The organism is Streptomyces sp. NPDC058576 (genome assembly GCF_042718715.1).
In the GTDB taxonomy this organism is placed as follows: Bacteria; Actinomycetota; Actinomycetes; order Streptomycetales; family Streptomycetaceae; genus Streptomyces.
In genome coordinates this window covers 1-55,451 of record NZ_JBHXPF010000035.1, presented here as the reverse complement: position 1 = coordinate 55,451, position 55,451 = coordinate 1, and the positions used below count along the sequence as shown (strand labels likewise).

Annotated in this window: 53 protein-coding genes and 1 tRNA gene (1 of these 54 running past the window's edge); 32 read left to right on the top strand and 22 right to left on the bottom strand. The window is 71.4% G+C overall.

Annotated elements, in window-relative coordinates:
- The 4 genes from ACFWRV_RS23370 to ACFWRV_RS23355 form a co-directional block, all read right to left on the bottom strand.
- Positions 1–770, bottom strand: the 5' portion of a protein-coding gene (locus tag ACFWRV_RS23370; RefSeq protein WP_384337546.1) for an S-methyl-5'-thioadenosine phosphorylase. It extends 115 nt beyond the left edge of the window; 770 of the gene's 885 nt are visible here — the first part of the coding sequence; its start codon is at positions 768–770; the stop codon falls past the left edge of the window.
- A gap of 89 nt (positions 771–859) precedes the next feature.
- The gene (locus tag ACFWRV_RS23365) at positions 860–1,210 is read right to left on the bottom strand and encodes an FmdB family zinc ribbon protein (RefSeq protein ID WP_384337544.1); all 351 of its coding nucleotides are present in this window, start codon (positions 1,208–1,210) and stop codon (positions 860–862) included.
- Positions 1,211–1,276: 66 nt separating this feature from the next.
- Entirely contained in the window at positions 1,277–2,557 is a 1,281-nt protein-coding gene (locus tag ACFWRV_RS23360; RefSeq protein WP_384337542.1) for an MFS transporter, read from the bottom strand.
- Positions 2,558–2,891: 334 nt separating this feature from the next.
- Entirely contained in the window at positions 2,892–4,496 is a 1,605-nt protein-coding gene (locus ACFWRV_RS23355; RefSeq protein WP_384337599.1) for a potassium/proton antiporter, read from the bottom strand.
- 244 nt (positions 4,497–4,740) lie between these two features.
- On the opposite strand from ACFWRV_RS23355, the gene ACFWRV_RS23350 reads away from it, so the two are divergent.
- Positions 4,741–7,485 carry a penicillin acylase family protein gene (locus tag ACFWRV_RS23350; RefSeq protein WP_384337540.1) on the top strand — a complete coding sequence of 915 codons (2,745 nt, stop codon included), beginning with the start codon at positions 4,741–4,743 and terminating at the stop codon, positions 7,483–7,485.
- Positions 7,486–7,506: 21 nt separating this feature from the next.
- Here the strand turns inward: ACFWRV_RS23350 and ACFWRV_RS23345 are convergent, their stop codons facing one another.
- Positions 7,507–8,118 (bottom strand): 5-formyltetrahydrofolate cyclo-ligase, encoded by a 612-nt coding sequence (locus ACFWRV_RS23345; protein ID WP_384337538.1) that lies wholly within the window; start codon positions 8,116–8,118, stop codon positions 7,507–7,509.
- Between the two features lie 93 nt (positions 8,119–8,211).
- Between ACFWRV_RS23345 and galU the strand changes: the two genes are divergently transcribed.
- The 7 genes from galU to ACFWRV_RS23310 all read left to right on the top strand — a co-directional run bounded on the left by galU (position 8,212) and on the right by ACFWRV_RS23310 (position 13,858).
- The gene (gene galU, locus ACFWRV_RS23340) at positions 8,212–9,114 is read left to right on the top strand and encodes a UTP--glucose-1-phosphate uridylyltransferase GalU (protein ID WP_205084607.1); all 903 of its coding nucleotides are present in this window, start codon (positions 8,212–8,214) and stop codon (positions 9,112–9,114) included.
- 4 nt (positions 9,115–9,118) lie between these two features.
- A complete protein-coding gene (gene glp, locus ACFWRV_RS23335) occupies positions 9,119–10,429 on the top strand; it encodes a gephyrin-like molybdotransferase Glp (RefSeq protein WP_384337535.1) in 1,311 nt (436 codons plus the stop codon).
- A gap of 102 nt (positions 10,430–10,531) precedes the next feature.
- Complete coding sequence (moaC, locus tag ACFWRV_RS23330; RefSeq protein WP_384337533.1) at positions 10,532–11,032, top strand: cyclic pyranopterin monophosphate synthase MoaC; 501 nt, start codon at positions 10,532–10,534, stop codon at positions 11,030–11,032.
- Positions 11,033–11,166: 134 nt separating this feature from the next.
- The gene (locus ACFWRV_RS23325) at positions 11,167–11,640 is read left to right on the top strand and encodes a molybdenum cofactor biosynthesis protein B (protein ID WP_384337597.1); all 474 of its coding nucleotides are present in this window, start codon (positions 11,167–11,169) and stop codon (positions 11,638–11,640) included.
- A gap of 17 nt (positions 11,641–11,657) precedes the next feature.
- Positions 11,658–12,287 (top strand): GNAT family N-acetyltransferase, encoded by a 630-nt coding sequence (locus ACFWRV_RS23320; protein WP_384337531.1) that lies wholly within the window; start codon positions 11,658–11,660, stop codon positions 12,285–12,287.
- A 157-nt stretch (positions 12,288–12,444) separates the two neighbouring features.
- The gene (gene glpR, locus ACFWRV_RS23315; RefSeq protein WP_384337529.1) at positions 12,445–13,671 is read left to right on the top strand and encodes a gephyrin-like molybdotransferase receptor GlpR; all 1,227 of its coding nucleotides are present in this window, start codon (positions 12,445–12,447) and stop codon (positions 13,669–13,671) included.
- Between the two features lie 113 nt (positions 13,672–13,784).
- Positions 13,785–13,858, top strand: a tRNA-Ala gene (locus ACFWRV_RS23310).
- A 143-nt stretch (positions 13,859–14,001) separates the two neighbouring features.
- On the opposite strand, the gene ACFWRV_RS23305 is transcribed toward ACFWRV_RS23310, so the two are convergent.
- Positions 14,002–14,511: an NUDIX hydrolase gene (locus tag ACFWRV_RS23305; protein ID WP_384337527.1), complete on the bottom strand. Its 510-nt coding sequence runs from the start codon at positions 14,509–14,511 to the stop codon at positions 14,002–14,004.
- Between the two features lie 347 nt (positions 14,512–14,858).
- Here ACFWRV_RS23305 and ACFWRV_RS23300 point away from each other — a divergent pair, with 347 nt between their 5' ends.
- Positions 14,859–16,079, top strand: coding sequence for a S1 family peptidase (locus tag ACFWRV_RS23300; RefSeq protein WP_384337525.1), 1,221 nt, complete (start codon positions 14,859–14,861; stop codon positions 16,077–16,079).
- 60 nt (positions 16,080–16,139) lie between these two features.
- Here ACFWRV_RS23300 and ACFWRV_RS23295 read toward each other — a convergent pair whose 3' ends face one another.
- A complete protein-coding gene (locus ACFWRV_RS23295) occupies positions 16,140–17,258 on the bottom strand; it encodes a multiprotein-bridging factor 1 family protein (RefSeq protein ID WP_384337523.1) in 1,119 nt (372 codons plus the stop codon).
- Between the two features lie 139 nt (positions 17,259–17,397).
- On the opposite strand from ACFWRV_RS23295, the gene ACFWRV_RS23290 reads away from it, so the two are divergent.
- A complete protein-coding gene (locus ACFWRV_RS23290; protein ID WP_384337595.1) occupies positions 17,398–18,906 on the top strand; it encodes a sigma-70 family RNA polymerase sigma factor in 1,509 nt (502 codons plus the stop codon).
- A 44-nt stretch (positions 18,907–18,950) separates the two neighbouring features.
- Entirely contained in the window at positions 18,951–19,427 is a 477-nt protein-coding gene (locus ACFWRV_RS23285; RefSeq protein WP_384337521.1) for a GNAT family N-acetyltransferase, read from the top strand.
- Positions 19,428–19,564: 137 nt separating this feature from the next.
- On the opposite strand, the gene ACFWRV_RS23280 is transcribed toward ACFWRV_RS23285, so the two are convergent.
- Entirely contained in the window at positions 19,565–20,053 is a 489-nt protein-coding gene (locus ACFWRV_RS23280; RefSeq protein WP_384337519.1) for a GNAT family N-acetyltransferase, read from the bottom strand.
- A gap of 50 nt (positions 20,054–20,103) precedes the next feature.
- Here ACFWRV_RS23280 and ACFWRV_RS23275 point away from each other — a divergent pair, with 50 nt between their 5' ends.
- Positions 20,104–20,919 carry an exodeoxyribonuclease III gene (locus tag ACFWRV_RS23275; protein WP_384337517.1) on the top strand — a complete coding sequence of 272 codons (816 nt, stop codon included), beginning with the start codon at positions 20,104–20,106 and terminating at the stop codon, positions 20,917–20,919.
- A gap of 50 nt (positions 20,920–20,969) precedes the next feature.
- Here ACFWRV_RS23275 and ACFWRV_RS23270 read toward each other — a convergent pair whose 3' ends face one another.
- The gene (locus tag ACFWRV_RS23270) at positions 20,970–21,611 is read right to left on the bottom strand and encodes a MerR family transcriptional regulator (RefSeq protein WP_384337593.1); all 642 of its coding nucleotides are present in this window, start codon (positions 21,609–21,611) and stop codon (positions 20,970–20,972) included.
- Between the two features lie 168 nt (positions 21,612–21,779).
- Between ACFWRV_RS23270 and ACFWRV_RS23265 the strand changes: the two genes are divergently transcribed.
- The 4 genes from ACFWRV_RS23265 (at position 21,780) to ACFWRV_RS23250 (ending at position 25,525) form a co-directional block, all read left to right on the top strand.
- Positions 21,780–23,381 (top strand): flavin-containing monooxygenase, encoded by a 1,602-nt coding sequence (locus tag ACFWRV_RS23265; RefSeq protein ID WP_384337515.1) that lies wholly within the window; start codon positions 21,780–21,782, stop codon positions 23,379–23,381.
- Positions 23,378–24,316 (top strand): alpha/beta fold hydrolase, encoded by a 939-nt coding sequence (locus ACFWRV_RS23260; protein ID WP_384337513.1) that lies wholly within the window; start codon positions 23,378–23,380, stop codon positions 24,314–24,316. Before ACFWRV_RS23265 ends, ACFWRV_RS23260 begins: the two co-directional genes overlap by 4 nt.
- On the top strand, positions 24,313–25,206 hold the full coding sequence (locus ACFWRV_RS23255) for an SDR family oxidoreductase (protein WP_384337511.1): 894 nt from the start codon (positions 24,313–24,315) through the stop codon (positions 25,204–25,206). The genes ACFWRV_RS23260 and ACFWRV_RS23255 overlap by 4 nt, the downstream gene beginning before the upstream one ends.
- A gap of 124 nt (positions 25,207–25,330) precedes the next feature.
- On the top strand, positions 25,331–25,525 hold the full coding sequence (locus tag ACFWRV_RS23250; RefSeq protein ID WP_384337509.1) for a hypothetical protein: 195 nt from the start codon (positions 25,331–25,333) through the stop codon (positions 25,523–25,525).
- A gap of 341 nt (positions 25,526–25,866) precedes the next feature.
- Here the strand turns inward: ACFWRV_RS23250 and ACFWRV_RS23245 are convergent, their stop codons facing one another.
- Together ACFWRV_RS23245 and ACFWRV_RS23240 are read right to left on the bottom strand one after the other, a co-directional pair.
- Positions 25,867–27,021, bottom strand: coding sequence for a Rieske 2Fe-2S domain-containing protein (locus tag ACFWRV_RS23245; RefSeq protein WP_384337507.1), 1,155 nt, complete (start codon positions 27,019–27,021; stop codon positions 25,867–25,869).
- Positions 27,022–27,150: 129 nt separating this feature from the next.
- On the bottom strand, positions 27,151–30,537 hold the full coding sequence (locus tag ACFWRV_RS23240; protein ID WP_384337505.1) for a S41 family peptidase: 3,387 nt from the start codon (positions 30,535–30,537) through the stop codon (positions 27,151–27,153).
- 177 nt (positions 30,538–30,714) lie between these two features.
- On the opposite strand from ACFWRV_RS23240, the gene ACFWRV_RS23235 reads away from it, so the two are divergent.
- Positions 30,715–31,287 (top strand): TetR/AcrR family transcriptional regulator, encoded by a 573-nt coding sequence (locus tag ACFWRV_RS23235; protein WP_384337503.1) that lies wholly within the window; start codon positions 30,715–30,717, stop codon positions 31,285–31,287.
- Positions 31,288–31,411: 124 nt separating this feature from the next.
- The gene (locus tag ACFWRV_RS23230; RefSeq protein WP_384337501.1) at positions 31,412–33,643 is read left to right on the top strand and encodes an MMPL family transporter; all 2,232 of its coding nucleotides are present in this window, start codon (positions 31,412–31,414) and stop codon (positions 33,641–33,643) included.
- 178 nt (positions 33,644–33,821) lie between these two features.
- Here ACFWRV_RS23230 and ACFWRV_RS23225 read toward each other — a convergent pair whose 3' ends face one another.
- The 3 genes from ACFWRV_RS23225 to ACFWRV_RS23215 all read right to left on the bottom strand — a co-directional run bounded on the left by ACFWRV_RS23225 (position 33,822) and on the right by ACFWRV_RS23215 (position 36,399).
- Entirely contained in the window at positions 33,822–34,613 is a 792-nt protein-coding gene (locus ACFWRV_RS23225) for an ABC transporter permease (protein ID WP_384337499.1), read from the bottom strand.
- Entirely contained in the window at positions 34,610–35,593 is a 984-nt protein-coding gene (locus tag ACFWRV_RS23220) for an ATP-binding cassette domain-containing protein (protein ID WP_384337497.1), read from the bottom strand. The genes ACFWRV_RS23225 and ACFWRV_RS23220 overlap by 4 nt, the downstream gene beginning before the upstream one ends.
- A 77-nt stretch (positions 35,594–35,670) precedes the next feature.
- Complete coding sequence (locus ACFWRV_RS23215) at positions 35,671–36,399, bottom strand: DUF4097 family beta strand repeat-containing protein (protein WP_384337495.1); 729 nt, start codon at positions 36,397–36,399, stop codon at positions 35,671–35,673.
- A 160-nt stretch (positions 36,400–36,559) separates the two neighbouring features.
- Between ACFWRV_RS23215 and ACFWRV_RS23210 the strand changes: the two genes are divergently transcribed.
- Positions 36,560–37,381 carry a helix-turn-helix domain-containing protein gene (locus ACFWRV_RS23210; protein WP_384337493.1) on the top strand — a complete coding sequence of 274 codons (822 nt, stop codon included), beginning with the start codon at positions 36,560–36,562 and terminating at the stop codon, positions 37,379–37,381.
- Positions 37,382–37,404: 23 nt separating this feature from the next.
- Here ACFWRV_RS23210 and ACFWRV_RS23205 read toward each other — a convergent pair whose 3' ends face one another.
- Positions 37,405–37,857, bottom strand: a complete 453-nt coding sequence (locus ACFWRV_RS23205) for an SsgA family sporulation/cell division regulator (RefSeq protein WP_384337492.1) — start codon at positions 37,855–37,857, stop codon at positions 37,405–37,407.
- Positions 37,858–38,168: 311 nt separating this feature from the next.
- Between ACFWRV_RS23205 and ACFWRV_RS23200 the strand changes: the two genes are divergently transcribed.
- From ACFWRV_RS23200 to ACFWRV_RS23165, 8 genes are all read left to right on the top strand, one after another.
- Positions 38,169–39,224, top strand: coding sequence for an energy-coupling factor ABC transporter permease (locus ACFWRV_RS23200; RefSeq protein WP_384337490.1), 1,056 nt, complete (start codon positions 38,169–38,171; stop codon positions 39,222–39,224).
- 1 nt (position 39,225) lies between these two features.
- Entirely contained in the window at positions 39,226–39,987 is a 762-nt protein-coding gene (cbiQ, locus tag ACFWRV_RS23195; RefSeq protein WP_384337488.1) for a cobalt ECF transporter T component CbiQ, read from the top strand.
- Positions 39,975–40,805, top strand: coding sequence for an energy-coupling factor ABC transporter ATP-binding protein (locus ACFWRV_RS23190; RefSeq protein ID WP_384337486.1), 831 nt, complete (start codon positions 39,975–39,977; stop codon positions 40,803–40,805). Before cbiQ ends, ACFWRV_RS23190 begins: the two co-directional genes overlap by 13 nt.
- Before the next feature lie 105 nt (positions 40,806–40,910).
- The gene (locus tag ACFWRV_RS23185; RefSeq protein ID WP_384337591.1) at positions 40,911–41,648 is read left to right on the top strand and encodes a dienelactone hydrolase family protein; all 738 of its coding nucleotides are present in this window, start codon (positions 40,911–40,913) and stop codon (positions 41,646–41,648) included.
- A 337-nt stretch (positions 41,649–41,985) separates the two neighbouring features.
- On the top strand, positions 41,986–43,152 hold the full coding sequence (locus ACFWRV_RS23180; RefSeq protein WP_384337590.1) for a serine hydrolase domain-containing protein: 1,167 nt from the start codon (positions 41,986–41,988) through the stop codon (positions 43,150–43,152).
- Positions 43,149–43,934 carry an SDR family NAD(P)-dependent oxidoreductase gene (locus tag ACFWRV_RS23175; protein ID WP_384337484.1) on the top strand — a complete coding sequence of 262 codons (786 nt, stop codon included), beginning with the start codon at positions 43,149–43,151 and terminating at the stop codon, positions 43,932–43,934. Before ACFWRV_RS23180 ends, ACFWRV_RS23175 begins: the two co-directional genes overlap by 4 nt.
- A 41-nt stretch (positions 43,935–43,975) precedes the next feature.
- On the top strand, positions 43,976–44,458 hold the full coding sequence (locus tag ACFWRV_RS23170; protein ID WP_384337482.1) for a GNAT family N-acetyltransferase: 483 nt from the start codon (positions 43,976–43,978) through the stop codon (positions 44,456–44,458).
- Between the two features lie 200 nt (positions 44,459–44,658).
- Positions 44,659–46,035, top strand: a complete 1,377-nt coding sequence (locus tag ACFWRV_RS23165; RefSeq protein WP_384337480.1) for a DUF4157 domain-containing protein — start codon at positions 44,659–44,661, stop codon at positions 46,033–46,035.
- 98 nt (positions 46,036–46,133) lie between these two features.
- Here the strand turns inward: ACFWRV_RS23165 and ACFWRV_RS23160 are convergent, their stop codons facing one another.
- A complete protein-coding gene (locus tag ACFWRV_RS23160) occupies positions 46,134–46,580 on the bottom strand; it encodes a GNAT family N-acetyltransferase (RefSeq protein ID WP_384337478.1) in 447 nt (148 codons plus the stop codon).
- A gap of 41 nt (positions 46,581–46,621) precedes the next feature.
- On the opposite strand from ACFWRV_RS23160, the gene ACFWRV_RS23155 reads away from it, so the two are divergent.
- Positions 46,622–47,539 carry an aminoglycoside phosphotransferase family protein gene (locus ACFWRV_RS23155; RefSeq protein ID WP_384337476.1) on the top strand — a complete coding sequence of 306 codons (918 nt, stop codon included), beginning with the start codon at positions 46,622–46,624 and terminating at the stop codon, positions 47,537–47,539.
- Between the two features lie 17 nt (positions 47,540–47,556).
- On the opposite strand, the gene ACFWRV_RS23150 is transcribed toward ACFWRV_RS23155, so the two are convergent.
- Together ACFWRV_RS23150 and ACFWRV_RS23145 are read right to left on the bottom strand one after the other, a co-directional pair.
- Positions 47,557–48,561 (bottom strand): hypothetical protein, encoded by a 1,005-nt coding sequence (locus tag ACFWRV_RS23150; RefSeq protein WP_384337474.1) that lies wholly within the window; start codon positions 48,559–48,561, stop codon positions 47,557–47,559.
- Between the two features lie 327 nt (positions 48,562–48,888).
- Positions 48,889–49,323, bottom strand: a complete 435-nt coding sequence (locus ACFWRV_RS23145; protein WP_384337473.1) for an ATP-binding protein — start codon at positions 49,321–49,323, stop codon at positions 48,889–48,891.
- A 165-nt stretch (positions 49,324–49,488) separates the two neighbouring features.
- Between ACFWRV_RS23145 and ACFWRV_RS23140 the strand changes: the two genes are divergently transcribed.
- Genes ACFWRV_RS23140 through ACFWRV_RS23130 form a run of 3 tightly spaced genes read left to right on the top strand, consistent with a single transcriptional unit; the run spans position 49,489 to position 50,811 of the window.
- The gene (locus ACFWRV_RS23140; protein WP_384337471.1) at positions 49,489–50,367 is read left to right on the top strand and encodes a helix-turn-helix domain-containing protein; all 879 of its coding nucleotides are present in this window, start codon (positions 49,489–49,491) and stop codon (positions 50,365–50,367) included.
- A complete protein-coding gene (locus ACFWRV_RS23135; protein ID WP_384337469.1) occupies positions 50,364–50,573 on the top strand; it encodes a DUF397 domain-containing protein in 210 nt (69 codons plus the stop codon). Before ACFWRV_RS23140 ends, ACFWRV_RS23135 begins: the two co-directional genes overlap by 4 nt.
- A 16-nt stretch (positions 50,574–50,589) precedes the next feature.
- Positions 50,590–50,811 carry a DUF397 domain-containing protein gene (locus tag ACFWRV_RS23130; protein ID WP_384337467.1) on the top strand — a complete coding sequence of 74 codons (222 nt, stop codon included), beginning with the start codon at positions 50,590–50,592 and terminating at the stop codon, positions 50,809–50,811.
- A gap of 44 nt (positions 50,812–50,855) precedes the next feature.
- Here the strand turns inward: ACFWRV_RS23130 and ACFWRV_RS23125 are convergent, their stop codons facing one another.
- From ACFWRV_RS23125 to ACFWRV_RS23110, 4 genes are all read right to left on the bottom strand, one after another.
- Positions 50,856–51,620 carry a hypothetical protein gene (locus tag ACFWRV_RS23125; protein ID WP_384337465.1) on the bottom strand — a complete coding sequence of 255 codons (765 nt, stop codon included), beginning with the start codon at positions 51,618–51,620 and terminating at the stop codon, positions 50,856–50,858.
- Between the two features lie 127 nt (positions 51,621–51,747).
- Entirely contained in the window at positions 51,748–52,599 is an 852-nt protein-coding gene (locus ACFWRV_RS23120) for an EamA family transporter (RefSeq protein WP_384337463.1), read from the bottom strand.
- The gene (locus tag ACFWRV_RS23115) at positions 52,596–53,123 is read right to left on the bottom strand and encodes a YbaK/EbsC family protein (protein WP_384337461.1); all 528 of its coding nucleotides are present in this window, start codon (positions 53,121–53,123) and stop codon (positions 52,596–52,598) included. Before ACFWRV_RS23115 ends, ACFWRV_RS23120 begins: the two co-directional genes overlap by 4 nt.
- A gap of 45 nt (positions 53,124–53,168) precedes the next feature.
- Positions 53,169–54,806, bottom strand: a complete 1,638-nt coding sequence (locus tag ACFWRV_RS23110) for a penicillin-binding transpeptidase domain-containing protein (RefSeq protein WP_384337459.1) — start codon at positions 54,804–54,806, stop codon at positions 53,169–53,171.
- A 431-nt stretch (positions 54,807–55,237) separates the two neighbouring features.
- Here ACFWRV_RS23110 and ACFWRV_RS23105 point away from each other — a divergent pair, with 431 nt between their 5' ends.
- Positions 55,238–55,393, top strand: a complete 156-nt coding sequence (locus ACFWRV_RS23105; RefSeq protein WP_003968543.1) for a hypothetical protein — start codon at positions 55,238–55,240, stop codon at positions 55,391–55,393.
- Positions 55,394–55,451 lie beyond the last annotated feature (58 nt).

Here is a 55,451-nt window from a genome sequence, read left to right as displayed (position 1 = left end):
TCCACATTGGCCGCGAACACCTGGAGCACCTCCTCGTGCGAGACGCCCTCACCCGCCTCGGCCCCCGCGTCCAGGTCGGTCACCAGGGTCATCGTCGTGTAGCAGAGCCCCAGTTCACGGGCGAGTACCGCCTCGGGGTGCCCCGTCATGCCCACGACGGACCAGCCCATCGCCGCGTGCCAGCGCGATTCCGCACGGGTCGAGAAGCGGGGCCCCTCGACCACCACCAGGGTGCCGCCGTCCACCGGCTCCCAGTCCCGTCCCCGGGCCGCTGCGAGCGCCGCCCTGCGCCCCTCGGGGCAATAGGGGTCGGCGAAGCCCAGGTGGACGACGTTCGGCACGGTCCCGTCGGCCCGGGTCTCACCGTCGTAATAGGTCTGCACGCGGGCCTTGGTGCGGTCCACCAGCTGGTCGGGGACGAGCAGGGTGCCGGGTCCGAACTCCGGCCGCAGCCCGCCCACCGCGCACGGCCCGAGCACCTGCCGGACCCCGACGGAGCGCAGCGCCCACAGGTTGGCCCGGTAGTTGATGCGGTGCGGCGGCAGGTGGTGGCCGCGTCCGTGGCGGGGCAGGAAGGCCACCCGTCGGCCGCCGAGCTCGCCGAGGAAGACCGAGTCGCTCGGCTTTCCGTAAGGGGTGTCCACGGAGACCTCGGTGACGTCCTCCAGGAAGGAGTAGAAGCCCGAGCCGCCGATGACACCGATCTCCGCGGAACCCTCGGTCCCCGCCGTACCCGTACCGGAGTTCGTTTCCGTATGTGCGTTCACCATGCGGTCACCGTATCCGCAGGGGCAACGCCCGGACCCCGCCGAGTGGTCTCGGCGGGGTCCGGTGAAAAGCAGGTGGGGCGTACGCGGGCTCAGGCGGCCGACGTACCGCTCGACGAGGCCGGCGCGGAGGCCGACGACGAGGAGGAGGCGGACGAAGACGACGACGACGATGCGCCCGCCTTCGTGTCCGAACCCGACGACGAGGACGACGCGGAGTCGGACGACTTCGATGCCGCCGGCGCCGGCGTGCTGCTCGACGAGGAGCCGCGGCTGTCGTTCCGGTAGAAACCGGAACCCTTGAAGACGATGCCGACCGCGGAGAACACCTTCTTGAGGCGTCCGTCGCAGCTCGGGCACACGGTCAGGGCATCATCGGTGAACTTCTGCACCGCCTCGAGGCCCTCGCCGCATTCGGTGCACTGGTACTGATAGGTCGGCACTTGCTCCTCCTGGCACTCTCACTCAGTGAGTGCTAACGACGTTCCATACTGACGTATTCCGTTGAATCAGTCCACCGTGACCGGCTCGCGGTGACCGATCCCACGTGCCACGGTGCGTCCCGGGGACCTCGGAGTCAGCCGGGAGCGCAGGGCCAGCAGGGTCATCAGGGCCAGTGCGGTTCCGGCCAGGGGGACCAGGAATCCGGTGCTGGCGCCGTGGGCGTCGGCGAGCTGCCCCGCCACGGTCACGGCCGCCGCCTGTCCGAGCGCCACCGCGCCCGTCAGCCAGGTGAAGGCCTCGGTACGGGCGGTGGCGGGCACCAGCGCCTCGACCAGGGTGTAGCCGCTGATCAGCGCCGGGGCGATGCAGAGGCCGACCAGCAGGCCGAGTCCGGCCAGCAGGGGCACCGAGTGCACGGCCCACAGGCCGGACGCGGTCAGGGTCAGCGCCACGTACCCGACGATCAGCCGACGGCGCGGGCTGCTCTTCCAGGCGATGGCGCCGCAGGCGATGCCGGCGAGCATGTTGCCCGCCGCGAAGATCCCGTAGAGGACGCCGTTCACGCCGGGGTGGCCGATCTCCTCGGAGAACGCGGTCAGCGAGACCTGCATCCCGCCGAAGACCGCGCCGATGCCCAGGAAGGTGACGGCCAGGACGCGCACGCCAGGAATGGAGAGCGCCGAGGCGTGCGGTTCGGCTTCGGTGGCCGCGTTGCGCGGGGCGGGCTGGGTGGCGCGCTGCGCCGCGAAGAGGAGGCCGCCGACCAGGGTCAGGGCGGCTTCCGTGATCAGTCCGGCTGCCGGGTGTACGCCGGTGCACAGCGCGGTGGCGATCACCGGGCCGAGGACGAACGTGAACTCGTCCGTCACCGACTCGAACGCGGCCGCTGTGGACATCAGCGGGGAGGCGGGCCGGTCGGGGGTCGCCCCCAGCATCGCCGCCCAGCGGGCCCGCACCATGGGGCCGATCTGCGGGATCGAGGCACCGGTCGGCACGGCGGCGACGAACAGCGCCCACAGGGGGGCATCCGTCAGCGCCAGTACGGTCAGGGCGCTCACGGAGACGGCATGGAGGAGGACTCCGGGCAGCAGGACGGCGCGCTGGCCGAAGCGGTCGGCGAGTTTGCCGCTCTGCGGGGCGAACAGCGCCATGGAGACGCCGGAGACCGCCGCGACGGCGCCCGCGCTGCCGTACGAGCCGGTCGTGTGCTGCACGAGGAGGACGATGCCGATGGTGAGCATCGCGAAGGGCTGCCGTGCGGCGAAGCCGGGGAGGAGGAAGGTCCACACACCGGGCGTGCGCAGGAGTTGCCCGTATCCGGGGCGGTCGGAGACCGTGGTCGCCACGGTCCTTGCCTTTCTGCCGCCTGGTGGCCCTGCTTCCCGGCGCCCTTGTGGGGCGGGCCGGACGGAAGCGGCCGAGAGCTGTCCTCTTCGCGCGGAACTGCGGTAGATGCCGGGCGACTCGCTGCAATCGGCGAAGAAACGCCGGGCGAAGAGACACCACGACCGCCATACGGTCGCGCCAGCTCTGCATCAGACAGAGTTGGTCGATCAGGTTTGCCTTCATGCTACAGGCAGGGCGCCCCGTGCGCCTGTGATTGCGCACGAGGCTTCCGTATCAGCCTGTGATCTGCGACGCGTTTGCCGCTGACCGCCTGTGTTGTCGCCTCATGTGGGCTCAGGAACGTGCTTTTGCGCCACTTCCGCTTCCGCTCCCGTTGGCCCCGGCTCCGCCGAGTTTCTTGGCCAGCTTCATCGCCTGGGGGATGGCGGACCCGCCGTGGGGCCCCGCAGCGCCGGGCGTCAGGGAAGCGGGGGATCCGCCCGTGCCCAGCCAGCCGGCCAGCTTGCCGCCCTCGGCGACCGCCCGCAGCCGTTCCTCCGTCCGGTCGCGCACGGGGTCGGTGGCCACCACCAGCAGCTCGTCCCCGCGCCGCAGCACCGTCGCCGGGGACGGGACGAAGCTCTGGTTCTCCCGGACCACCAGCGTGACCGCGGCGCCGGCCGGGAGCCGCAGCTCGCCTACCTCGACGCCGTGCATCTTCGACTTCGTGGGGATGGCGACCGACAGGAGATGGCCGCGCAGCCGTTCCAGCGGGGCCGACTCGATGCCCAGGTCGTCGGCCTCTGCCGGGTCGTCGGCGATGTTCAGCTTGTTCGCGACCCAGGGCAGTGTCGGGCCCTGGATCAGGGTGTAGACGATGACCAGGACGAAGACGATGTTGAAGATTCTCGTACTGCCCTCCACCCCGGACACCATCGGAATGGTCGCCAGGATGATGGGCACGGCCCCGCGCAGCCCGGCCCAGGACATGAGGACCTTCTCGCGCGCCGGCATCCGGAACGGCGCGAGACTCAGGAAGACCGACAGGGGCCGCGCCACCATGGTCAGCACCAGGCCCACGACGATGGCGGGCCAGAAGTCGTCGACCAGGTCGTGCGGGGTGACCAGCAGACCGAGCAGCACGAACATGCCGATCTGGGCCAGCCAGCCGAGCCCGTCGGCGAAACCGCGCGTGGCGGGCCAGTGGGGCAGCTTGGAGTTGCCGAGGATCATCGCGGCCAGGTAGACGGCGAGGAACCCGCTGCCGTGGGCCATGGCGCCCGCCGCGTACGCCGAGACGGCGATGGCCATCACGGCGATCGGGTAGAGGCCGGAGGCGGGCAGGGCCACGTGCCGCAGTCCCAGGGACCCCAGCCAGCCCACCGCGATACCGATGGCGGCGCCGATGGCCAGCTCCAGGGCGATCTCCGCGACCAGGAGATACCAGTGCTCGACCGGGCCGACCGCGGAGAACGCGACGACCAGGATGACGACGGGAGCGTCGTTGAAGCCGGACTCGGCCTCCAGGACTCCGGTGATCCGGGGCGGCAGCGGCACGCGGCGCAGCACGGAGAAGACGGCCGCGGCGTCGGTCGAGGAGACGACCGCGCCGATGATGAGCGCCTGGCGCCAGTCCAGGCCGACGAGATAGTGCGCGGCCGAGGCGGTGATGCCCACGCTGATGGCGACGCCGATGGTGGAGACCACCGCGGCGGCGGGCAGGACGGGTCTGACCTCTTTCCACTTCGCCCCGAGTCCGCCCTCGGCCAGGATGACGACCAGAGCGGCGTAACCGATCACCTGCGTCAGTTCGGCGTTGTCGAACTTGACGTCGAAGATGCCGTCCTGTCCCAGGGCGATTCCGATGCCGAGATACAGGAGCAGGCTGGGGAGTCCGCTGCGCGAGGAGATCCGTACCGCCGCGACGGCGACGAGCAGGACGAGCGAGCAGACGAGCAGGAGTTCGTTGAGCGCGTGGACAGTCAGGGTCCGTTCCTTCCCTGCGTGCGCCTGCCGGATCGTCCTCCGGCAGCCAGGTACTTCGTTACCTTACCTAATCGTTAACGATTCCTTGACGGCTTCGAGTGTTCGTACGAGGAAGACGCAAATGGATGCATCCCTATACCGCGTCCGAGTGGCTTCTCCGCTGCGCCTATGGTTGCTCCTGCACTCCCAGGACCACCCTGCCCCTCGAAGGACAGCGATGCCCGCCAACACAACCGCCTCTTCCGGCCCTTCCGACGCGAAGAAGCCCGGCAGGAAGAAGGGGCGACGCGCCCGCCTGCTCGTGCTCGTCCTGGTGCTGGCGCTCGTCGCGGGTGTCGGATACGGGGCGTACTGGTCCGTATCCACCGTGCGGGCCTCGTACCCGCAGACCACCGGGTCGATGAAGCTCGACGGCCTTTCCGGTGACGTCGAGGTCAAACGCGACTCCTACGGAATTCCGCAGATCTACGCGGACTCCGACGCCGACCTCTTCCGCGCCCAGGGCTTCGTCCAGGCGCAGGACCGCTTCTGGGAGATGGACGTCCGGCGGCACATGACGTCCGGCCGGCTCTCCGAGATGTTCGGTTCCGGACAGGTCGAGACCGATTCCTTCCTGCGGACGCTCGGCTGGCGGCAGGTGGCGCAGAAGGAGTACGACGAGGTCCTGGACGAGGGCACCAAGAAGAACCTCCAGTCGTACGCGGCGGGCGTCAACGCGTATCTGAAGGGCAAGGAAGGCCGGGACATCTCGGTCGAGTACGCGGCGCTGGGGCTGACCAACGACTACAAGCCCGGCGAGTGGACCCCGGTGGACTCGGTGGCCTGGCTCAAGGCGATGGCCTGGGACCTGCGCGGCAACATGCAGGACGAGATCGACCGTTCGCTGCTGACCAGCCGCCTCGACCAGGACCAGATCAAGGACCTGTACCCCGGTTACCCGTACAAGCAGAACAAGCCGATCGTCGAGCAGGGGGCGGTCTCCCCGGTGACCGGGAAGTTCGACCCCGCGGCCACCCCGTCGGACAACGTCGGCTCCACGACTCCCGGGGGGGCCACCGACGGCCTCAACACCCAGCTCTCCGCCCTCTCCGACACCCTCGACGAGATCCCGGCGCTGCTCGGCCCGAACGGCAACGGCATCGGCTCGAACTCCTGGGTCGTCGACGGCAGGCACACGACGTCCGGCAAGGCGCTGCTCGCGAACGACCCGCACCTCGCGCCGATGCTGCCCTCCCTCTGGTACCAGATGGGCCTGCACTGCCGGGAACTCTCCGCGACCTGCCAGTACGACACGGCCGGCTACACCTTCTCCGGGATGCCCGGTGTGATCATCGGTCACAACCAGGACATCTCCTGGGGTCTGACCAACCTGGGCGCCGACGTCACCGACCTGTTCCTGGAGAAGGTCTCCGACGACGGCTATCTGTACGACGGCAGCACCAAGCCTTTCAAGACCCGCGAGGAGACCATCAAGGTCGCCGGCGGCCGGGACCGGACGATCACCGTCCGCGAGACGAACAACGGGCCCCTGGTCTCCGACCGCAGCAAGGAACTGGACAAGGTCGGCCAGAAGGCGCCCGTCAGCAACGCCGCCCCCGACCGTGCCGACGGCTACGCGGTGGCGCTGAAGTGGACCGCGCTGCAGCCCGGGAAGTCCATGGACGCCGTTTTCGCGCTCAACCGGGCCAAGGACTTCACCACCTTCCGGGCGGCCGCCGAGAACTTCGAGGTCCCCTCGCAGAACCTCATCTACGCCGACACCGAGGGCAACATCGGCTACCAGGCCCCCGGCAAGATCCCGGTCCGCTCCGAGGGCTTCGACGGCACGGCGCCGGCGCCGGGCTGGGACCCGAAGTACGCGTGGAAGGGGTACATCCCCTTCGACGAGCTGCCCTACGAGTACAACCCGGACCGCGGCTTCATCGTCACCGCCAACCAGGCCGTCATCGACGAGGAGAAGTACCCGCACCTCCTGACCAAGGACTGGGGCTACGGCGCCCGCAGTCAGCGGATCAACGACCTCCTGACCCAGAAGATCAAGGGCGGCGAGAAGGTCTCGACCGATGACATGCAGAAGATGCAGATGGACAACTTCAGCGAGATCGCCGCGCTGCTGGTGCCCGAACTGAAGAAGATCAACGTCTCCGACCCGAGCGTCCGCGAGGCCCAGAAGCTGCTTGAGGGCTGGGACTACACCCAGGAGCCCGACTCGGCCGCCGCCGCGTACTTCAACGGCGTCTGGCGCAACATTCTGAAGCTCGCCTTCGGCAACAAGCTGCCCAAGGAGATGCGGGTCAAGGGCGACTGCCTCAATGTGCCGCCGGCCAAGAACAGCGGCCCGGCCGACCAGCAGAAGAAGCTCGTCCGCGAGTGCGGCCAGCGCGACGGCGACACCGCGCAGCCGGACGGCGGCGACCGCTGGTTCCAGGTGGTCCGAAACATCGTGGGCGACCAGGACAACGCGTGGTGGAAGGCGCCCGCCCGGGGCCGCGAGGACGCTCTGGAGAGCCGGGACGACCTGTTCGCCCGGGCGATGGAGGACGCCCGCTGGGAGCTGACCTCCAAGCTCGGCAAGAACATCGACACCTGGAGCTGGGGCCGGCTGCACCGCCTGACGCTGAAGAACCAGACCCTCGGCACCGAGGGCCCCGGCCTGCTCCAGCGGGCGCTCAACCGCGGTCCCTGGAACCTCGGCGGCGGCGAGGCCGCTGTCAACGCCACCGGCTGGAACGCGGCGAGCGGCTACGAGGTCGTGTGGGTGCCGTCGATGCGCATGGTCGTCAACGTGGGGGACTGGGACAAGTCCCGCTGGATCAACCTCACCGGCGCCTCCGGGCACGCGTTCAGCGCGCACTACACGGATCAGACCGACAAGTGGGTCGACGGCGAACTGCTCGACTGGTCCTTCGGGGCCGACGCGGTCGAGGAGTCCACCGTCGACACGCTGACGCTGAAACCGTAGAGCGTAGAGCTACGAGGAGAGCTACGAAGGCGCTGCGAAGCGCCGCGCTCCGGCCGGGGTGACCACCGCGTCCACGGGGTGGTCGTGCGGTTCCGACGGGACCCGCGCGACCACCTCGTTCTCGTACAGGAGCACGACGAGCGACGGGTGCGCACCGGCGGCCGTCAGCCGGGCCAGTACCCGGTCGTAGCTGCCGCCGCCCCGTCCCAGCCGCATCCCGGCCCCGTCCACCGCCAGGCCGGGCAGCAGCATCGCGTCGGCGGTGAGGACGGCGTCGGGGCCCAGCCGCGGTCCGTCCGGCTCAAGGAGCCCCCGCCCGGCCGGCAAGAGGTGCGCCGGGCCCGCGTAGGCGGCCCAGTCCAGGTCGTTGTCGGCGAGGAGGACCGGCAGCAGCACCCGCACGCCGCGCCCGCGCAGCGCTTCCAGGAGGGCGCGGGTGCCCGGTTCGCGTCCCACGGAGACGTACGCGGCGACCGTACGGGCGTCGGCCAGTCCGGGCAGGCGCAGCGCCGCCTCGGCGAGAACCGCGGCGGCCCGGACAGCGTCCTCCTTCGTCAGGAGGGCCCGCGCGGCGAGCAGTTCGCGCCGCAGCGCGCTCTTCGCGGACGCCTTTCCGGACTTGTCGGTGTTCAATGGTCACTCGCACGATTCTCGTATGGGCATATTTAAGGACGAAGTTAACCGGAATATCAGCTTCCGGCCTTGTGCACCCGTTAAGGTCTGCTCATGACTCAGTCGCCCTCCAGGATCAGCAAGGCCGTCATCCCGGCAGCAGGTCTCGGCACCCGGTTCCTGCCCGCCACGAAGGCCACTCCTAAAGAGATGCTGCCTGTCGTCGACAAGCCGGCCATCCAGTATGTCGTCGAAGAAGCCGTGGCAGCGGGCCTGTCCGACGTACTGATGATCACCGGCCGCAACAAGCGTCCCCTTGAGGACCACTTCGACCGCAACTACGAGCTGGAGTCCGCGCTCACCCGCAAGGGTGACGCCGAACGCCTCGCCAAGGTCCAGGAGTCCAGCGACCTGGCCACCATGCACTACGTACGCCAGGGCGACCCCCGCGGCCTCGGGCACGCCGTGCTGTGCGCGGCCCCGCACGTGGGCGACCAGCCCTTCGCGGTGCTGCTCGGCGACGACCTGATCGACCCGCGCGACGCGCTGCTGGCCCGGATGGTCGAGGTCCAGGAGCGTGAGGGCGGCAGCGTCATCGCGCTGATGGAGGTCGACCCCGCGCAGATCCACCTGTACGGCTGCGCCGCCGCGGACGCCACCGTCGACGGCGACGTCGTCCGCGTCACCGACCTGGTCGAGAAGCCGGACCCGGCCGACGCCCCCAGCAACCTCGCCATCATCGGCCGGTACGTCCTGGACCCCGCGGTCTTCGACATACTGCGACACACCGAGCCGGGCCGCGGCGGCGAGATCCAGCTCACCGACGCGCTCCAGCTGCTGGCCGCGGACGAGAAGATCGGCGGCCCCGTGCACGGCGTCGTCTTCAAGGGCCGCCGCTATGACACCGGCGACCGCAGCGACTATCTGCGCGCCATTGTCAGACTGGCGTGCGAACGTGAAGACCTGGGGCCGGACTTCCGGACCTGGCTGCGCAAGTACGTCGCTGAGGAGATGTAACCCCGTGAGCAGCACGATCTGGTCGGTCGACGAGCACCTGGACGACATCCTCGCCGCGGTGAGGCCGCTGGAGCCCATCGAGTTGCAGCTGCCCGACGCCCAGGGCTGCGTCCTCGTCAAGGACGTCGTCGTGGAAGTGGCCCTGCCGCCCTTCGACAACAGCTCCATGGACGGTTACGCGGTCCGGATCGCCGATGTCGAGGGCGCGAGCGAGGAGTTCCCCGCGGTCCTCACCGTCATCGGCGACGTCGCCGCGGGCAGCGCGGGGCTCGCCGACGACCAGGTCGTGGGGCCGGGACAGGCCGCCCGCATCATGACGGGGGCCCCGCTGCCCGCCGGTGCGGAGGCCGTGGTCCCGGTCGAGTGGACCGACGGCGGCACGGGCGAGGGCCCGGCCGAGGGGATGCGCGCCCACGCCGACGCGCCGGAGGGCGCCACCGGCGAGGTCAAGGTGCACCGGCCCGTCGTGGCCGGCGCCCATGTGCGCGAGCGCGGCAGCGACGTCAAGCCGGGCGAGCTGGCCCTGGCCGCCGGGTCGGTCGTCGGCCCGCCGCAGATCGGGCTGCTCGCGGCGATCGGCTGCTCCACCGTGGTCGTGCGGCCCCGCCCCCGCGTGGTCGTCCTGTCCACCGGCAGCGAACTGGTCCAGCCCGGCGAGACGCTGACGGGCGGCCAGATCTACGACTCCAACAGCTTCGCGCTGACGGCCGCCGCCCGGGACGCCGGAGCCATCGCCTACCGGGTCGGCGCGGTGGCCGACGACGCCGAGACGCTGCGCGCCACGATCGAGGACCAGCTGATCCGCGCGGACATCGTCGTCACCACGGGCGGCGTCAGCGTCGGCGCGTACGACGTCGTCAAGGAGGCGCTGTCCTCCGTCGGGGACGAGGACGAGCCGGGCAGCGGGGTCGAGTTCCGCAAGCTCGCGATGCAGCCGGGCAAACCGCAGGGCTTCGGATCGATCGGCCCGGACCACACCCCGTTGCTGGCCCTCCCGGGCAACCCGGTGTCTTCCTACGTCTCCTTCGAGCTGTTCGTCCGCCCGGCCATCCGTGCCCTGATGGGCCTCCCCGACGTGCACCGCCCCACGGCCCGCGCGGTGCTGAGCGCCGACAAGGCGCTCAGCTCGCCGGAGGGCCGCCGTCAGTTCCTGCGCGGACGCCACGACGCGGAGGCGGGCACGGTCACCCCGGTCGGCGGCTCCGGTTCGCATCTGATCGCCGCGCTCGCGCAGGCGGACGTGCTGATCGTGGTGCCCGAGGACGTCACCTCGCTGGAGCCCGGCACGGAGACGGACGTGATCCTGCTCCGCTGACCGCAGCCCGGTGGCGGTACGGTATCTGCCGCCGTGCCTTCCGGGGGACCCCCTCCGGTTCCCCGAGGCGTAACCGGCGCCCCTAGCGCTAGGCGGAGTGAGTTGAGTACGCAGAACAGGCTGACGCACATCGACGAGGCGGGCGCGGCCCGCATGGTCGACGTGTCGGAGAAGGACGTCACCACCCGCGTCGCCCGCGCGGCCGGCCGGGTGCTCGTCTCGCCGCGCGTGATCGAGCTGCTGCGTGGCGAGGGAGTCCCCAAGGGCGACGCCCTCGCCACCGCCCGGATCGCCGGGATCATGGGAGCCAAGCGCACCCCGGACCTGATCCCGCTCTGCCACCCGCTGGCCGTCTCCGGTGTGAAGGTCGACCTGAGCGTGGCCGACGACGCGGTGGAGATCACGGCCACCGTGAAGACGACGGACCGCACGGGCGTCGAGATGGAGGCCCTGACGGCGGTGTCGGTGGCGGCCCTGACCGTCGTCGACATGATCAAGGCGGTCGACAAGAGCGCGGTGATCACCGACGTACGGGTCGAGGCGAAGTCGGGCGGCAAGTCCGGCGACTACCGGCGCACCGCGCCGGAGGGAACCCACTCGTGACGCCGCCCGGGCCCAGCGGAGCCGCAGGCCACGAACAGCACGCCCAGCCCCTCGCGCCCGCCGGCCACGATCGGCACCCGCAGGCCGCCGACCCCACCGGAGCCGCGCCGCGCGTCCCGTACCGCGCCCTCGTCGTGACCGCCTCCAACCGGGCCTCCGCCGGGGTGTACGCGGACAAGGGCGGCCCGCTGATCGCCGAGGCGCTGACCGGCCTCGGCTTCGCGGTCGAAGGCCCGCAGGTCGTCCCCGACGGGGATCCGGTCGAGGCGGCCCTGCGCGCGGGCGTCGCCGCCGGGTACGACGTGATCGTCACCACCGGCGGTACGGGCATCTCGCCCACCGACGCCACCCCCGAGGCCACCCGCAGGGTCCTCGACCACGAGATCCCCGGCATCCCGGAGGCGATCCGCGCGGAGGGCCTCGCCAAGGTCCCGACCGCCGCCCTCTCCCGGGGCCTCGCGGGCGTCGCCTCCCGCACCCTGATCGTCAACCTCCCCGGCTCCACCGGCGGGGTGAAGGACGGGCTCGCGGTCCTCGGCCGGCTCCTGGTGCACGCCGTCGACCAGCTGCGCGGCGGAGATCACCCCCGACCGGGGAGCCCGAGCTGAACATCGCGACCTGGCCGGTGACGCTGACCGACGGCGAGATCGTCCTGCGTCCGATAAAGATGCGTGACCAGCGGATGTGGCGCGAGGTCAACCGGCGCAACCGCGACTGGCTGCGCCCCTGGGAGGCCACCGTCCCGCCGCCCGCCCCCGGCGGCCCGATGGCGCAGCGCCCGACGTACCGGCAGATGGTCCGCCACCTGCGCGCCGAGGCGAACGCGGGGCGGATGCTGCCGTTCGCCATCGAGTACGAGGGCCGCCTCGTCGGCCAGCTCACGGTCGCGGGGATCACCTGGGGCTCGATGTGCTCCGGTCATATCGGCTACTGGGTCGACCGGGGCGTCGCCGGGCGCGGGGTCATGCCGACGGCCGTGGCGCTCGCCGTGGACCACTGCTTCCGTTCGGTGGGCCTGCACCGCATCGAGGTGTGCATTCGCCCGGAGAACGCGCCCAGCCGCAGGGTGGTGGAGAAGCTCGGCTTCCGTTCGGAGGGCGTGCGCCCGCGCTATCTCCACATCGACGGCGCCTGGCGCGACCACCTGATCTTCGCCCTCACCGCCGAGGAAGTGCCCGAGGGGATGCTCCGGCGCTGGCGCCGGTCGCGCCCGGTGGCGCCGAGAGGCCCCGGACCGTCCGACGAAATAAAATAAGTGTTCGAATTTGATCGCCGGGTGACCGCAATGGGGCGGGCTATCGGTGGCTGTTGATCCGAACAATCACAAAAAAAGTCCGTGATATCAGCCGGATCGTGCGACACACCGGGCCAATTGGCGGATCCTTCCGCGCAAACCCCTCTACGGTGTGAGCGTGAGCAGCAGCGGCCTCATCTACGCAGTCATCGTCGGGGCCTGGGCCGCCTACTTGGTGCCGATGTGGCTCCGCAGGCAGGACGAGCTCAACGAAGCCCGTCCGACGGAACGCTTCAGCACCGCCATCCGGCTGCTGTCCGGACGGGCGGCGATGGAGCGCCGTTACGCCAAGGAGCTGCGGGAGCGCACCGCCGAGGAGGCGGGGCCCGACGTCGACCCGGACAGGGAAACGGACCGTACGGAATCCGTGGACGTCCGGGCCTTTGCCGCGCCTCCGGCGCACACGGAAGCCAGAATGAGCGACCCCGCGCACGCTCCCGAGCGCGCACCGGGCCACCAGGCGTCCGACCGCCCGGCGCACGACCGGCGGGCGGGGCATCAGCCCCCGGACCGTCAGCCCCCGGACCGTCAGGCGCACGAACGCCGGTCCGGCGAGCGCCCCGCGGAACACGTGCCCCCCGCGCAGCGACGCCCGCGCTCCGGCGCGGCCGACGCCGAGCGGGCCCGGCGTGCCCAGCGCTCCCAGGTCCTGGCACGGCGCAGGCGGACCACCGTCGTCCTCTTCCTGGCCTTCACCCTCGGGGCGATCGTCGCGGCGGTCGGCGGCCTCGGCTTCCTGTGGGCCCCCGCCGTCCCCGCCGTCCTGCTGAGCACGTACATCGTGCATCTGCGCTCCCAGGAACGCCGACGGTTCGCCTTCACGATGGACCGCCGTCGGGCCGAGGACGCGGCGCAGCGGCTGCGCGAGAACCGCCCGCGCAGGCACCAGCCCACGGCCCCGGCTCCCGCCGAGCCCGACGACGACTCCGAAGCCCACCACCCGGAGCCGGAGCCGACCCCCACGGTCTCCCCCCAGGAGGCCGGGCGACGCGCCCTCGTCGAGCAGACGGACCACGCGGAGTGGGTGGACCAGCAGCGCGAACGCGGCCGCGTCCAGGGCGACAGCTGGGAGCCCGTTCCCGTACCGCTGCCCACTTATGTCACCGCGCCCGTCGCCCCGCGGGCCACGGGCGGGGTGGAGGTCGGTGATCCGGAGACCTGGAGCGCGGCCCGCTCCAGCACCGCCGAGCCCTCCCAGACGGGCACGTCGCACCCGACGGCCCCGGCGGTCGACCCGGCCCCGCGCCAGCGCACGAACCCGTCCCGCCGCAACCGCGACCGGGGCCGGACCCCGCTCTTCGACCAGTACGACGACGAGGACCGGCCCCGTGCGGCCAATGAGTGAGACCGCGGGGGGCCGGGGGCGCCCGGGGGTCCGGGAGACCCGACACCGCTGACCAGCGGAGGAACGGATTTCCAAGCACCCCCGTGAGGGTGCTAGAGTTTCACACGTCGCAAGGGCCTGTGGCGCAGTCTGGTAGCGCACCTCGTTCGCATCGAGGGGGTCTGGGGTTCAAATCCCCACAGGTCCACAGCGAGCCGTTCACGAGCCAGCTCGGGGGCGGTCGACGAAATCCCGTCCGGTCATCTCGACCGGGCGGGATTTCGTGGTTTCAGGCTTCGCGCGATGCGGATGCGTGAAGCAGCGGGTGCCCAGAAGCCAGAGCGGTGTGGGTCAGAGCGGTGTGGTGTCCGTGGGCAGCCGCAGATAGCGGCCGTAGGCGTCGCGGCTGTCCGAGACGAACTTCCAGCCCGTCATCGCCTGCTTCAACTCGGTGCCGGACAGCCAGCCGTGCCAGGCCACTTCGGCCACCCGCGGAGCTACCCGTTCGTGGTTCACGGTCGTTTCGTACACCGCGAACCAGTAGGGGCTCAGCTCGCCTCGGCAAAGGAACTTGAACAGCGGGCGGACCGGTGCCCGGACTCCCATTTCCTCATGGAGTTCACGGCCGGCGGCTGCCTCGTACGATTCGCCCGCCCCCACGGCACCGGCCACCAGCCAGCTGTACTCGCCGGGAAAGCGCGAGCTGTTCTCGGGCCGACGGTGTACGAGATAGCGGCCGGTCTCGTCCCGGCACAGCACCATGGACATGCGGTACAGCAATCCGTTGGCCACAGCTTCGTTTCTGCGCACCACGCCGATGACCCGGTCGTGTTCGTCGACATGGTCCACAAGTTCGCTCATGTGCTTGATACTTCATCACCCGCTCCGTCCGGTGCCAGCGATTCACGCGGTCGAAGGCCGCCCGTATCGTCGTGGCGGCCGTCGAGGGGGGTTGCGCAGGTCCGGCTGGTTGCGGTGCCGTGAACGGCCGGTCGATTTTTCTACAGTTCTCGGCCAGTTCTGTAGAAAAAAGCCCCACCGTCGCTTCTTGTCGCGGCAGTTACGGCTGCGCCAGAGTTCGAGGCGCGGCGACAGGAACATGTCATCGCCGCCGGGCAGTGTCCATGGAACACATCGCGCTTCCCCAGGCGCGGTGTGGCCACCCCCCCCATTGTCTGGACGCTCGCCTGCGTAGCGGAAGGAATCGCGTGAAGCACGGAAAGAAGAACGCGCGCAGATACATCGTGGCCGCCTCGATCGGCGCCCTTCTGTCGGCCGGAGTCGCCACAGGGGCCTACGCCGGTACGACGGAGGATCCTTCGGCGCCCGCAGCGGCTCCGGCGTACCAGCCGGAGATGGTCAAGGCGCTCGCCACCACCCTGGGCGTCAGCGAGAAGGCCGCAGTGCAGCGGCTGGACCGCGAGGCCGAGCAGCAGGACCGGTTCGCGGAGCTGCGGAAGGACCGGGTCGAGACGCTCGGGGCCTTCTTCGCCAAGGACGGTTCGCTGGTCGTCAACGCCGCCGACGCCGAGGCGGCGAAGGACGTCCGGGCCGCGGGTCTCAAGGTCCGGGTCCCCGAGCGTGGCGAGAGCGAGCTGGACCGCATCAAGGCCCGGCTCGACGCCAAGGCGCTCAAGAGCGCCCCGGCCGGGGTGTCCGCGTGGTCCGTCGACCTCGCGTCGGACACCGTGACCGTCGAGGTCAACGGCGATTCCGACGCCGCAACCCGCAGCTTCCTCAAGGCCGCCCAGAGCAACGGCGACGCCGTGCGCGTCGTGAAGGGCCAGGAGAAGCTGGAGACCCAGGCCGTCGTTCCGCCCGGCAGCCGGATGACCTTCAACGGCTACCTCTGCTCCGTCGGCTACGGCGCCAAGGACCGCAGCGGCAAGCAGGTGCTCGTGACCGCCGGGCACTGCATCGAGGACCTGCCCGAACTGGCCTACAACGGCACCCGGTTCGCCAAGGGCACCGACACCCGGTTCGCGCTCGGCACCCGCAGCGTCGACATGGGCATCGCGGCCGTCGACTCCGGCAACTCGATCGGCCTCGACGTCACCACGTACGGCAAGGCCGGCACCGTCCCGGTCAAGGGCAGCAAGCGGGCCCCCGCCGGCGCGGCGCTCTGCAAGTCCGGCCAGACCACCAACTGGACCTGCGGCAAAGTCGGTTCGTACAACGTCAGCGTCACCTACACCGACCAGAACGGCGGCCCGGACACCGTCGTGACCGGGCTGGCCAGCTCCAGCGTCTGCACCCAGGGAGGGGACAGCGGGGGCGCGTACATCTCCGGTGACCAGGCCCAGGGCATGACGTCCGGCGGTCCCAGCAACCAGCGCTGCAACGGCCAGGTCAACTCGCCCGGCTCGTCCTACTTCCAGCCGCTCGACGACGCCCTCGCGTACTACGGGCTGACGCTCAACACCAAGTAGCCCCACCGCAGGAACAGACCGGCAGAAAAGGCCACCCCCCAGACGCGGGAGACCGTCCACTCATCCTGGGCGGTCTCCCGTTCCACCTGTTCCCGTTCCGTACTCCCACGCCACCCCGTGGACGCCGGGCTTGCACCGGGAGGTCAGCACATGGACGTCGTGCGCGTCGCTCAGCGGGATGCGCCGCCGGCCGCGGGGCGGGGCGCCGACCTTCTCCCGGACGTAGCGGTGGCAGTCCGCCGGCAGGGCGCCGGGGTGGAAGAAGACCTGCTGGAGGTATTCGTGGAGGTTCGTCCGCGACCAGCGCTCGTAGTGCGTGGCCGGCGTCTCGGAGGGGCTCACCTCGACCGCGTAACTGACCACCGTGGTGTCCAGCTTGGCCAGCTCCCGGCCGAAGTGGATCTCCAGCACCAGGGACTTGAGCCCCTTCAGGTACGTGGCATCGGCGAGGCGGCCGCAGGTGACCTTGATGTCGACGGGCTCGGCCGCCTCGTCGTCGAAGCTGAGCACGAAGATCGCCCGGTCGGCCCCCGCCCGGCTGGCCCGCAGGACGTTCGTGGTGGAGATCCCGCTCAGCGTGCCGCTCTCGCCGACCCGCACGATGTCGTGGACCATCAGCGAGCTGGTCTCCTGGTTGAAGTGGCGGAAGCGCGCGCCGAGCGCCTTCTCCACCACCGAGTCCTCCCCGAGGATCTGGAGCGCCGCCCCCTCCGCGCCGGGTGGAGTGATCCGGCCGCGCGGGCGGCGCGGGCCGAGCAGCGAGCGCAGGGCTCCCGCGGGCAGCTCAAGGATCTCCTCCAGCACGTCCACGGCCCGCAGGGACCGGGCCCGTTCGGGCTGGCTGCGGCCGCGCTGCCAGCTGCTGAGGGTGGCCTGGCTGATGGTGATGCCGCGCACCCTGAGCCGTTCGCTCACCCGCTCCAGGGAGAGCCCGCGGCGGTTCAGCGCCTCCCGCAGGACGCCGGGGAAGGTGTCGGCGCCGGTCGCCGCCGCGTGCAGGGCCGAGGTGGTGATGGCCTCGCCCGTCCGCGCCGCGGTGACGTGTGCCTCGGCGTGCCGCGCCGGGGTGGTGATGGCCTCGGCGTGCTGCGCGGGGGTGGCTTGCGCCTTGGTGGTCTGCGCTCCGGTGGAGCCCGGACCGGTGGCGCGCGCCTCGTCGGTGTCCGTATCGCTCGACATGTCCCTCCCGTTCCCGGCACTCTCTCGGCGGGACGGCCTGCCGGCCCCCGCATACTGGTTGACCACCGGACCGGGGGCGGATAACAAAACCCCCAGGGGTGACCTGTCCCACATTCCGGTGGCGGACCGAACGAAGGGCGTGAACGGCGTGGACAGCACCGCTCTGGTCATCGCGGCGAGGAACGGCGACCGGGCCGCCGGGGACCGGCTGGCCGCCCAGTACCTGCCGCTCGTCTACAACGTCGTCGGGCGCGCCCTCAACGGCCATCCGGACGTGGACGACGTGGTGCAGGAGACCATGCTCCGCGCGCTCTCCGGCCTGCCCTCGCTGCGCGATCCGTCCCGTTTCCGCTCCTGGCTCGTCGCCATCGCCATGAACCAGGTCCGCAGCCGCTGGTCCCACCTCGGCCACCGCCCCGCCCCGCTGGAGGCGACCGAGGAGCCCGCCGACCCCGCCGCCGACTTCGTCGACCTGACGATCCTGCGCCTGGAACTCTCCGGGCAGCGCCGCGAGACGGCCGAGGCGACCCGCTGGCTGGACGGAGCCGAGCGCGATGTCCTGTCCCTGTGGTGGCTGGAGACGACCGGCGACCTCACCCGGTCCGAGCTGGCCGAGGCGCTCGGCCTGTCCCCGCAGCACGCCGCCGTTCGCGTCCAGCGGGTGAAGAACCAGCTGGACGTCGGCCGCGCGGTCGTCCGGGCCCTGGCCTCCGACCCCCGCTGCCCGGCCCTGGAGGACCTGCTGGGCGACTGGGACGGTACGCCGACGCCGCTGTGGCGCAAGCGGATCGCCCGCCATGTCCGGGGCTGCGCCTCCTGCTCCGACGGCAGTGCGGGGCTGGTGCCGCCGGAGGGCCTCCTCTCCGGGCTCGCGCTCGTGGTGCCGCTCTACGACAGCGGGCAGCAGGCGGCGGTGGCCGTCGCCTCCTCGGCCGCCCCGGCCACCGCTTCCTCGGCCGCCGCCCACTCCGCCCCGGCCGCGTTCTCGGCCGGGAAGGCGGCGGGGCTGATAGCCGGGGCGGCCGCCGTGACCGCCCTCGCCGTACTGATCTGGCCCTCCGCCCCCGCCCCGACCGAATCCCGGGGCGGGGGCGTCACGTACAGCCCCGCGCCCCCGCCGCCCGCGGCCGCCCCGGCCGAGCCGCTGCCCACGCCGTCCGCGACCTCGCCCTCCCCCTCGCCGAGCCGTACGGCCGCCTCCCGGCCGCCCGCCGCCTCCCCGGAGCCCTCCGCACCGCCCGCGCCCGAGCCCGCCGAAGCGCGTCCGGGCCCGGACGCCCGTGTGGTCACCCGGGTCAACACCCTGCGCGCCGCGAACGGCTGCCCGGAGCTGGAGACCGACCCCCGGCTGACCGAGGTCGCCCAGCGGCACTCGGAGGACATGGCCGCGCGGAACTACTTCGACCACACCGACTCCTCGGGCCGGGGCGCGGGCGACCGGGTGGGCGCCACGGGCTACGACTGGTCGGCCGTCGGGGAGACCATCGCGACCGGCATGAGCGATCCGGCCGCGGTCGTCGAGGAGTGGCGCAACAGTCCCGGCCGCGACGACGACATCTTCAACTGCGACTTCGTCCACGTCGGCGTGGGCATCGCCGACTCCCCGCGCGGCCCCTACTGGACCCAGGTGCTGGCCACCCCGAGGTGAGCGAACGGGCCGATTGTCAGTGGCGGGTGCCAGACTCGGTCGGCATGGGAGACAGCGCGCAGTTCACGGATGTCGTGCTCAGGGATGTCGTCGCAGCGGACCTGGAGGCGTTTCTCGCCTACGAGCACGACCCGGAGGCGGTCCGGAGATCGCGCTTCACGCCGCGGGAGCGGGACGCGTTCATGACGCACTGGAAGACGCGGGTGCTGGGGGATCCCGCCAACTTCGTGCAGACGGTCGTCGTGGACGGAGAGACGGCGGGGAGCATCGTGGCCTGGTGGGAGGAGGACCGGCGCTTCATCGGCTATTGGTTCGGCCGCGCGTACTGGGGCCGGGGCATCGGAACGCGGGCGCTGACCGCGTTCCTGGAGCGGGAGACGGCCCGCCCGCTGTACGCGGACCCCGTTGTCGGCAACACCGGCTCGGTACGCCTGCTGGAGAAGTGCGGGTTCACGGCGACGGGCACGGTGCGGCACGGCGAGGACGAGCACGTGGTCCTGGTGCTCGGCCGGAGTGGGTGACCAACCGCCGCGTCCGGGTCCGGTGACGTCCGCCGCGCGGCGCGCCCCGATCGACACCAGCAGGCCCCGTCCCGCGCCCGCCCAGCAGTGCAGCGGGTTCTCCGCGGGGGTCGCGCGGGTGCGCTGACCCCCGCCCGCTACGGCTGCCGCAGCGGCTTGGCCATGCAGATGCTGCTGTCGTACGTCCGGTAGTGGCCGAACTTCACCTCGCAGACGGTGTAGCCGCACGAGGTGTAGAGCGCGACGGCCTCGGGCTGCTGGTCGCCGGTCTCCAGGACCATCCTGGTCCGGCCCGCGTCCCGGGCGCTCTCCTCCAGGGCGGCGAGCATCCGTCGGGCCAGGCCCCGGCCTCGGCCCTCGGGGATCACGAACATCCGCTTGATCTCGGCGTCGCCGTCCTCGTAGCCGTCGGCATTGAGGTTCTGGGTCCGCCAGCCGCCGGTCGCCACCGGGCGGTCCCGCTCGTCGTAGGCGAGCAGATACAGACCGTGCGGCGGGACGAACATCGACGGGTCGAGCGGTGTGACGTCGCCCTCGTCGCCGTAGCGCTCGGCGTATTCGAGCTGCACCTGGTCATTGAGTTTGACGGCGTCGGGGTGGTCGAAGGGCCGAGAATGAATAAGCATGCTGAGTATCGTATATCTGTGCGTGGGGGCGGAGTAGGTACTGTTCGGGGATGCTGACCGTTACTTCTGTGAATGTTAATGGGCTCCGCGCCGCCGCCAAGAAGGGCTTCGTCGAGTGGCTGGCGGGGACCGACGCCGATGTGGTCTGCCTCCAGGAAGTGCGGGCCGAGCTCGCCCAGCTGCCCGAAGGCGTGGGCACCCCCGAAGGGTGGCACACCGTCCACGCGCCCGCCGCCGCCAAGGGGCGCGCCGGGGTCTCGCTCTATTCGCGGCAGGCCCCCGAGCGGGTTCAGACCGGCTTCGGCGGGTTCGGGATTCCCGGCGCTGAGGAGTTCGACGCGAGCGGCCGGTATGTCGAGATCGACCTTCCCGGTGTGACCGTCGCGAGCCTGTACCTGCCCTCCGGCGAGGTCGGCACCGAGCGGCAGGACGAGAAGGAGCGCTTCATGGCCGCCTTCCTGCCCTACCTCCAGGGTCTGAAAGGCCGGGCGGCGGCGGACGGGCGCGAGGTCGTGGTCTGCGGCGACTGGAACATCGCCCACCAGGAGGCCGACCTGAAGAACTGGAAGGCCAACCGCAAGAACTCCGGCTTCCTCCCCGAGGAGCGCGCCTGGCTGACCCGGGTCCTGGAGGAGGCCGCGTACGTGGACGTCGTGCGGGGGCTGCACCCGGATGCCGAGGGCCCGTACAGCTGGTGGTCGTACCGGGGGCGCGCCTTCGACAACGACAGCGGCTGGCGCATCGACTACCAGATGGCGACCCCGGGGCTGGCCGGGCGTGCGGTGAAGGCCTGGGTGGAGCGGGCGGCCACGCACGGCGAGCGCTGGAGCGACCACGCGCCGGTGACGGTCGTCTACGAGCGGTAGTCCCGGGAGCCCAGGGGGGCCCGGGCGGGTGGCCCGGGCGGCCTGGGCTGTTACGCCTTCGGAGGCTGTGTGCCGTCCTCGCGGCGCAGTCTCCGGTCCAGGGCCATCGACAGCTCGGCGTCCACCACCGCGCGGGCCAGGGGCCGCAGTTGGGCGGGTTCGGTCTCCTGGGTGTGGGCATGCAGTACGCGTACGAAGATTTCGGCGAGCGCGTCCGCGTGCTCGCGGACGCGGCGGCCCGAGGAGAGCACCGTGGACAGCGGCACCCCTTCCCGTACGAGCTCGGCCGACACCTCCAGGAGGCGGCGGCTGATGTGCACGATCTCGTCCCCGTCGGTGGCGAGATAGCCCAGGTCCAGTGCGGTGGCGAGGTTCTCTGGCGTGACCTCGCCCTCGAAGTAGTCCGCGAGCTGCTCCGGGGTGAGGCGGACCGGGGTCTCCTCGGTCGGTTCGCCCAGGCCCAGCACCTCGGCGACATCGCGGCCGCTCTCGAAAGTGGCCGCCAGGTCGGCGATGCCGTTGAGGGTGTGGCCGCGCTCCAGCAGGCCCGCGATGGTCCGCAGCCGGGCCAGGTGGTGGTCGTCGTACCAGGCGATGCGGCCCTCGCGGCGAGGTGGCGGGATCAGTCCGCGCTCGCGGTAGAAGCGCAGGGTCCGCACGGTGATGCCGGCCTCCTTGGCCAGCTCCTCCATGCGGTATTCGCGGTGCTCGCGTCCTTCAGCCACAGGGGCACCCTATGTTGTACCGCCGGTAACTTTCCTCGGTCCGCCCCCTACCCATCAGTACGGTCCTGCTCTACTCTCCGAACCATGCCAGTGATTGCTGGCGGAGTCGCGTGACGTACCGCGGGAGGCGGCAGCATGGCCCAGCAGGAGCACGTACGTGTGGCGGTGATCGGAACCGGATTCGGGGGCCTGGGGGCCGCTGTCCGGCTGCGCCGCGAAGGCATCACCGATTTCGTCGTCCTGGAGCGCGCCGACTCGGTGGGCGGCACCTGGCGCGACAACAGCTATCCCGGCTGCGCCTGCGACGTACCGTCCCACCTCTACTCCTTCTCGTTCGCGCCCAACCCGGACTGGCCGCGCACCTTCTCCGGCCAGGAGCACATCCGGGCCTACCTGGAGCACGTCGCCGACACCTTCGGGCTCCGCCCGCACATCAGGCTGAACCACGAGGTGAAGCTGATGAGCTGGGACAAGGAGAACCTGTCCTGGGTGATCGAGTCGGCTGACGGCTCCGTCCTGCGCGCGGACGTCGTCGTCTCCGCCACCGGACCGCTCTCCGACCCCAGGACGCCCGACATTCCCGGGCTCGACTCCTTCCCCGGCAAGGTCTTCCACTCCGCGCGCTGGGACCACGACTACGACCTGGCCGGCAAGCGCGTCGCGATGGTCGGCACCGGCGCGTCCGCGATCCAGATCGTTCCCGCGATACAGCCGAAGACCGCGAAGCTCACGCTCTTCCAGCGCACCCCGCCGTGGGTCATGCCGCGGATGGACCGCACGATCAGCAAGGCCGAGCGTGCGCTCCACCGGGCGATACCTGCCACGGGCACGGCTCGCCGTGGACTGCTGTGGGGCATACGGGAGTTGCAGGTCAGCGCCTTCACCAAGCACCCCGACCAGCTGGGCCTGGTGGAGACGGTGGCCAAGTCCAACATGGCGCGGGCCATCAAGGACCCTGCTCTGCGGGCCAAGTTGACCCCCGACTACCGCATCGGCTGCAAGCGGATCCTGCTCTCCAGCACGTACTACCCGGCGCTCGCCCAGCCCAATGTGGACGTGGTCGCCTCCGGGCTGAGCGAGGTCCGCGGCTCCACCGTCGTCGCCGCCGACGGCACCGAGGCCGAGGTCGACGCGATCATCTTCGGCACCGGCTTCCATGTGACGGACATGCCGATCGCCGAGCGGGTCGTCGGCGCGGAGGGCCTGACCCTCGCCGAGACGTGGAAGGACGGGATGAACTCGCTGCGCGGCGCGACCGCCTCCGGGTTCCCCAACTGGATGACGATCATCGGCCCCAACACCGGGCTCGGCAACTCCTCCATGATCCTGATGATCGAGTCCCAGCTGAACTACATGGCCGACTATCTCCGGCAGTTGAACGTGCTGGGCGGCCGCGCAGCGCTCGACGCCCGGGCCGTCTCCGTCACCGCGTGGAACGACCGGGTCCAGCAGAGGATGAAGCGCACGGTGTGGAACACCGGCGGCTGCACCAGCTGGTACCTGGACGCGGCCGGCCGCAACACCACCGTCTGGCCGGGTACGACGGGGGAGTTCCGGCGGCAGACCCGGTCGGTGGACCTCGCGGAGTACGACGTCGTCCGGGCGGGCGTCGCGGGCGGAGCACAGCGGGCCGCCGGGACCGGACGCGTCCCCGAGCAGCCCGGCCGCACCGACCGCGAGACCGTGACCGCCGCCGCATCGGAAGCCGGGCCCGTCGCCGAGGAGGCCGCACGATGAGCCGCCTCCTGCACCGCGACGTCGTTCCGCCCGTGCCCGCCGCCGAGTTGACCGTACGGTCGGCCGACGGCGCGCGGATCCACGTCGAACTGCACGGCCCCGAGGACGCGCCCGCCGTCGTCCTGGCCCACGGCTGGACCTGCAACATCCGCTTCTGGGACGCCCAGATCCGGGACCTGGCCGCCGACCACCGCGTCATCGCCTACGACCAGCGCGGCCACGGGCTCACCCCCGAGCCCGGCCCCGGCGGATACAGCACCAACGCGCTCGCCGACGACCTCGAAGCGGTCCTCACCGGGACGCTCGCCCCGGGCCGCAAGGCGGTGCTCGCCGGGCACTCCATGGGCGGAATGGCCGTGATGGCGGCCGCCGCCCGTCCCGGAGTGCGCGAGCACGCCGCCGCCGTCCTGCTCTGTTCCACCGGCAGTACGCGGCTGACCGCCGAGGCCCTGGTCCTGCCGCTGCGCGCGGGTGCGCTGCGGACCCGGCTCACCACCGCCGTACTGGGTGCGAAGGCACCCCTCGGGCCGGTGAACCCGGTCTCCCGGAAGATCCTCAAGTACGCGACGATGGGGACGGGTTCGGCTCCGGACCGGGTCGACGCCTGCGCCCGGATCGTGCACGCCTGCCCGCGCCGCGCGAGGGTGGAGTGGGGCCATGTGCTCTCCGACCTGGATCTCGCGGCGGGCGTACGGCAGTTGCGGGTGCCGACCGCGGTCATCGCCGGCACGGACGACCGGCTGACCCCGCCGGTCCACGCGCGGGCCATCGCCGCCGCCCTGCCGGTCGGCCTCGGCCTGACCGAGCTGACGGGCACGGGGCACATGACGCCGGTGGAGGCCCCCGAGGCCGTCACGGCGAAGCTCAGGGAGCTGGTCAACCGGTACGTCGCCACGGGGGCGGCCGCCACGGCGCAGAAGGAGGATGTCGCATGAGCGGCAAGCGGAATCTGGAGGGCCAGGTCGTCGTCGTCACCGGCGCGGCCCGGGGCGTGGGCGAACTGCTGGCCCGCAAACTGTCCGCGCGCGGGGCGACCCTCGCCCTGGTCGGCCTGGAGCCGGACGAGCTGAAGCACGTCTCCGAGCGGCTGCACGGCGAGAGCGACCACTGGTTCGCCGACGTCACCGACCACGAGGCGATGGCGCGGGTGGCGCGCGAGGTCAAGGAGCGGTTCGGCAAGGTCGACGTGGTCGTCGCCAACGCGGGCGTCGCCTCGGGCGGCCCGTTCGTCGACTCCGACCCGGACGCCTGGCGCCGGGTCATCGAGGTCAACCTCATCGGCGGCGCGGTCACCGGGCGGGCCTTCCTGCCGGTGCTGATGGAGAGCCGCGGCTACTTCCTCCAGATAGCGTCGCTGGCCGCGATCACCCCGGCTCCGATGATGACCGCGTACTGCGCGTCCAAGTCGGGCGTCGAGGCCTTCGCGCACAGCCTGCGCGCGGAAGTCGGCTACAAGGGCGTCAAGGTGGGCGTCGGCTACCTCTCCTGGACCGACACCGACATGGTGCGCGGCGCGGACGAGGACGAGGTGATGCGCGAGCTGCGGCAGCGGCTGCCGTGGCCGATGAACCGCACGTACCCGCTGGGTCCGGCCGTCGACCGGATCGTGGACGGCATCGCGCGGCGCTCCCCGCATGTGTACGCCCAGTGGTGGCTGCGCGGGATGCAGTCGGTCCGGGGCTATCTGCCCTCGGTCATCGCGATCGGCGGACAGCGCGAGATGCGGCGCTTCGAACCGCGCCTGCACACCGTGTCCAAGGGGCTGGTGGGGGCCGGTGGAGCGGCGGACCAGGACGTGCGGGCGGAGCGTGCGGACCGGGCGTAGTGGGGGTGGGCGGGCCGCGTGTCACGGTGGGTAGCGGTCCGAAATGCGCGGGATGTCGGGGCGTGTAACGCTGAGCACGGCCCCGCTGGGGGCCATCCCCACACCCACCACAGGAGTGAACAGCATGGGTATCGCAGACCAGTTCAAGGACAAGGCGCAGGAGCTCGCCGACCAGGCCAAGCAGAAGGCCGGTCAGGGCAAGGACGAGGCTCAGGACCGGGCCTCCCGGGCTCGCGACCAGCGGCCGGACTCCTCCTCGGGCATGAAGGACCGTGCCCAGGGCGCGAAGGACCAGGCGCGCGAGCGTTTTGACCGTTGACGGTCGTTGAGGTGTGACGCGTGCGGGCTGCGGTTTGCGCGTGCGTGCGCGTCGCGTCAGGAGGCGTACCCGGGTTGCCGGGTACGCCTCCTTCTTGTGCGGTCCGGTCCCGCCGGGGCGAGGTCGAAAGATGTCCTCAAGCGCCGGACGGGCTGGAAGGGATGCCCTCAAGCGCCGGGCGGGCTGGGAAGGATGCCCTCAAGCGCCGGGCGGGCTGGGGGTGTCGGGCGGGGTGAAGGGTGTCGGGCTCGGGCTGGGAGGGGAGTCCTTAAGCGCCGGACGGGCTGGGAAAGATGGCCTCAAGCGCCGGACGGGCTCGATAGGGCCCCGCGCGGTCCGGGTCAGGGCATCAGGTCCTCGCTCGTCCGGCCCTCGCAGAGGCGGGAGTTGGCCGAGGGGCGGGGAGCGAGCGGGACCCCGTTCGTGCGGAGTACGTCGCGGACGTCCAGGATCAGGGAGAAGACCTCGTGGTTGCGGTCCTCGCCCTGCTCGTCCCAGGCTCGCTGTTCGGCTTCGACGGCCGTGCGGTCCTCCGCGAAGACCCGTTCGGTGAAGTGCCGGATGAACGGCCAGGCCACGTTCAGGGCCACGGGAATCCTCGGCTTCTCGATCATCAGCAAGCCGTAGGCGTGGCAGACGCGTTGCTCCGCGTCCTCGGGGACGTACACCGCCCAGAGGCGCAGCGCCGGGTGGTCGGCCTTCTCCGGGACCAGGTCCAGCGTCTGGTAGGGGTACGCGGTACGGATGGTCATGACGTCGCTGGAGGCCTGGCCGCCCAGGCCCTCGGCGGCGAGCAGGCTCGCGCTGCGGTTGCGCTTGCCGCCGGTGTGGGTGAACAGGTAGCGGGCCTCCACCGACGTCGGGCCGCTCTCGTATCCCAGCAGCTTGGGCTGGAGCTTGCCGACCACGCCCCGGTGCAGGAACTGGTGGTTCATGTCGAGCAGGTTCTCGTGCATGAACGAGTAGTGGCAGCGCACGGTCCGGGAGAACGTCATCGTCCTGTACGCCGGCGAGGCGAAGGCGGGCACGTCGGGCAGCGCGGTGACCTCGGCCTTCTCCGGGGCGCCCGGAAAGACGAACACCAGGCCGTACGCCTCGCGTACCGGGTAGGCGCGCACGCCGCGCGGCGGCCGGGCGTCGCCCTTGGAGAGGTACGGGATCTGCGAGATGCGGCCGTCGCCCCGGTAGGCCCAGGCGTGATAGCAGCAGCGGAGCGTCTCGCCGTCCACGACCCCCATGCTCAGCGGCACCTGCCGGTGGGCGCACCGGTCCTCCAGCGCATGGACGGCACCGCTTCGGGCGCGGTAGAGCGCGATGCGCTCGCCGGCGAACACGGCCGCGGCCACCTGCCCGCCGCGCACGCTCCGGGAGAGGGCGACCGGGTACCAGAAGTCCGGGTTCGCCCCGACCCGCCGCAGGTCGGGCCGGCCGGAGAGCGGATGCGGGTCCTCCCGGGGCCGGCCGTCCGCGACCTTGTCCGAGCCGTTCTCGGTCATACCACTCCCTCGTCCGTGGGCAGCCCCTTCCATCCTGGCCGCCGCCGGAGGACGGGCGCCCGCCCGGGACGACCGGACGGGTGCTTTACCCGCGCGCCCGGGGGATTCCGGGGCCGGCTCGCCCCGCGGTCACCGCGGCGGCAGCGGCGGCCTGCGCAGATCCGGGGCCGTGTCGTACGACGGTGGGGTCGCCGCCGGGTGCGCGGCCAGCAGCTCCAGTGCCAGGCGGACCGCGTCGTCCAGGACCGCGTACCGGCCCTCCGCCCAGTCCAGCGGGGTGCGCAGGGCCTCCACGTCCGGTTCGACGCCGTGGTTCTCCACCGACCAGCCGTACGTGTCGAACCAGGCCGCGTTCATCGGCACCGTGATCGACGTGCCGTCGCCCAGCCGGTGGCGGCCGGTCATGCCGACCACGCCGCCCCACGTGCGCTGGCCCACCACCGGCCCCAGCTTCAGCAGCCGGAACGCGGCGGTGATCATGTCGCCGTCCGAGGAGGTCGCCTCGTCGGCCAGGGCGACCACCGGGCCCCTCGGCGCGTTGGAGGCGTAGCTGACCGCCTGCGCGTTGCGGGTCAGGTCCCAGCCCAGGATCGTACGGGTGAGCTTCTCCACGACCAGCTCGCTGATGTGGCCGCCCGCGTTGCCCCGTACGTCCACGATCAGCGCGGGCCGCGCCACCTCCAGGCGCAGGTCCCGGTTGAACTGGGCCCAGCCGGAGCCGCCCAGGTCCGGGATGTGCAGGTAGCCGCACTTGCCGCCGCTCAACTCCCGTACGACGTCGCGGCGTTTGGCCACCCAGTCCTGGTAGCGCAGCGGGCGTTCGTCGACCAGGGGCATGATCGCCACCCGGCGTGACGGGCCCCCGCCCGCCGGGGAGAACGTCAGCTCGACCGTGGTGCCGCCGGCCGCCGTCAGCAGCGGGTACGGGCCCGCCACCGGGTCCACCGGGCGGCCGTCGACGTGGGTGAGGACCGCGCCCTCCCTGATCCCCGTGCCCGCCAGCGGCGAACGCGCCTTGGAGTCCGAGGAGTCGCCGGGCAGGATGCGCTGGATGGTCCACGCCCCGTCCCGGCAGACCAGGTTGGCGCCCAGGAGGCCGATCGCCCGCTGGTAGTGCGGCGGGCCCTCGTTGCGGCGGGCGGGGGAGACGTACGCGTGCGAGGTGCCCAGCTCGCCCAGCACCTCGCGCAGCAGATCCGCGAACTCGTCGGGGGAGGCGACCCGTTCGACCAGCGGGCGGTACTGGTTCAGCACCCCGTTCCAGTCGATGCCGCACATGTCCGGCTCCCAGAAGTAGGCGCGGATGATGCGGCCCGCCTCGCCGTACGCCTGCCGCCACTCCGCCCCGGGGTCGACCTCGTGCAGGATGCGACGCAGGTCCAGGAAGACCGTGGTGTCGCCGTCGCCCGGTTCGGTGGCGGGTACGGCGCGCAGTTCGCCGTCGTCCATCACGACCAGGCGCGAGGAGTCGCCGCTGACCGCGAACCAGTCGAGGTGGTCGACCAGTTCGGTCCTGCGGGCCTTCGCGATGTTGAAGTGCTCCAGGGTGGGCCGCCCCGACATGTCGGCCGGGTTCGCGAACGTCTCGCCCAGCGCCCCCGAGATCGGCCAGCGCAGCCAGACCAGCCCGCCGCCGCTCACCGGAGCGAGCGCCGAGTACTTGGAGGCGGAGACCGGGAACGGCGTCACCCGGCTCTCCAGGCCCTCGAACTCCACCATCACCGTGGACCCCTCCGACGTACCTCCCTCCGGCACGTCCACCGGGTCCAGGCCGCCCGCCGCCGGGCGGCCGTCGGGCGAGAGGGCGAAGGGGGAGGGGGTCGCCGAGGAGAGCGGGACCAGGTACGGGCGGCAGCCGAGCGGGAAGGACAGGTCACCGGTGTGGACGTCGTACACCGGGTCGAAGCCGCGCCAGGAGAGGAAGGCGAGATAGCGGCCGTCGTCGGTGAAGACCGGGTTCTCGTCCTCGAAGCGGCCGTTGGTGACGTCGACGATCGTCGGGGCGCCGGGGCCGGAGATCCGGGCCAGTTTGATCTGCCGCAGCGAGCGGCCGACGCCCGGATGCGACCAGGTCAGCCAGTCGCCGTCGGGGGAGAAGGCCAGGTCGCGGACCGGGCCGTTGACCGAGCGGATCAGCTCGGTGAGTCCGGGGTGCTCGTCGATCGGCACGGCACTGCCCGGGGTCGCCGCGCCGGTGGCCGCGTGCAGGTCGACGCGGGTCGAGCCGCTGGGCGCCTTCGCCTCGGATTCCCAGGGCTCCGTCTCCGGCTCCGCCGTGTCCAGGAGCAGCAGGCGGCCGTCGTTCGACGCGACGGCCAGGCGCTCGCCGTCCGGGTCGGAGATCATCTCCTGCACCCGGCCCAGCAGCCCGGAGGCCAGCCTGCGCGGGGGCCGGTCGCCGCTGGCGCGCGGCAAGTAGGCGATCTCGACCGCGTCCGGGCCGTCCGCGTCGGTGACGTACGCGACCTGCCCGCCGCTGCCGAGCATCTCCGGCAGTCGCACCCGGACACCGGGGGTGTCGGCGATGGTGCGGGCGGGGCCGTCGCGGTGGGTGAGCCAGTAGAGGCTGCCGCGTACGGTGACGGCGCTGGCCCGGCCCGTCTCGTCGACGGAGAGCGAGTCGACGTTGCTGGCGGCGGGCACCTGGTGGACGCGCCGGCCGGTGCGCGGGCCCCCGAGGCGTACCTCCAGCCTGCGGGGGGTGGCGTCGGGCGACTCCAGGTCCTCCACCAGCCACAGCTCGCCCGCGCACTGGTAGATCACCCGGTGGCCGTCGCTGGAGGCGTTGCGGGCGTAGAAGGCGTCGTGGTCCGTGTGCCGGCGCAGGTCGGTGCCGTCCGTCCGGCAGGAGTAGAGGTTGCCGACGCCCTCGTGGTCGGAGAGGAACGCGATCCGGCGGCCGACGAACATCGGGTTGGCGAGGTGACCGTCGATGTCCGGGAGCAGGCGCTCGCCGTGCAGCCACAGGCGGCCCATGGCCCCGCCCCGGTAGCGCTTCCAGGCGGCCGGTTCGTGCGGGGGCGTGCCGGTGAGCAGCAGCGTGCGTCGTTCGCCGTCGATGTCGGCGACCGCGATGTCGGAGACCGGGCCCCAGGGGAGCCTGCCGCCGGGGCTTCCGTCGGTGGGGACGCTGTAGGCCCAGGAGAAGTAGGAGAACGGCTGGTTGTGCGAGGACACGGCGAGGATCTGGCAGGCCTCGCCCGGATCGGGGCTCCAGCCGCAGACCCGGGCGTCCGTCGAGCCCCAGTGGGTGAGCCGGCGGGCCGGGCCGCCGGCCACCGGGGCGAGGTGGATCTCGGGGTCCAGGGTGCGCCAGGTCGTGTAGGCGATGGAGGCGCCGTCGGGCGAGAAGCGTGGGTGGCTGACCCGGGTCCGGTCGACGGTCACCCGCCAGGCCCGTCCCGGGCGGTGCCCCGCGGCGGCCAGGGGGGCGACCCAGAGGTCGTCCTCGGCCGCGAAGCACAGCAAGTCCTGGTGGAGGTGCGGGAAACGGAGATACGCGACGTCGTCACTCACCCCCCAATGTTTTCGGTGCGCGGGGCCCGGGGCAACTTGTGGTGCAGGACACAAGCGAAACGATTTCGTTTCGCTGGGAGGTGGGGGTACGGTTCAGGTGTACGAAACAGTTTCGTTCGATGCTGAGCGGGGCTGCTGAACAGGACACCGGACAGGTGAAGCGAAGGAGGTCGGCATATGGCACGCACCAGGCTGACCCCCGAGCGTGAGGGCGAGCTGTACGAGGCCGTCCTCGACCTGCTCCGCGAGGTCGGCTACGACGCCCTGACCATGGACGCCATCGCCGCCCGTACCCGGTCGAGCAAGGCCACCCTCTACCGCCAGTGGGGCTCCAAGCCCGAGCTGGTCGCGAAGGCGCTGCGGCACAACAAGCCGGGGAGCCTCTCGGACATCGACACCGGATCGCTGCGCGGTGACTTCCATGCCGCGCTGAGCCGGACCGACGACTGCCAGATGGAGAAGGACGCCGCGCTGATGCGGGGTCTGAGCCATGCCGTCCATGAGTACCCCGAGCTGCTCCAGGCCCTGCGCGAGCTGCTGATCGAACCTGAGATGACCGGTCTCGACCAGCTGCTGCAACGGGCGGTGGACCGGGGTGAACTGCGCCCGGACAATCCGGCGCTGAAGTACATCCCGCACATGCTGGTCGGCGCGCTGGCCGCCCGGCAGCTGATCGAGGACCGCCCGCTGGACCAGGCGTTCCTCATCGATTACGTGGACTCCGTGATCCTCCCCGCTCTCGGCGTCTGACGTCCCCGCCCCACCACCCGTACGGCCCTCTCCCCGACGCCCCACCTGACACGCCGCTCTCGTCGTCGGGCTGGTTCCTCACGCCCTGTTTCCACTCATACGACCTGACCGGGAGTACGCCCCCGTGGCCACTTTCCTCTACAAGCTCGGACGGCTCACCTTCCGCCGCCGCCGCTTCGTCGCCCTGATCTGGGTGGCGTTGCTGGCGGTCGCCGGAATCGGTGCGGCCACCGCGTCCACCGCCACCTCCAGTTCCTTCTCGATCCCCGGTACGGAGGCGCAGCGCGCCTTCGACCTGTTGGAAGAGCGCAACCCCGGCGGCAGCGCCGACGGCGCCACCGCCCGGGTCGTCTTCAACGCCCCCCAGGGCGAGAAGGTGACCGATGCCGGGAACAAGGGCGAGATCACCGGCATGGTGAAGGAGCTGCAGTCCGGCTCCGACCAGGTCGCCAGGGTCGCCGACCCGTTCCTGAGCAAGGCCGTGAGCCAGGACGGCTCGACGGCGTACATCTCGGTCACCTACAAGGTCAGCTCCATGGAGCTGACCGACAAGACCCGGGACGCCCTGGAGGACGTGGGCAAGGACGCGCAGAACAGCGGCATGAAGGTGGAGATCGGCGGTGACGCGCTCCAGGTCATGCCGCACACCGGGACCGCCGAGATCATCGGTGTCGTCATCGCCGTCGTCGTCCTGGTCATCACCTTCGGCTCGCTGATCGCGGCGGGGCTGCCGCTGGTGACCGCGCTCGTCGGGGTCGGCATCGGGGTCTCCACGATCACCGCGCTGGCCAGCGTGATGGACCTGGGCTCCACCACCTCGATCCTCGCCATGATGATCGGCCTCGCCGTCGGCATCGACTACGCCCTCTTCATCGTCTCCCGCTACCGCGCCGAGCTGGCGGAGGGCCGGGAACGCGAGGAAGCCGCCGGGCGCGCCGTGGGAACCGCCGGTTCCGCGGTCGTCTTCGCGGGCCTGACCGTGGTCATCGCCCTGGCCGGCCTCGCCGTCGTCAACATCCCGATGCTGACGAAGATGGGCCTCGCCGCCGCCGGTACGGTCGCCATCGCCGTCCTCATCGCGCTCACCCTGGTCCCGGCCGCCCTCGGCTTCGCGGGCAAGCGGATCATGGGCCGGAAGGCGCGCAAGGCCGCCGAGGCGGAGAAGAGCCCCGAGGCCAAGCCGAACATGGGCACCCGCTGGGCGCGGTTCGTGCTGCGCAAGCCGGTCTGGGTCATGCTCGTCGGCGTCCTCGGCCTCGGCATCGTCGCCGTACCGGCCGCCTCGCTGGAGATGGGCCTGCCCGACGACGGCGCCCAGCCGAAGTCGACCACGCAGCGCCAGGCGTACGACATGCTCTCGGACGGCTTCGGCCCCGGGTTCAACGGTCCGCTGCTGACCGTCGTCGACACGAAGAACAGCTCCGACGGGAAGGCCGCCGCCAACCGGGTCGCCCAGGAGATCGAGGCGCTCGGCGTCAGCGCCGTCGTCCCGCCCGCCTTCAACAAGGCCGGCGACACCGCGACGATCACGGTCTTTCCGAAGGACCGGCCGTCCTCCCACGCCACGGAGGAGGTCGTCCACGACATCCGTGACGCGGGCAAGGACATCAAGGCCGACACCGGGGCCGAGGTCCTGGTCACCGGTGCCACCGCGATGAACATCGACTTCTCGCAGAAGATGAACGACGCGCTGCTGCCCTACCTGGCGCTCGTCGTCGGCCTCGCGTTCCTGCTGCTGATGCTGGTCTTCCGCTCGGTCCTCGTCCCGCTGAAGGCGGCCCTGGGCTTCCTGCTCTCGGTGGTCGCGGCCCTCGGCGCGGTCGTCGCGGTCTTCCAGTGGGGCTGGCTCGGCTCGGTCTTCGGCGTCGAGCAGACCGGTCCGATCATGAGCATGATGCCGATCTTCATGGTCGGTGTGGTCTTCGGTCTCGCGATGGACTACGAGGTCTTCCTCGTCACCCGGATGCGCGAGGCGTACGTCCACGGCGAGAGCCCGGGCCAGGCCATCGTGACCGGCTTCAAGCACGGTGCACGGGTGGTCACGGCCGCGGCCGTGATCATGATGGCGGTCTTCTCCGGCTTCATCGGCTCCAGCGAGCAGATGATCAAGATGATCGGCTTCTCGCTCGCCATCGCCGTCCTCTTCGACGCCTTCGTGGTGCGCATGGCCATCGTGCCCGCGGTCCTCGCCCTGCTCGGCAAGAAGGCCTGGTGGCTGCCGCGCTGGCTGGACCGGGCGCTGCCCAACGTGGACGTGGAGGGCGAGAAGCTCCAGCGGCAGCTGACCGACGAGTCCGGTTCCGCCGGGCCCGGGGACGGCGGCGGCGAGGGTGAGCGTGAGCTCGTCCGCGTGTGACCCGTCCGTCCTGACGGAGTCCTCCCAGCTCCGGGTCCGCGTCTGAGCGGAGCGCGGCCCCGGAAGCGCCGGTTACCTGTGGGGACGGGGACCGGGGCACAGCGAAAGCCCCCGTGCGAACAGCACGGGGGCTTTCCTCCTGCGTACGGGCGAGGCGCGGGCGGGGCGCCGCACGCGATCAGCGCGACGCCGGGTCGCGGCGGAACAGCGACTGCGACCACAGGTGGCCGAGCACGATCAGGGCCAGGCTCCAGCCGACGGCGAGCCAGCCGTTGTGGTCGATCCCGGTGCCGAGGAGCAGGCCGCGCAGGGTCTCGATGACGGGGGTGAAGGGCTGGTACTCGGCGACCGGCTGGAACCAGCCGGGCATGGTGTCGGCCGGAATGAAGGCGCTGGAGATGAGCGGGAGGAGGATCAGCGGCTGCGCGCTGTTGGCGGCCGCCTCCGCGTTCGGGCTGGCCATGCCCATCCCGACCGCGATCCAGGTGAGTGCCAGGGCGAACAGCGTGACCAGTCCGAAGGCGGCCAGCCACTCCAGGGCGGTGGCGTCGACGGAACGGAAGCCGATGGCCACGGCGACCGCGCCGACGACGACCAGGCTGACGAGGATCTGCAGCACGCTGCCGACGACGTGCCCGATGATCACGGAGCCGCGGTGGATCGCCATGGTGCGGAAGCGGGCGATGATGCCCTCGGACATGTCGGTGGCGACGGACACCGCGGCCCCGATCACGGTGGAGCCGATCGTCATCATCAGGATGCCGGGAACGATGTAGGCGAGGTAGTCGGAGCGGTCCCCGCCGCCGATGCCCGCGCTCATCACATCGCCGAAGATGTAGACGAAAAGCAGCAGGAGCATGACAGGTGTGAGCATCAGGTTCAGCGTCAGGGACGGGTAGCGCCGGGCGTGCAGGAGGTTGCGGCGCAGCATGGTGGTGGTGTCGCGGGCGGCGAGGGCGAGCGAGCTCATCGGAGGTTCTCCTTGGGCTGGTTGTTCTGGGCGGGGACGGCGGCGGCGGGGACGGTGGAGCCGGTGAGGGCGAAGAACACGTCATCGAGGTCGGGGGTGTGGACGGTGAGCTCGTCGGCCTCGATGCCGGCGGCGTCCAACTGGTCCAGCAGGGAGCGCAGTTCACGCTGGCTGCCGTCGCTGGGGATGTGGAGCGTCAGGGCCTCGTCGTCGGAGGCGGCCCCGGTCAGGGCGGAGGCGGCGGTCCGGTGGGCGTCCGGGTCGGTGAAGCGGAGCCGGATGTGTCCGCCGGGGACGATCCGCTTGAGCTGCTCGGCCGTGCCCTCGGCGGCGATCTTCCCGTCGTTGAGGACGGCGATGCGGTCGGCGAGTTCGTCGGCCTCCTCCAGGTACTGGGTGGTGAGGAAGACGGTGACGCCGTCGGCGACCAGGGCGCGGATGATGCCCCACATGGTGTGGCGGGAGGTCGGGTCGAGTCCGGTGGTCGGCTCGTCGAGGAAGATGATCCGCGGGGAGCCGACCAGCGTCATGGCGATGTCCAGGCGGCGCTTCATGCCGCCGGAGTAGGTCGAGGCGGGCTTCTTGGCCGCGTCCACCAGGTCGAAGCGCTCCAGGAGTTCGGCGGCGACCCGCCGCCCCTCGCGCTTGGGCAGGTGGTGCAGGTCGGCCATGAGGAGCATGTTCTCCTCGCCGGTGATCAGCCCGTCGACGGCGGAGAACTGCCCGGTGACGCCGATCGCGGCGCGGATCGCCTGCGCTTCGGTGGCGAGGTCGTGGCCGCCGACACGGATCTCGCCGGAGCCGGCGCCGGGGGAGACGAGGGTGGAGAGAATCTTGACCGCGGTGGTCTTGCCGGCGCCGTTGGGGCCCAGCAGTGCGAAGACGGTGCCCGCGGGGACGGTCAGGTCGATGCCGTCCAGGACGGTTTTGTCTCCGTACGACTTCCGCAGCCCGTTCGCCGCGATGGCCGGATGGGTCATGATCGTTGCTCCTCTGAGGGGTGTTCGGCGGGTGTCTTCGGCGGGTGTGTTCGGGGGGCGTGGGGGCTTGGGGGCGTTCAGAGACTGCGGGCGGCGATGTCGCCGTGGGACGTGGTGGCGCGGATGTCGAGTTCGGCGGTGCCGCTGTTCCTGAGGGCGTTGCTGACGCGCCCGTGGCCGGTGCCGGCGTCCAGGGCGGCCGAGACTCCGGCGGCGGCGGTCACCGAGATGTCGCCGGACTGGGTGTGGAGCACGACCGTGCCGCGCGTGGCTTCGGCGATCCGGATGTCGCCCCGCGTGGTGCTGATCTCCGCGGGACCGCTCAGCCGGCCGATCTCGACGTCGCCCTCGATCGCGGTGAGGCGGACGCTCGCCGCCTCGTCGATCTTGATCCGGCGGTAGGCGCCGTCGAAGGCGACATCGCCGAGGCGTCCGACGCCGCGGAGTTCGGCGGCGGCCGAGCGGGCCTCGACGCGGGACCCGGCGGGCAGTTGGACGGTCACCTCGACGGAGCCGGAGTTGCCGAGGAGCCGGTTCTCGGCCGCCTGGGCCGCGATGCGCAGGACGCCGTCGCCGTAGGCGACCTCGATCTGCTCCGCGGCCTTCACGTCCCGGCTCTTGGAGGCGTCGGCGGGCCGGACCTCGACGGTGGCGTCGGCCCGGTCGGCGGCGATGAACTGGATGCGTCCGGCGGGGATCTCCAGGACGGCGGTGACCGGGGTGGTGGTGGCGAACTTCTGCATCGTGCTCTCCTTGCGCTCGTCGTTTCCGATGAGAGAAAAGCTACGTTGCGTTTGCGGATTCATCAAGAGGCTAGTTGCGGATGAACCCTTTATTCGCAGGTCATTGCCGCAAATTCGTTGCAATGTGTCTCGGGCTTAACGCAACGTCAGATGGCGTTGCGTTGCAATGGGGTGAGAGTGAACGCTAGAGTGCGGACTCCGTGGACCACGAAGGAGAACCGCGATGCCGGGAGGCAGGCTCACTCAGCAGGAACGTCAGCAGATCGCGCTGGGGCTGGCCGACGGCCTCGCCTACGCGGAGATCGCCAGGCGCCTGGACCGTCCGACCTCGACCATCACGCGTGAGGTGCTGCGCAACGGCGGCCCCACCGCCTATCGCGCCGAGCCAGCCCACCGCGCCACCGAACGCCGTGCGCACCGGCGGAAGCAGGCCGCCCCCCGGGAGCCGCAGGTGTCGGTGCAGCCCTACGGGCGCGACGCCGAGGCCGTCCGCGAGTTCGAGGAGCTGTACGCCACCGTCATGATGGCGTCGGGTATGCCCTTGATGATGGCCCGGGTGCTGGCCTGTCTCACCATCACCGACTCCGGCAGCCTCACCGCGCAGGAGCTCGCCCAGCGTCTCCAGGTCAGCCCGGCGTCCATCTCCAAGGCGATCGCGTTCCTCGACAGCCAGGGCATGGTCCGCCGTGAGCGCGACGAGAGCCGCCGGGAGCGCTACACCGTCGACGACGACATCTGGTACCAGTCGATGATGGTCAGCGTCCGGACCACCACCCAGCTCGTGGAGACCACGCGGCAGGGCGTCAATGTCCTCGGCAGCGGCACTCCGGCCGCCGCCCGCCTGGAGAGCGTCGCCCGCTTCCTCGACTTCGTCGCCGAGGGCATAGCCCGCGCGGCGGAGCAGGCCCGCGACATTCTCCACACGTCATCGCAGGCGACGCCCGGCGCGCCGGTGGCGACCGCGGGCTCGCCGGAGGCGGCTGCGGGTATGCCGGAGGCGGCCTCGGGCGGCGGCCCCGCCGAGCCGGGTCCGGGCCGCGGGTAGGCGGCCCTGCCGGGGGTCGCGCCTCAGCCGCGGGCCGGCTGGGCGCCCCGCTCGGGGCGGGCCGTGGCGGTGTTGGCGGCGCCGGTGTTGATCGTGGTGGTGCGGGACGGCGGCTGGGGTTCCCGGTCTCCGTCCGACGGTGTGGCCGGCGCCTGCGCGCGGGTGCGGGCGAGGAAGCGGATCAGCGTCCGGATCTCGAACTGGAACACCTCGACCCCGTCCGTCGAGTGCAGTTCCACGATGAGCTGCGTCCGGCCGCACGGCCAGACGCGGACGGCGCCGCGCTCGATCGGGGTGCGCAGGCCGCGTTCCAGGAGGTCGCGGCCGAACGCCCAGTCGGTGCCGTCGGGCAGTCCTATGTGGACGGTGCGGCGTTCGTCGGCCGGGTCGTAGCGCAGGTCGACCGGGACCGGACGGGTCAGAGGGCCGTCGGTGATGAGCCGGGCGCGGGCATGTACTTCGATCACAGGGGACATGGGCCGGCTCCTCCTATATGTGTCGCTCTGTCCTCTAATGTCCCATATTTCGCGGAAGCGGCACGGTGAGCGTGTGCTCGCTCGACGGCGGTGCGCCCCCGACGGTGCCCCAAGCGGTTCGCGAGCCAAGCGGTTCGCGAGCCAGGCGGTTCGCGAGCCAGGCGGTTCGCGAGGCACATATGTCGGGCCGCCGCTCTTGCGCATCATTCGCAGGAAGGAACTATTATTGATGGGTTCATGACCCCGCCCGCAGGACCGCGTCCGCACGGGCGCGGAGACCGTGCGGACCCCGCCAAGAAGCGGAGCCTCCTATGCATGTACCCGATGGTTTCATCGATGCACCTGTCTCCGTGGCCGCCGGGGTGTTCGCCGCCGGCGCGGTCGCCGTCAGCCTGCGCGGGGCGCGCCGCGAGCTGGACGAGCGCACCGCCCCGCTCGCCGGGCTCGTCGCCGCCTTCATCTTCGCCGTGCAGATGCTGAACTTCCCGGTCGCGGCCGGCACCAGTGGGCATCTCATGGGCGGGGCGCTGGCCGCGATCCTCGTCGGGCCCTATACCGCGGTGCTCTGTCTGTCGGTGGTCCTGCTGATGCAGGGCATCTTTTTCGCGGACGGCGGCCTCACGGCCCTCGGCGTCAACATCACCGTCATGGGCGTGGTCACCGTCGTCGTCGCCTACGGCCTGTTCCGGCTGCTGACCGGGGTGCTCCCGCGCACCCGCCGGTCGGCCACCGCCGCCGCCTTCGTCGCCGCCCTGGTCTCCGTACCGGCCGCGGCCGCCGCCTTCACGCTCCTCTACTGGATCGGCGGCACCACCGACATCCCGATCGGCAAGGTCCTCACGGCCATGGTCGGCGTGCACATCCTGATCGGAATCGGCGAGGCGATCATCACCGCGCTGACCGTGGGCGCGGTCCTCGCGGTGCGCCCCGACCTCGTCCACGGCGTCAGCGGACTCGCCACCCCCCTCAAGCTCCGGGTCGACGGCGAACTGGTCGACGCCCCCGCCGCCACCCGCGAGCCCGAACCGGCCGCGCCCCGCTCCACCCGCGGGTTCTGGATCACCGGACTGGTCTCCGCGTTCCTGCTGGCGGGCTTCGTCTCCTTCTACGCGTCCGCCAACCCGGACGGCCTGGAGAAGGTCGCCGCCGACCAGGGCATCGACGAGAAGGCCGAGGAGCACGGCGCGGCCGACTCCCCCCTGGCCGACTACGGCGTCGGCGACATCGCCGACGCCCGGCTCTCCGGCGGCCTCGCCGGAGCGATCGGCGTCAGCGCCACCGTCGTCGTCGGCACCGGGGTGTTCTGGGTGGTCCGCCGCCGCGAGGACGAGCGCGGCAGCGCCTCCCGCGACCACGAGAACGCCTGACATGGATGCGGGCCACGCCCACAAGCTCTACCGGCACGGACACTCGCCGGTCCACGAACTGCCCCCGCACTGCAAGCTCGCGGCGGTCTTCTGCTTCGTGCTCGTGGTCGTCTGCACCCCGCGCGAGGCGATGTGGGCCTTCGGCCTGTACGCGGCGCTGTTGGCCGCCGTCGCCGCCGTGGCCCGCATCCCCGCCGGCTTCCTGCTGAAGCGGCTCGTCGTCGAGGCGCCGTTCGTCGCGTTCGCCCTGCTCATGCCGTTCGTGGTGCCGGGTGAGCAGACGGCCGTGCTCGGCGTCTCCGTCAGCGTCCCCGGCCTCTGGGGCGCGTGGAACGTGCTCGCCAAGGCCACCCTCGGCGTCGCCGCCTCCGTGCTTCTGGCCTCCACCACCGAACTGCGCGCCGTCCTGCTCGGCCTCCAGCGCCTCAAACTGCCGCCGCTGCTCGTCCAGATCGCCTCGTTCATGATCCGCTACGGGGACGTCGTCACGGATGAGATGCGGCGCATGGCGATCGCGCGCCGCTCCCGGGGCTTCGAGGCGCGCGGCGTACGGCAGTGGCGGGTGCTCGCCGCCTCGGCGGGCGCCCTGTTCATCCGCTCCTACGAGCGCGGCGAACGCGTTCACCTCGCCATGGTCAGCCGCGGCTACGCGGGCACGATGCCCGTCATCGACGAGGCGACGGCGGACCGGACCCAATGGGCGTACGCGGCGACGCTCCCCGTACTGGCGCTCGCGATCTGTCTGCTGGGATGGACCCTGTGACCCCTTCCCCGCAGGACGCCGAGACCACCGCCCCGTCGCTCGAAGTCAGCGGCCTCGCCTACGCCTACCCCGACGGCCACCAGGCCCTCTTCGGAGTGAACCTGACGGTCGGACGCGGCGAACGCGTCGCGCTCCTCGGCCCCAACGGAGCAGGCAAGACCACGCTCGTCCTGCACCTCAACGGCATCCTGGAGGCGGGCTCCGGCACGGTCCGCGTCGCCGGGCTCCCGGTGGTCAAGCGGAACTTCGCGGAGATCCGCCGCCGCGTGGGCATCGTCTTCCAGGACCCGGACGACCAGCTGTTCATGCCCACGGTCCGCGAGGACGTCGCCTTCGGGCCCGCATCCGCCGGACTGCGCGGCCCCGAGCTGGAGGAACGCGTCCTGCGCGCGCTGCGGCAGGTCGGCATGGAGGAGTACGCCGCCCGCCCGCCGCACCACCTCTCCTTCGGGCAGCGCCGCCGCGTCGCCGTGGCCACCGTCCTCGCGATGGATCCGGAGATCCTCGTCCTGGACGAACCCTCGTCCAACCTGGACCCGGCCTCCCGCCGCGAACTGGCCGACATCCTGCGCTCGTTGGACGTCACCGTGCTGATGGTCACCCACGACCTGCCGTACGCCCTGGAGCTCTGCCCGCGCGCCGTCATCCTCAGCGAGGGCGTCATCGCCGCCGACGACCGGACGCAGGACCTCCTGCGGGACGAGGAGCTGATGCGCTCCCACCGGCTGGAGCTGCCGTTCGGCTTCGACCCGAGCAGGGGTACGCCCCGGAATCCCGCCGCGGGGGTCAGCCTCCACCACCGTGGCCTGGGCGGGTGATCCGACAGCGCCGTACTCCCGAGGGATATCCGCGCTGTTCTGCCGGCGGCAGAAGACCGACCGGACCGGGCCCGACGATCCCTACAGTCGCTTCTCATGACGACGATGACGACGGTGACGACGGTGACGGTCGCGTATCCGGCCGACGGTCTGACGATGATCGGGCACCTCGCGCTCCCGGCCGGTGCCGGCCGCCGGCCCGCGGTGCTGCTCGGGCCGGAGGGCATGGGGCTCAGCGACGTCGAGCGCCGGCGGGCCGATGCTCTCGCCGGGCTGGGATATGTGGCGCTGGCCTTCGACCTTCACGGCGGGCGCTATCTGGGCGACCCCGAGGAGATGCTGGCCCGTTGCCTGCCGCTGCTCGCCGACCCCGACCGGATGCGGGGCATCGGCCGTGCGGCGCTCGACGTGTTGCGCGCCGAACCGCGGACCGACCCCGACCGGACAGCCGCCGTCGGCTACGGCACCGGGGGCGCCGTCGCGCTGGAACTCGGTCGCGACGGCGCCAACCTGCGCGCGATCGGGACGGTCAACGCGACGACCACGGGCCGACCGGGCGAGGCGGCGCGCCTGCGCTGCCCGGTGTGGGCCGGGGTCGGCTCGGAGGACCCGATCATGACGCCCGCGCAACGGGACGCGTTCACCGCGGAGATGCAGGCCGCGGGCGTCGACTGGCGTCTCACGGTCTACGGGGGCGCCTTGCACGCCTTCCACCACCCACCGGTCGACCACCCCACGGTCCCGGGCGTCGGCTACCACCCGCGGCACGCGCAGCGCGCCTGGCGCGACGTCGTCGACCTGCTCGCCGAGTGCCTGCCCGTGACGGAGGCCCCCGGGGCATGAACACGCTGCGCCGGGCGTGCTCGGCGTCGGGCACCGACTGACAGCCCCCTCCCCTCAAGTCCGCACAGCGGAACCGCCCGCTGCCCGCCACCGCACCTGAATCCGAGTGGGCCAGGGCTTCACCGTGGACAGATTCCGTCACCGTAAACAGATGGTGACAGCCGGGTGGTCACGGCGACCCGCCCCCCGAACACCCCGCCGGGACGTGCACCATGGGGGGATGAGCGGGAGCGCGGGAGTGAGCACGGCGGGCGCGGAAGCGGGACCGGACGACGGAGCGGGAGCAGGCCCAGGGGCAGGAGGAGGCGCGGAGGCGGCCGAGGCCGTGAGCGTGTCCGTGGACGTACGGGGCACGGTGGCGCCCGGATACGAACCGGTCGCGGACGCCTTCGTCCGCAACTTCGAGCAGCGCGGCGAGCGCGGCGCGGCCGTCGCCGTCTACCGCCACGGGCGCAAGGTCGTCGACCTGTGGGCCGGTACGAGGGACGTCGACGGCACCGAACCGTGGGCCGTCGACACCGTCCAGATCGTCCGCTCGGCGGGCAAGGGCATCGCCGCCGCCGTCCCGCTCCTGCTCCACCAGCGCGGACAGGTCGACCTGGACGCCCCGGTCTCCACCTACTGGCCGGAGTTCAAGGCGAACGGCAAGGAACGCGTCCTGGTCCGCGACCTCCTCGCCCACCGGGCCGGGATCCCCGCCCTGGACACCGCCCTCACCCCCGCCGAGGCCGCCGACGGCGTCTCCGGACCCGCCGCCGTCGCCGCCCAGCGCCCGCAGTGGGAGCCCGGCACCGACCACGGCTACCACGCCCAGACCTACAGCTGGCTGATCGGCGAACTGGTCCGCCGCGCCACCGGCCGCACCATCGGCCGCTGGATCGCCGAGGAGATCGCCCGCCCGCTCGGCCTCGACTTCTGGTTCGGGCTGCCCGCCGACGAGGCCCACCGCATCGGCCGCATCGGCCCCGTGGACCCCCCGGCCCCCACCGGGGCCTCGGGCGCCCTGCGCGTACGCCCCAAACGCTCCGTCGTCGAGGCCTACCGCGACCCGGACTCCCTCACCCGGCGGGCGTTCGGCGCGATCGACCCCTTCCCCGACGAGAACGACCCCGCCTACCGCGCGGCCGAACTCCCCGCATCGGGCGGCATCGCGACCGCCCGGGGCCTGGCCCGCTGCTACGCCGCGATGATCGGCCCCGTCGACGGCCACCGCCGCCTGTTCGCCCCCGCCACGCTCACCCTGGCCCGTACGGAGGAGTCGGCGGGCCCGGACCGGGTCCTGGTCGTCAACACCCGTTTCGGCCTCGGCTACATGCTGCACGGCCCGGCCGCCCCGCTGCTGGGCCCCGGCTCCTTCGGCCACCCCGGACGCGGCGGCTCCCTCGGCTTCGCCGACCCCGAGTCCGGCATCGCACTCGGCTACGTCACCAACGGCCTCCAGAAGGGAGTCACCGCCGACCCCCGTGCCCAGGCCCTGGTCAGGGCAGTACGGTCGGCGCTATGACACCACCCCGCTTTGACGGTCACAGCGTCCTGATCACCGCCGCCGGCCAGGGCATCGGCGCGGCAACGGCCCACCGCCTGGCGGCGGAAGGAGCCTCGGTGCTCGTCACCGACCTCGACGCGAAGCGCGCGTCGGACACGGCGGAGGCGATACGCGAGGCGGGCGGCACCGCCGCGTCCCTCGCCTGCGACGTGGCGGACCGGACGGCGGTCGAGGCGGCGGTGGCGTACACGGTCGAGACCTTCGGCCGGCTCGACGTCCTGGTCAACAACGCGTACGCGGCGGGCGAGGACGAGGCGCTCTTCGAGGACGAGACGGACGAGATCTGGGAGCGCGACCTGGACGTCACCCTCTCCGGCCCGTTCCGCTGCTCCCGAGCCGCCCTGCCGCACCTGGTCGCCTCGGGCCGGGGCGCGATCGTCACCATCGGCTCGGTCAACGGCGAACAGTCCTTCGGCGGCCACGCGTACAGCGCCGCCAAGGCGGGCCTGACCAGCCTGACCCGTACGCTCGCGGGCCACGCGGGACCGCGCGGCGTACGCGTCAACCTGGTCGCTCCCGGCACGATCCGCACGGACGCCTGGGCGGGCCGCGACGCCGAACTGGACCGGGCCGCCGCCCTCTACCCGCTCGGCCGCGTCGGCACCCCCGAGGACATTGCCGCCGCAGTCGCCTTCCTCGCCTCCGCCGACGCGGCCTGGATCACCGGGACGACGCTGCGCGTGGACGGCGGGATCCTCGCGGTGAACACGGGCTTCCGGCAGGCGATGACGCAGCCGTAAACCCGTGGCCGCGCATCGCCCGGCCGACCTACCCTGCGCGGATGATCAGCCACGGACACATGGACAGCACCGGCCGTCCCGTCACCCTGCACGAGGTGGACGCGGACAACTGGCGGGCGGTCGCCGACTGCGCGCCCCGCGACGACCAGCGCGACTGGGTCCCGGCCCTGGCCGCCCGCTACCTCGTCCTGAGCAGCCGCGAGGACACCTGGAACTCCCTGGCGGTCCTGGCGGCCGACGAGGCGGCCGGCCACATCATGTGGGCCCGGGACGAGGACGGTTCGCACTGGATAGGCGGCATGCTGATCGACGCCGCCCACCAGGGCACGGGCATCGGCCGCGCAGCCGTACGCACGCTGGCGGCCTGGCTGTCGGCCCGGGAGGACGGCACCGTCGTCCGTCTCTCGTACGCTCCGGAGAACGAGGCGGCCGCGCACCTGTACACGTCGCTCGGCTTCCGCCCGACCGGGGTGGAGGAGGACGGGGAGGTGGTGGCGGAGCTGGCCACCGATTCCGCCGGGTGAGGCCGGCCGGCGGGGCGTGGCCCGTTGCCGGACGGGCCGGCGCGGCGTGGATCCCTTGCCGGGCGGGCTGTCGCGGTGTGAGGGGCCGCCCGGCACGTGATTCCCGGGCCAGTCAACTGTGCCCTTCAGGACCTGGATCCGGAGCCGTGCGGCCGCGTATGAAGGGAAGGGCCATTCCCTCAGCCGTGAAGAAGGTCTCCATGTACAGCCATGAAGATGCCCGAGAGGCCGGCGCGAAGAAGAGCCAGGACCGGGGTCCGGCCCGCAAGCCCGTGGAGGCTGCCGGAGCGGCGCTCAGCGGCCCGATCGCCCTGCAGAGCAGGATCGGGAACGCGGCCGTGGTCCAGATGCTCCGGAGGTCCGGCCGCCTTGAGGACCAGCACCAGCATGGCGACGGCTGCGGTCACGGACAGGACGGACAGGCCGCCCCTGTGCAGCGCTCCGCCGTCCACGACGTACTGCGCGGCGCGGGCCGGCCGCTGGACAGCGCCACCCGCACCGACATGGAGTCCCGCCTCGACGCCGACTTCTCCGACGTCCGCATCCACAACGACGCCGCCGCCAAGGCCTCCGCCGCCGAGGTCGGCGCGCGCGCCTACACCTCCGGCAGCCATGTCGTCATCGGCGACGGCGGATCCGACAAGCACACCCTCGCCCACGAACTCACCCACGTCATCCAGCAGCGCCAGGGGCCCGTCGCGGGTACCGACAACGGCAGCGGGCTGCGCGTCTCCGACCCCTCCGACCGTTTCGAACGCGAGGCCGAGGCCAACGCGCGCCGCGTCATGAGCGGTGCCGCGCCGCGGGAGCGCGAAGAGGCCGGGAACTCCGAAACCTCCACGCGGTCGGCCGACGCCCAGGCTGTGCAGCGCTGGGCGTCGCAGGACAACGCCGCGAGTGAGGGCATGTCGGTGTCGGCGGGCGGCGTGTTCGCGGTCAGTCAGGACGCCACCTCGATCTGGGTCCGCGAGGGCACCCCGAACGGCGCTCTCTCGCCCGCCCTGCGGCCGACGACCACAGCGGCCCAGAATCTCTTCGGTACCGGCAACTACCAGGAGTACGAGCTGGCCCGGCAGGTTCTCGACGACTGCCTCCACACGGCGGAGGAGATCATGCACAACGCTGTGGGTGAGCTGGACGACGGCGCGAACAGCAACATCCGTACGAACGCCGGGACCAAGGCCTTCGGCATGTCGGACGAGTCGAACCGGGAGCGTGCCGCCGACTTCCGGGGCAGCGCGAACCGCGACGCCGACCCGGTCGTCGGCCAGGCGTACGTCATGGTCGCCCTGAACCCCGGTGAGACGGTCATGTCGCAGTACCACGCCGCCGCCGTGGTGGGCCGCGACGGAGACGACACGGTCACCATGGAAGCCTTCGCGGGCAGCGGTCAGACGGCCCCGGACCCGCGTACGTACACCATCGGCACGGCCGCCAGCTTTCACGACTACTGGACCGGCGGCTACTACAGCGCGAACTACCCGAACGTCACCATGAAGACGGTCGTCCTCGGCAAGCGGGGACAGGGCAAGCGGGTGCCACCGGGCGAGGAGCGGCCGGTCAACCCCAACGTGTGAGGCCCCGCCGGCCCTCTGGGGGCCGGCGCCTGCGGCCGACCACGCGCCCGTTCAGCGACAGCGGAACTCTCGACTCCTCGGGCGTGAGAACCGCGGAGCTACTGCGTCGGGCCCAGGACCATCAGCATCTTCGGGTCGGGTACGGGGACGAATCCGACCTTGGCGTACAGCTCGTGGGCGTCGAGCGTCGCGAGGAGCGTCCGCTTCAGCTCGTACGGGGCGAGGTGGTCGCGGACGGCGGTCGCCAGGCGTACGCCGAGGCCCCGGCCGCGGTGGGCGGAGTCCACGTAGACGTCGCAGAGCCAGGCGAAGGTGGCATGGTCGGTGACGACGCGGGCGTAGGCGACCTGCTTCCCCTCGCCGTCGTACACACCGAAGTTGAGCGATCCGCGCAAGGACCGCTCGACGAGGTCCCGGCTGCGGCCGAGCGCCCAGAAGGCGTCGGTGGAGAGCCAGTGGTGCACGAGGTCGATGTCGATGCGGTCCGGGTCGGTGTCGATCGCGTACCTGTCTTCGCCGGGCCGTGCGCTCGTCGTAGGGGTCATGGATCCGGATGGTAGTTCCCAGGGAAGGAAGTCGTTAGATCGTGTTGGCTGTTCACGAGGTCCCGCAGCGCCTGTCACAGTCCTACGCCACGAGCTTCGGCGAGGAGGGGAGAGCCTGGATCGCCGGACTCCCGGCCCTCGCCGCCGAAACGCTGGAACGTTGGGAGCTGCGGCGGGACGGTGCGGTCAGGTCCGGCAAGGCCTCGTTGGTGCTGCCGGTAGTGCGCCACGACGGCACGCGCGCGGTTCTCCGACTCCAGATGCCCAGGGAAGAGACCGCCGCCGCGCTGATCGGGCTCCGCACCTGGAACGGCGGGGCAATGGTCCGGCTGCTCGAACACGACCCCGTGAGCGGCGGCATGATCCTGGAACGGCTGGACGGAGCCCGCACCCTGGCCTCGGTCGACGATGACGACGTGGCGATGGGCGTCCTCGCCGGACTGCTCGCGCGGCTGGTCGCGGTCCCCGCGCCGCAGGGACTGCGCGGCCTCGGGGACATCGCCGCCGCGATGCTGGAGCAGGTCCCGCAGGCGGTCACGCACCTCGTCGATCCGGCCGACCGCCTTCTGTTGTCGGGCTGGGCGTCGGCTGTCGCCGAACTGGCCGAAGACCCCGGAGACCGCCTGCTGCACTGGGACCTCCATTACGACAACGTCCTGGCCGCAGAGCGTGAACCGTGGATCGCCATCGACCCCGAGCCGCTCGTCGGCGATCCGGGGTTCGACCTGTGGCCCGCCCTGGACAGCCGGTGGGAGGACGTCGTCGCGAAGGGCGAGCCGCTGCGTGTGGTGCGACGCCGGTTCGACCTGCTCACCGACGTCCTCGGCCTGGACCGGGAGCGGGCCGCCGGCTGGACGCTGGGGCGGCTGCTGCAGAACGCCCTCTGGGACATCGAGGACGGCGAGCCGCGGCTCGCCCCGTCCGCCGTCGTCATCGCGGAGTCCCTGAACGACCGGTGACCCCGGCTCGCAGCCGCTCAGGCGGCGGCGGGGGCGCATCCTGCCCGGTGCTCGCGGCAGTCGCGGCAGTGCCCGGGGGTGGGGGAGCGGAAGGCCCGGTCGCAGTCGTCGCAGGTCTGGAAGGGGGTGACGGTGATGCGGGGGCGGGCGAGCGCGGCGAGGTCGTCGACACCGGGGGGCGGTGGCGGGAGCAGTTCGGTGAGCCGGTAGGTGAGGAGTTTGGCCGGGTGCTTGAGGGGGTGGGGCGGGTCGTCGGTCAGGGCACGGCGGATGGTGTCCGGACGGGCTGCCCGTTCGAGCCAGGCCGCCACGCCGGGGACCAGCCGGCGGACGTCGTCCTCGGAGAGGGTGAACTGCGGGGCGTGATGGTGCAGGTCGCTGAGGAGCGCGGTTGCTGCGCGGTCGAGTTCCGGGGTGAGCTCGCCGGGCTGCGGGAGAGGCCGGCGAGGCGGCTTGGGCGCGGTCGGGGGCGGCACGCGCGGTACGAAGAGCGGGGCCGGTGGCGCGGACGGCGCGGGTGGCGCAGCCGATGGTCCGGGGGCGGGTGCGGGCACGGGCACGTGTACCGGTACGGGTGCGGGCACGTGTACCGGTACGGGTGCTGGCGTGGCGGGTTGTGGGGAAGCCTGCGCCGCCTGGTGGCTGGGGCCCAGGAGCGCGGTGGGCTGGTTGCAGAAGAGGGTGCGGGTGATGATCCGGCCGCTGGGCAGGCGGTCGCGGACGCGTTTGAGGTAGCCGTGGGTTTCGAGTTCGCGCAGGGCGGCGGCGATGCGCTTTTCGCCTTCCTTGCAGCGGGCGGCGAGGGCCTTGATGCCGACCTTGGCCCCGCGTGGCAGGGACTGGATGCGTACGGCGATGCCGATGGCGGTGCAGCTGAGGTCGGGGTGCTGGGCGAGGTGGTTGCCGACGACGGTGAAGCGGTCGGTGTGCGGGATGGTGATGTGGATGACGCCGGAGGTGGGGAGAGGTCCGGGAACCTCCGCCAGGGCGCGGGTGAGGGCAGTATTCTGATGGGTATCCATCGGGAAGGGTCTTCTTCCTTGGTGGCTAGGCCCTCGGTTGGGATTGCAGTCCCGGTCGGGGGCCGAAGTGTGTTGGTTGCGGTCTGGCGTGAGCATATGCCGGGCAACCGGGCCAAAAGCGAGCTGAGTTGGGAAATGTCACCCGTGTGAGTGACGGGGCCGCGAAGCCCCCCCTGGGGTCTGTCAGGTGGCTGCCGGGGGTGGGTCGGGTCGGGTTATTTCTCTTGGTTCTTTGAGTAGTTGATGTCGCGCTGCACCGGGTCCCGGTGGCGAGCGATCCGGTCGGGGCCGCACCGGGTCGTCCGCTGCGCGACCCGGTGGGAGCCGTCACCGTACGAGGTCGATTTCCGCCCACACCGTCTTGCGCGGGACCGGTCCGGGGACCACGCCCCAGTGGTCCGCCAGCGCCTCGACGATGAGCAGTCCGCGCCCGGTCTCCGCGTCGTCCTCGGGCGGCTTCACGGCACCGGGGCCGGGCGGGGCGCTGTCACCGCGCGTGTCCGTGACCTCGATCCGCAGCCTGCTGCCCGTGACGGTGAGGCCGAGTTGGAAGTCCCGGCCCTTCACGCGGCCGTGGACGGTGGCGTTGGCCGCCAACTCGGCGACGATGTGCGCGGCTGATTCCGACGGGAGCCCCCACGCGCCGAGATGGGCGGCGGTGAGCAGCCGGGCGAGCCGGGCTCCTCGGCGGGTGGGGGAGAGCAGCACGGTGAACGACCGGTTGGCAGAGACTCGTTCGGCGTGAGTGATTTCTTGGTTCATGTCACTCAGCGTGGCCGTTCCGGCGTACCTTTCCCAGTGATGCAGCCGTTGCGTACGGTGACTGTCCGAGGCTTGTCCGGCCTTGTCCGGGCTGTCGCCAGTGACGTGCGGGGAACGGAAGCGGTTGAGGCCGGAACGGCACGCACGTCGGAAGCGGGGGCTCGCATGAGCATGGTCGATGACGGTACGGAGCGCAGGAACGACGCGGTGGACGAGCCCGGTTGGGAGGTCGACCCGGACGACGAGTCGGGGACGGCGGTCGTAGCGGCGGTGGGCCGCCAGATCAAGACCTGGCGCGAGGCGGCGGGCCTGCGGGCGGGCGAGCTGGGGTCGCTGCTGGGGTACGGCGAGGACCTGATCTACAAGGTGGAGGGCGGTCGGCGCATCCCTCGCCCGGAGTTCATCGATGCCGTGGATGTGGCGGTGGGGGCGGGCGGGAAGCTCGCGGCGATGAAGCCGGATATCGCGGAGGTCCGGTACCCGAAGAAGATCCGGGAGCTTGCGAAGCTGGAGGCTGCGGCGGTGGAGGTGCTGGCGTACGGCAACAGCAGCGTCCACGGCTTGTTGCAGACGGCCGAGTACGCGCGAGCGCTGTTCTCGATGCGTCAGCCCGCCTACCCGCAGGAGGAGATTGAGCGTGGAGTAGCCGCACGTATGGCTCGGCAGGCCATCTTCGATCGGTCGCCTGCCCCGACGCTCGGATTCGTCCTGGAAGAGGTGGTGCTCCGGCGTCCGCTCGGAGGCAGGATGGTGTTGTGTCGACAGCTCGAACACCTCTTGGCGGTCGCTGAGTTGCGCAACGTCACCGTGCAGGTGATGCCGATGGGCCTGGAGGAGCACGCAGGAATCGATGGGGAGATCCAGGTGCTGAAGTTCAAGGACGGCACGGCGGTCGGGCGGTCCGAGGGGGCGTTCGGCGGGCGGCCGGTCTCGGATCCGAAGCAGGTCCGAATCCTTGATTTGCGGTGTGGCATGATCCGGGCCCAGGCCCTCACCCCTCGGGAATCGACGGCCTTCATCAAGCACGTGCTGGGAGAGACATGATGGGCAAGCCGCTTGCTGAGGGCGCAGCCGGGCTGCGCTGGTTCAAGAGCAGCTACAGCGACAGCAGTAACGGCAGCGAGTGCGTCGAAGTCGCTGCCGCGTCCGACGCCGTCCACGTACGCGACTCCAAGAACGCGGGGGGTCCTCGTCTCGCGGTCGCGCCTGCCGCGTGGGCGGGCTTCATTGCTTACGCCGCAGCACGCTGACTTTTTCAGGAGTGACGTGATCCAGGAGACCACAGGCGGGAACGCCTCCGCGCTGCACTGGTTGAAGAGCAGCCACAGCGACAGCAGCAACAGCAACGAGTGCGTCGAGGTAGCTGCCGTCCCAGGCACCGTCCACGTACGCGACTCCAAGAACACGTCCGGGCCCCGCCTCACGCTCCCCGCCGCCGCGTGGGCGGCCTTCGTCCCGTACGCGATCAAGGTGGACGAAGGCCGCTGATACCGGCCGCAACCCGGCGCGGAATCACGCCGGTACGACGGGCGTCACTTCACCACGACGGTGTCCCCGGACGACGTGGACGCCCCCGTGGTCGTGTTGCCGTAGTACGCCCAGCGCCACGTGCCCGTCTTGGAGGCCTTCACCGTGGTCTTGAGGGCACCCGAGCCGTTCGCGTACACCTTCTTCACCGTGGTGTAGGAGGTGGCGCCCGCAGGCTTGAACTGCAGGCTCACATGGCGGCCGCCGTACGAGGCGTACTTCCTGGTCTCCCAGTTGGCCCGCGTGACCTTTCCGGTCACGGTGATGGTCTTGCCCTTGGCCACCGGTTCGGGCGAGGCGTTGACCGTCAGGCGGGAGTTGCGCTGGACGTGGACCGTCAGGCCCGTGGCGTCGACGTCACTGGTCCCGTCCTGGAAGTGCGCCTCGCCCGCGACCTTCCAGACCCCGGCCTCACTGTTGCGCATCTCCCACTCGCTCGGGTCGAAGTACATCGTCTCCTCGATGTCGCAGGTACCGACCCGGTAGGGGCAGTCGTTCCCCCCGATGGAGTGCCACAGCTGGTCGTCCGCGTTCTTGCGGTACAGGAACACCAGCGGCAACCACTTCCACTTGCGCGTGGTCGTCACCCGGAAGGAGGCCGGTACCGCGACCTCCTTCGACGTCCCGATCACGATCGGCTTGCCGCCGTTCACCTGGACACGGGAGAACGAGGCCCCACCCTCGGCCGCGCCGGCCGGTACCGCGGCCACGGCCGTGAACACCGCCGCCGCACCGCCGGCCACGACGGCTCTCCAGACCTGCTTTCCCACCTGATCCCCGATTCTCCGTACGGAAAGGCGCCGGAGGTTCATCCCTCCAGCGCCTAGGAGACAGTCTTGGGCCACCCGGGGTTGTGCACCTGTGGATCACGATGAGACATCGGGGCCCAGCCCCGCCTCAACTCGTGTGCAGCATCAGCCCGATGCCCACCACCATCAGTCCCGCCGCCGCGATCCTCGGAGCCCCGAAGCGCTCCTTGAAGAACAGCGTGCCGATCGCCGCGCCCACGATGATCGACGACTCCCGCAGCGCCGCGATCGGGGCGAGCGGGGCCTTCGTCTGGGCCCAGAGGACGAGCCCGTACGCGACCACCGACAGGGCCGCGCCGAGCAGGCCGCGTGCCGCGTACGGCCGCAGTTGCGGGAGCAGTTCGGACCGGCGGCGGTAGTACGCGTACGCCGGGATGGCCAGGCCCTCCAGGACCATCAGCCACGCGACGTAACCGAGCGGGGTGCCCGAGGCGCGGACCCCGACGCCGTCCACCGTCGTGTACCCGGCGATGGCCAGGCCCGTGCCGAGGGCCGCCACGATCGCCGGCCAGTGCGGGCGCTTCCCGGAGCCCCGGATGCCCCACAGGGCCAGGCCGACCAGTCCGGCCGAGGCCACCGCCACGCCGGCCGTGGCCCAGGCGTCGGGGCGCTCGCCGACGAACACCGCCGCCAGGACCGTCACGACCAGCGGGGCCGTGCCCCGGGCGATCGGGTACATCTGGCCGAAGTCGCCCAGCGTGAAGGAGCGCATCAGCAGCAGCATGTACGCCACGTGCAGCGCGGCCGAGACCAGGAGGTACGGCCATGCGCCCGCCGCCGGGATGGGGGCGAACAGTGCCATCGCCGCGCCGATCAGCAGGCCGCCGCCGGAGATCAGCGTGAAGGAGAGGAGCTGGTCCTTGATCGCGTGGGCGATGGCGTTCCAGCTGGCGTGCGTGATCGCGGCTATGAGGACCGCGAGGGCGACCAGCGGGGTCACTTGGCCCGCTCGCGCACATCCGCGACCGTCGCGCCCGCGTGGGCGATCAGCGTTTTCGGGTCGAGCGGGAACACGGTGTGCGGGGTACCTGCCGCCGCCCACACCACCGCGTGGTCCAGGAGGCGCCGGTCGGCCAGGACGCGGGTCCTGGTGGCGTGGCCGAAGGGGGGTACGCCACCGATCGCGTAACCCGTCGTCTCGCGGACCAGGTCCGCATTGGCCCGCGCCACCTTCTGCGCGCCCAGTTCGCGGCGTACCAGCTCGACGTCCACCCGGGACGAGCCGTCCATCAGGACCAGTACCGGCACGCCGTCCGCCGTGAAGACCAGGGACTTGACGATCTCGCTCAGCTCGCAGCCGACCGCCGCCGCGGCCTCGACGGCGGTCCTGGTCGCGTCGGGGAAGCGGCGTACCTCGACCTGGAGGCCCAGCTCGGCCAGCGCCTCCGCGAAACGGGGGTGCGCGGAGGAAACGGGAGCGGCCGGAGCGGCGGGAGTGGTTTCGGTGGGTTCGGGAGTGCTCATGGCTGCACGCTAGCGGTCCGTGCAGGATGCACGCGAGGGGGTTCCTCAGCCGCCCGCCTTCAGCACCTCCGCCACGACCGGGCCCGCCGCGTCGCCGCCGTGGCCGCCGGTCTGGACGACCGCCGCTGCGGCGAGATCGTTGCTGAAGCCGGTGAACCAGCTGTTCGACGTGTCCTGCCCGTCGACCTCCGCCGAACCGGTCTTCGCGCCCTTGTCGCCGCCGACCGAGGCCATCGCCTTCGCGCCGGTGCCCCAGGCGGCCGTGGCGCGCATCATCGTCTTGAGCTGCTGGGTGACGGACGGGGACAACGAACGGGCCGCCCGCGCCAGCTCCCGGTCGTCCAGGGGCTGCGGGACGATGACCGGCTGGGTGAACGTGCCGGTCATGGCCGTGGCGGTGATGGACGCCATGTTGAGGGCGTTCATCTGGACGGTGCCCTGCCCGATGTACTGGGCGGCGGCCACGCCGCCCACCTCCTCCGGCACGCTGCCGTCGGTCGTGACGACGCCCGTCTTCCAGTCCAGACCGATTCCGAAGACGTCCTTGGCGATCTTGGGGAGGGCGGCGTCGTCCTTCGTGTCGTCGATCAGCTTGATGAAGGCGGTGTTGCAGGACCTGGCGAAGCTCTGCGTGAAGGTGGAGCCGTCGGGCAGAGCGAAGTTCTTCAGGTTGTGGAACGAATTCCCCTCGTACAGGACGTCCTTGGGGCACTCCGTCGCCCCGTTCGCCGTGACGAGCCCCTTCTCCAGCAGCAGCGCCGCCGTCATGATCTTCAGCGTCGAGCCGGGTGCCTGCTTGCCCTGCAACGCCGCGTTGAACTCGGTCACCGGGTTGTTGGCCACCGCGCGGATCGCCCCCGTGGACGGCTTCACCGCGACCACCGAGGCCTCCGCGTACTTCTTCACCGCCCGCTCCGCCGCCGCCTGCGCGCCCGCGTCCAGGGTCGTCTGCACCTTGCCCGGCTTGCCCTTGGCCAGGGTCAGCAGGCTGACGTCCGGCTGGGTCTCGTCGGCGGGCTCGATCCAGGTCTCGATGCCGGCCGAACCACCCGAGGTCGCCCCGTACTTCTGGCGCAGGGTGTCCAGGATCGGTCCCAGCGAGGGGTACTTCTCCTTCGTCAGCTCCTCGCCGTTGCGGTCGACGGCCTCGATCGTCGGCGTCGAGGACTCGCCCGTCCTGAGCGTCGCGCCCTCGGTCAACTGCGGGTGCACGACGGTCGGGGCCCAGTCGACCAGGGCCTTCCCCGTCGTCAGGCCGCGTACGACCGTCAGCTCCGAGGCGTACGACAGGGGCTTCGACTTGCCGTCGTACGCGACGGTGGCCTTGACCGTGTACGGCACCTTCGTGCCGACCGCCGGGCCGGGGGTGATCTTCACCTTGCCGATGCGGGCGTCCTCGCCGTACGAGGCGAGCACCGGCTCCGCGCCCGACTCGTTGTTGGTCAGGAGGGCCGCCGCCGACGCGTCCCCGGCCGCCCACGCCTCGAAGAAGCCCTTCGACGTCTCCGCTATCTCCTCCGCGCTCGGCGGCCCCGTTCTCACCTTCGACGACTCGGACGCGCTCTGCGTACCGCCGCCCCCGCCGCCCGAGTCTCCGAGCATGCTGTACGCCCCGTAGCCGATCCCGCCGGCCACCAGCACGAACGCTCCGCCGACCACGGCGACCTTCGCTCCACTGCGCATCTCGCAGTCCCCCTCCCCAGGAGAGCCCCACGAACACGTTCAAGGGGCAACTGTCAGGAACCCTAAGGTGTGGTGGCAGGCGGTGAGGGCGTTGTTACCGGACCGGAATGCTGGGCCGGAAAGCGCTCTCCGTCCCGTGGCGGAGGTGGCGGATCTGCCGACGGGCAGTCCTGCTCGCCCGGGTGTGGGGCGGAGTCGCCCTGCTCCTGGTGCTTTCGGCGGTGGCCGCGATCTTCCTGGCGCGACAACGCCGAACATGATTTCGATGATGTGTGTAAGCGACGTGTGAGTACGGAATTGCCGGGCACTAGGACCTTCGCAACGAGGTCCAGGCGACTTTCGGAGCCGGGACCTGCCGGTGAGGTGCACTGAGACCGTTGTGAAGTGCAGGCGCATAAGCGTCTGAACCGACTTGACGATGGGAAAAGAAAATGATCGTCCTTGGACTTATTCTGCTGATTATCGGCCTGCTTGTCGGTATGGGGCTGCTGACGACCATCGGCGGCATCCTCATCCTGGTGGGTGCCATCCTGTGGATCCTGGGTGCGACCGGGCGCGCGGTGGGCGGACGAAAGCACTTCTTCTAACCTTCGGGTCCAGGAGAGGGAGCAGGGAATTCTGTCGACCTGGCAGATCCCTCTGAAA

Excerpts from the sequence above, each read along its gene's own strand:
- ACFWRV_RS23305 (WP_384337527.1), bottom strand. The coding sequence starts at position 14,511 with ATGAGCGAACTTGTGGACCATGTCGACGAACACGACCGGGTCATCGGC.
- ACFWRV_RS23265 (WP_384337515.1), top strand. The coding sequence starts at position 21,780 with ATGGCCCAGCAGGAGCACGTACGTGTGGCGGTGATCGGAACCGGATTC.
- galU (WP_205084607.1), top strand. The coding sequence starts at position 8,212 with ATGACTCAGTCGCCCTCCAGGATCAGCAAGGCCGTCATCCCGGCAGCA.
- ACFWRV_RS23110 (WP_384337459.1), bottom strand. The coding sequence starts at position 54,806 with ATGCGCAGTGGAGCGAAGGTCGCCGTGGTCGGCGGAGCGTTCGTGCTG.
- ACFWRV_RS23215 (WP_384337495.1), bottom strand. The coding sequence starts at position 36,399 with ATGAATCCGCAAACGCAACGTAGCTTTTCTCTCATCGGAAACGACGAG.
- ACFWRV_RS23285 (WP_384337521.1), top strand. The coding sequence starts at position 18,951 with ATGGGAGACAGCGCGCAGTTCACGGATGTCGTGCTCAGGGATGTCGTC.
- ACFWRV_RS23165 (WP_384337480.1), top strand. The coding sequence starts at position 44,659 with ATGTACAGCCATGAAGATGCCCGAGAGGCCGGCGCGAAGAAGAGCCAG.
- ACFWRV_RS23220 (WP_384337497.1), bottom strand. The coding sequence starts at position 35,593 with ATGACCCATCCGGCCATCGCGGCGAACGGGCTGCGGAAGTCGTACGGA.
- ACFWRV_RS23150 (WP_384337474.1), bottom strand. The coding sequence starts at position 48,561 with ATGGATACCCATCAGAATACTGCCCTCACCCGCGCCCTGGCGGAGGTT.
- ACFWRV_RS23170 (WP_384337482.1), top strand. The coding sequence starts at position 43,976 with ATGATCAGCCACGGACACATGGACAGCACCGGCCGTCCCGTCACCCTG.
- ACFWRV_RS23115 (WP_384337461.1), bottom strand. The coding sequence starts at position 53,123 with ATGAGCACTCCCGAACCCACCGAAACCACTCCCGCCGCTCCGGCCGCT.
- ACFWRV_RS23260 (WP_384337513.1), top strand. The coding sequence starts at position 23,378 with ATGAGCCGCCTCCTGCACCGCGACGTCGTTCCGCCCGTGCCCGCCGCC.
- ACFWRV_RS23105 (WP_003968543.1), top strand. The coding sequence starts at position 55,238 with ATGATCGTCCTTGGACTTATTCTGCTGATTATCGGCCTGCTTGTCGGT.
- ACFWRV_RS23275 (WP_384337517.1), top strand. The coding sequence starts at position 20,104 with ATGCTGACCGTTACTTCTGTGAATGTTAATGGGCTCCGCGCCGCCGCC.
- ACFWRV_RS23200 (WP_384337490.1), top strand. The coding sequence starts at position 38,169 with ATGCATGTACCCGATGGTTTCATCGATGCACCTGTCTCCGTGGCCGCC.
- ACFWRV_RS23225 (WP_384337499.1), bottom strand. The coding sequence starts at position 34,613 with ATGAGCTCGCTCGCCCTCGCCGCCCGCGACACCACCACCATGCTGCGC.
- ACFWRV_RS23190 (WP_384337486.1), top strand. The coding sequence starts at position 39,975 with ATGGACCCTGTGACCCCTTCCCCGCAGGACGCCGAGACCACCGCCCCG.
- cbiQ (WP_384337488.1), top strand. The coding sequence starts at position 39,226 with ATGGATGCGGGCCACGCCCACAAGCTCTACCGGCACGGACACTCGCCG.
- ACFWRV_RS23210 (WP_384337493.1), top strand. The coding sequence starts at position 36,560 with ATGCCGGGAGGCAGGCTCACTCAGCAGGAACGTCAGCAGATCGCGCTG.
- ACFWRV_RS23140 (WP_384337471.1), top strand. The coding sequence starts at position 49,489 with ATGAGCATGGTCGATGACGGTACGGAGCGCAGGAACGACGCGGTGGAC.
- ACFWRV_RS23255 (WP_384337511.1), top strand. The coding sequence starts at position 24,313 with ATGAGCGGCAAGCGGAATCTGGAGGGCCAGGTCGTCGTCGTCACCGGC.
- ACFWRV_RS23280 (WP_384337519.1), bottom strand. The coding sequence starts at position 20,053 with ATGCTTATTCATTCTCGGCCCTTCGACCACCCCGACGCCGTCAAACTC.
- ACFWRV_RS23270 (WP_384337593.1), bottom strand. The coding sequence starts at position 21,611 with ATGGAGGAGCTGGCCAAGGAGGCCGGCATCACCGTGCGGACCCTGCGC.
- ACFWRV_RS23205 (WP_384337492.1), bottom strand. The coding sequence starts at position 37,857 with ATGTCCCCTGTGATCGAAGTACATGCCCGCGCCCGGCTCATCACCGAC.
- ACFWRV_RS23245 (WP_384337507.1), bottom strand. The coding sequence starts at position 27,021 with ATGACCGAGAACGGCTCGGACAAGGTCGCGGACGGCCGGCCCCGGGAG.
- ACFWRV_RS23350 (WP_384337540.1), top strand. The coding sequence starts at position 4,741 with ATGCCCGCCAACACAACCGCCTCTTCCGGCCCTTCCGACGCGAAGAAG.
- ACFWRV_RS23160 (WP_384337478.1), bottom strand. The coding sequence starts at position 46,580 with ATGACCCCTACGACGAGCGCACGGCCCGGCGAAGACAGGTACGCGATC.
- ACFWRV_RS23135 (WP_384337469.1), top strand. The coding sequence starts at position 50,364 with ATGATGGGCAAGCCGCTTGCTGAGGGCGCAGCCGGGCTGCGCTGGTTC.
- ACFWRV_RS23250 (WP_384337509.1), top strand. The coding sequence starts at position 25,331 with ATGGGTATCGCAGACCAGTTCAAGGACAAGGCGCAGGAGCTCGCCGAC.
- ACFWRV_RS23295 (WP_384337523.1), bottom strand. The coding sequence starts at position 17,258 with ATGTCGAGCGATACGGACACCGACGAGGCGCGCGCCACCGGTCCGGGC.
- ACFWRV_RS23175 (WP_384337484.1), top strand. The coding sequence starts at position 43,149 with ATGACACCACCCCGCTTTGACGGTCACAGCGTCCTGATCACCGCCGCC.
- ACFWRV_RS23235 (WP_384337503.1), top strand. The coding sequence starts at position 30,715 with ATGGCACGCACCAGGCTGACCCCCGAGCGTGAGGGCGAGCTGTACGAG.
- ACFWRV_RS23185 (WP_384337591.1), top strand. The coding sequence starts at position 40,911 with ATGACGACGGTGACGACGGTGACGGTCGCGTATCCGGCCGACGGTCTG.
- ACFWRV_RS23145 (WP_384337473.1), bottom strand. The coding sequence starts at position 49,323 with ATGAACCAAGAAATCACTCACGCCGAACGAGTCTCTGCCAACCGGTCG.